Annotated in this window: 52 protein-coding genes and 2 tRNA genes (1 of these 54 cut by a window edge); 37 read left to right on the top strand and 17 right to left on the bottom strand. The window is 47.9% G+C overall.

The window, feature by feature from the left end; translation table 11 throughout:
* The 11 genes from V4534_05120 to V4534_05070 form a co-directional block, all read left to right on the top strand.
* On the top strand, positions 1–1,132 hold a 1,132-nt coding region (locus V4534_05120), incomplete at its 5' end, for an asparagine synthase-related protein (protein MES2504243.1).
* Positions 1,090–2,955 (top strand): acyltransferase family protein, encoded by a 1,866-nt coding sequence (locus V4534_05115; GenBank protein ID MES2504242.1) that lies wholly within the window; start codon positions 1,090–1,092, stop codon positions 2,953–2,955. The genes V4534_05120 and V4534_05115, both read left to right, overlap by 43 nt.
* 19 nt (positions 2,956–2,974) lie before the next feature.
* Entirely contained in the window at positions 2,975–4,183 is a 1,209-nt protein-coding gene (locus V4534_05110; protein ID MES2504241.1) for a glycosyltransferase, read from the top strand.
* Complete coding sequence (locus V4534_05105; GenBank protein ID MES2504240.1) at positions 4,177–5,373, top strand: 2-phospho-L-lactate transferase CofD family protein; 1,197 nt, start codon at positions 4,177–4,179, stop codon at positions 5,371–5,373. The genes V4534_05110 and V4534_05105 overlap by 7 nt, the downstream gene beginning before the upstream one ends.
* Positions 5,348–5,941 (top strand): HAD-IA family hydrolase, encoded by a 594-nt coding sequence (locus V4534_05100; GenBank protein ID MES2504239.1) that lies wholly within the window; start codon positions 5,348–5,350, stop codon positions 5,939–5,941. Before V4534_05105 ends, V4534_05100 begins: the two co-directional genes overlap by 26 nt.
* Positions 5,938–6,786 carry a glycosyltransferase gene (locus V4534_05095; GenBank protein MES2504238.1) on the top strand — a complete coding sequence of 283 codons (849 nt, stop codon included), beginning with the start codon at positions 5,938–5,940 and terminating at the stop codon, positions 6,784–6,786. Before V4534_05100 ends, V4534_05095 begins: the two co-directional genes overlap by 4 nt.
* Positions 6,783–7,508 (top strand): NTP transferase domain-containing protein, encoded by a 726-nt coding sequence (locus V4534_05090; GenBank protein MES2504237.1) that lies wholly within the window; start codon positions 6,783–6,785, stop codon positions 7,506–7,508. The genes V4534_05095 and V4534_05090 overlap by 4 nt, the downstream gene beginning before the upstream one ends.
* The gene (locus tag V4534_05085) at positions 7,505–8,359 is read left to right on the top strand and encodes a class I SAM-dependent methyltransferase (protein ID MES2504236.1); all 855 of its coding nucleotides are present in this window, start codon (positions 7,505–7,507) and stop codon (positions 8,357–8,359) included. Before V4534_05090 ends, V4534_05085 begins: the two co-directional genes overlap by 4 nt.
* A complete protein-coding gene (locus V4534_05080; protein ID MES2504235.1) occupies positions 8,337–9,566 on the top strand; it encodes a glycosyltransferase family 4 protein in 1,230 nt (409 codons plus the stop codon). Before V4534_05085 ends, V4534_05080 begins: the two co-directional genes overlap by 23 nt.
* The gene (locus V4534_05075; protein ID MES2504234.1) at positions 9,563–10,768 is read left to right on the top strand and encodes a hypothetical protein; all 1,206 of its coding nucleotides are present in this window, start codon (positions 9,563–9,565) and stop codon (positions 10,766–10,768) included. The genes V4534_05080 and V4534_05075 overlap by 4 nt, the downstream gene beginning before the upstream one ends.
* Positions 10,765–11,700 carry an MraY family glycosyltransferase gene (locus V4534_05070; GenBank protein ID MES2504233.1) on the top strand — a complete coding sequence of 312 codons (936 nt, stop codon included), beginning with the start codon at positions 10,765–10,767 and terminating at the stop codon, positions 11,698–11,700. Before V4534_05075 ends, V4534_05070 begins: the two co-directional genes overlap by 4 nt.
* On the opposite strand, the gene V4534_05065 is transcribed toward V4534_05070, so the two are convergent.
* On the bottom strand, positions 11,637–12,155 hold the full coding sequence (locus V4534_05065; protein ID MES2504232.1) for a hypothetical protein: 519 nt from the start codon (positions 12,153–12,155) through the stop codon (positions 11,637–11,639). The genes V4534_05070 and V4534_05065 overlap by 64 nt on opposite strands.
* Positions 12,156–12,157: 2 nt before the next feature.
* Here V4534_05065 and V4534_05060 point away from each other — a divergent pair, with 2 nt between their 5' ends.
* From V4534_05060 to V4534_05040, 5 genes are all read left to right on the top strand, one after another.
* Positions 12,158–14,161 (top strand): dehydrogenase E1 component subunit alpha/beta, encoded by a 2,004-nt coding sequence (locus tag V4534_05060; protein MES2504231.1) that lies wholly within the window; start codon positions 12,158–12,160, stop codon positions 14,159–14,161.
* Positions 14,162–14,188: 27 nt separating this feature from the next.
* Positions 14,189–16,105, top strand: coding sequence for an Rne/Rng family ribonuclease (locus tag V4534_05055; protein MES2504230.1), 1,917 nt, complete (start codon positions 14,189–14,191; stop codon positions 16,103–16,105).
* Positions 16,102–16,839 carry a hypothetical protein gene (locus V4534_05050; GenBank protein ID MES2504229.1) on the top strand — a complete coding sequence of 246 codons (738 nt, stop codon included), beginning with the start codon at positions 16,102–16,104 and terminating at the stop codon, positions 16,837–16,839. Before V4534_05055 ends, V4534_05050 begins: the two co-directional genes overlap by 4 nt.
* Positions 16,840–16,925: 86 nt before the next feature.
* Positions 16,926–17,540: a hypothetical protein gene (locus tag V4534_05045; GenBank protein MES2504228.1), complete on the top strand. Its 615-nt coding sequence runs from the start codon at positions 16,926–16,928 to the stop codon at positions 17,538–17,540.
* A 126-nt stretch (positions 17,541–17,666) separates the two neighbouring features.
* Positions 17,667–18,254: a hypothetical protein gene (locus V4534_05040; GenBank protein MES2504227.1), complete on the top strand. Its 588-nt coding sequence runs from the start codon at positions 17,667–17,669 to the stop codon at positions 18,252–18,254.
* A gap of 4 nt (positions 18,255–18,258) precedes the next feature.
* Here the strand turns inward: V4534_05040 and V4534_05035 are convergent, their stop codons facing one another.
* Complete coding sequence (locus V4534_05035; protein MES2504226.1) at positions 18,259–19,551, bottom strand: Glu/Leu/Phe/Val dehydrogenase; 1,293 nt, start codon at positions 19,549–19,551, stop codon at positions 18,259–18,261.
* A 17-nt stretch (positions 19,552–19,568) separates the two neighbouring features.
* Positions 19,569–20,516, bottom strand: coding sequence for a DUF6178 family protein (locus V4534_05030; GenBank protein ID MES2504225.1), 948 nt, complete (start codon positions 20,514–20,516; stop codon positions 19,569–19,571).
* A gap of 42 nt (positions 20,517–20,558) precedes the next feature.
* Between V4534_05030 and V4534_05025 the strand changes: the two genes are divergently transcribed.
* From V4534_05025 to V4534_04990, 8 genes are all read left to right on the top strand, one after another.
* On the top strand, positions 20,559–21,329 hold the full coding sequence (locus V4534_05025) for an ion transporter (protein MES2504224.1): 771 nt from the start codon (positions 20,559–20,561) through the stop codon (positions 21,327–21,329).
* A gap of 1 nt (position 21,330) precedes the next feature.
* A complete protein-coding gene (locus V4534_05020; GenBank protein ID MES2504223.1) occupies positions 21,331–22,851 on the top strand; it encodes an acyl-CoA carboxylase subunit beta in 1,521 nt (506 codons plus the stop codon).
* On the top strand, positions 22,848–24,353 hold the full coding sequence (locus V4534_05015) for an acetyl-CoA carboxylase biotin carboxylase subunit (protein MES2504222.1): 1,506 nt from the start codon (positions 22,848–22,850) through the stop codon (positions 24,351–24,353). Before V4534_05020 ends, V4534_05015 begins: the two co-directional genes overlap by 4 nt.
* A complete protein-coding gene (locus V4534_05010; GenBank protein MES2504221.1) occupies positions 24,350–24,862 on the top strand; it encodes a biotin/lipoyl-containing protein in 513 nt (170 codons plus the stop codon). The genes V4534_05015 and V4534_05010 overlap by 4 nt, the downstream gene beginning before the upstream one ends.
* Before the next feature lie 87 nt (positions 24,863–24,949).
* On the top strand, positions 24,950–25,954 hold the full coding sequence (locus V4534_05005; GenBank protein ID MES2504220.1) for an AI-2E family transporter: 1,005 nt from the start codon (positions 24,950–24,952) through the stop codon (positions 25,952–25,954).
* Positions 25,951–26,580: an ankyrin repeat domain-containing protein gene (locus tag V4534_05000; protein MES2504219.1), complete on the top strand. Its 630-nt coding sequence runs from the start codon at positions 25,951–25,953 to the stop codon at positions 26,578–26,580. The genes V4534_05005 and V4534_05000 overlap by 4 nt, the downstream gene beginning before the upstream one ends.
* A gap of 56 nt (positions 26,581–26,636) precedes the next feature.
* Positions 26,637–26,712 (top strand) — tRNA-Thr (locus V4534_04995).
* A 109-nt stretch (positions 26,713–26,821) separates the two neighbouring features.
* Entirely contained in the window at positions 26,822–27,799 is a 978-nt protein-coding gene (locus V4534_04990; GenBank protein ID MES2504218.1) for a hypothetical protein, read from the top strand.
* 361 nt (positions 27,800–28,160) lie between these two features.
* Here the strand turns inward: V4534_04990 and V4534_04985 are convergent, their stop codons facing one another.
* A complete protein-coding gene (locus tag V4534_04985) occupies positions 28,161–28,487 on the bottom strand; it encodes a hypothetical protein (GenBank protein MES2504217.1) in 327 nt (108 codons plus the stop codon).
* A 161-nt stretch (positions 28,488–28,648) separates the two neighbouring features.
* Between V4534_04985 and V4534_04980 the strand changes: the two genes are divergently transcribed.
* Together V4534_04980 and V4534_04975 are read left to right on the top strand one after the other, a co-directional pair.
* Positions 28,649–29,422, top strand: coding sequence for a S49 family peptidase (locus V4534_04980; protein ID MES2504216.1), 774 nt, complete (start codon positions 28,649–28,651; stop codon positions 29,420–29,422).
* A 202-nt stretch (positions 29,423–29,624) separates the two neighbouring features.
* Entirely contained in the window at positions 29,625–31,622 is a 1,998-nt protein-coding gene (locus tag V4534_04975; protein ID MES2504215.1) for a hypothetical protein, read from the top strand.
* Between the two features lie 18 nt (positions 31,623–31,640).
* Here the strand turns inward: V4534_04975 and V4534_04970 are convergent, their stop codons facing one another.
* Genes V4534_04970 through V4534_04960 form a run of 3 tightly spaced genes read right to left on the bottom strand, consistent with a single transcriptional unit; the run spans position 31,641 to position 34,690 of the window.
* Positions 31,641–32,339 (bottom strand): pirin family protein, encoded by a 699-nt coding sequence (locus tag V4534_04970; protein MES2504214.1) that lies wholly within the window; start codon positions 32,337–32,339, stop codon positions 31,641–31,643.
* Positions 32,340–32,352: 13 nt separating this feature from the next.
* The gene (locus V4534_04965; GenBank protein ID MES2504213.1) at positions 32,353–33,273 is read right to left on the bottom strand and encodes a phosphotransferase; all 921 of its coding nucleotides are present in this window, start codon (positions 33,271–33,273) and stop codon (positions 32,353–32,355) included.
* A gap of 55 nt (positions 33,274–33,328) precedes the next feature.
* Complete coding sequence (locus tag V4534_04960) at positions 33,329–34,690, bottom strand: pentapeptide repeat-containing protein (protein MES2504212.1); 1,362 nt, start codon at positions 34,688–34,690, stop codon at positions 33,329–33,331.
* Between the two features lie 83 nt (positions 34,691–34,773).
* On the opposite strand from V4534_04960, the gene V4534_04955 reads away from it, so the two are divergent.
* Both V4534_04955 and V4534_04950 read left to right on the top strand, forming a co-directional pair.
* Positions 34,774–35,133 (top strand): hypothetical protein, encoded by a 360-nt coding sequence (locus V4534_04955; protein ID MES2504211.1) that lies wholly within the window; start codon positions 34,774–34,776, stop codon positions 35,131–35,133.
* On the top strand, positions 35,126–36,160 hold the full coding sequence (locus V4534_04950; GenBank protein MES2504210.1) for an alpha/beta hydrolase: 1,035 nt from the start codon (positions 35,126–35,128) through the stop codon (positions 36,158–36,160). The genes V4534_04955 and V4534_04950 overlap by 8 nt, the downstream gene beginning before the upstream one ends.
* Here the strand turns inward: V4534_04950 and V4534_04945 are convergent.
* The 5 genes from V4534_04945 to V4534_04925 all read right to left on the bottom strand — a co-directional run bounded on the left by V4534_04945 (position 36,157) and on the right by V4534_04925 (position 39,946).
* The gene (locus tag V4534_04945; GenBank protein MES2504209.1) at positions 36,157–37,131 is read right to left on the bottom strand and encodes a bifunctional methionine sulfoxide reductase B/A protein; all 975 of its coding nucleotides are present in this window, start codon (positions 37,129–37,131) and stop codon (positions 36,157–36,159) included. The two genes, V4534_04950 and V4534_04945, sit on opposite strands and share 4 nt — an antisense overlap.
* A 111-nt stretch (positions 37,132–37,242) precedes the next feature.
* On the bottom strand, positions 37,243–38,118 hold the full coding sequence (locus V4534_04940) for a hypothetical protein (GenBank protein ID MES2504208.1): 876 nt from the start codon (positions 38,116–38,118) through the stop codon (positions 37,243–37,245).
* Positions 38,119–38,158: 40 nt separating this feature from the next.
* Positions 38,159–38,554, bottom strand: a complete 396-nt coding sequence (locus V4534_04935; protein MES2504207.1) for a PspC domain-containing protein — start codon at positions 38,552–38,554, stop codon at positions 38,159–38,161.
* A gap of 67 nt (positions 38,555–38,621) precedes the next feature.
* Positions 38,622–39,128, bottom strand: coding sequence for a hypothetical protein (locus tag V4534_04930; protein ID MES2504206.1), 507 nt, complete (start codon positions 39,126–39,128; stop codon positions 38,622–38,624).
* A 44-nt stretch (positions 39,129–39,172) separates the two neighbouring features.
* The gene (locus V4534_04925; GenBank protein ID MES2504205.1) at positions 39,173–39,946 is read right to left on the bottom strand and encodes an SIMPL domain-containing protein; all 774 of its coding nucleotides are present in this window, start codon (positions 39,944–39,946) and stop codon (positions 39,173–39,175) included.
* A gap of 92 nt (positions 39,947–40,038) precedes the next feature.
* Between V4534_04925 and V4534_04920 the strand changes: the two genes are divergently transcribed.
* The 4 genes from V4534_04920 (at position 40,039) to V4534_04905 (ending at position 41,968) form a co-directional block, all read left to right on the top strand.
* A tRNA-Ser gene (locus tag V4534_04920) sits at positions 40,039–40,128 on the top strand.
* 190 nt (positions 40,129–40,318) lie between these two features.
* A complete protein-coding gene (locus V4534_04915; GenBank protein MES2504204.1) occupies positions 40,319–40,834 on the top strand; it encodes a DUF6790 family protein in 516 nt (171 codons plus the stop codon).
* A gap of 286 nt (positions 40,835–41,120) precedes the next feature.
* Positions 41,121–41,513 carry a hypothetical protein gene (locus V4534_04910; protein ID MES2504203.1) on the top strand — a complete coding sequence of 131 codons (393 nt, stop codon included), beginning with the start codon at positions 41,121–41,123 and terminating at the stop codon, positions 41,511–41,513.
* Positions 41,514–41,563: 50 nt separating this feature from the next.
* Positions 41,564–41,968 (top strand): hypothetical protein, encoded by a 405-nt coding sequence (locus V4534_04905; protein ID MES2504202.1) that lies wholly within the window; start codon positions 41,564–41,566, stop codon positions 41,966–41,968.
* 684 nt (positions 41,969–42,652) lie between these two features.
* Here V4534_04905 and V4534_04900 read toward each other — a convergent pair.
* Positions 42,653–43,414 carry a hypothetical protein gene (locus V4534_04900; protein MES2504201.1) on the bottom strand — a complete coding sequence of 254 codons (762 nt, stop codon included), beginning with the start codon at positions 43,412–43,414 and terminating at the stop codon, positions 42,653–42,655.
* A gap of 190 nt (positions 43,415–43,604) precedes the next feature.
* Between V4534_04900 and V4534_04895 the strand changes: the two genes are divergently transcribed.
* From V4534_04895 to asd, 5 genes are all read left to right on the top strand, one after another.
* Entirely contained in the window at positions 43,605–45,020 is a 1,416-nt protein-coding gene (locus V4534_04895; GenBank protein MES2504200.1) for a DEAD/DEAH box helicase, read from the top strand.
* Positions 45,021–45,053: 33 nt separating this feature from the next.
* Positions 45,054–45,530, top strand: coding sequence for a cysteine dioxygenase family protein (locus V4534_04890; GenBank protein ID MES2504199.1), 477 nt, complete (start codon positions 45,054–45,056; stop codon positions 45,528–45,530).
* Positions 45,527–46,495: a putative sulfate exporter family transporter gene (locus V4534_04885; protein ID MES2504198.1), complete on the top strand. Its 969-nt coding sequence runs from the start codon at positions 45,527–45,529 to the stop codon at positions 46,493–46,495. The genes V4534_04890 and V4534_04885 overlap by 4 nt, the downstream gene beginning before the upstream one ends.
* Before the next feature lie 263 nt (positions 46,496–46,758).
* Complete coding sequence (locus tag V4534_04880; GenBank protein MES2504197.1) at positions 46,759–48,000, top strand: hypothetical protein; 1,242 nt, start codon at positions 46,759–46,761, stop codon at positions 47,998–48,000.
* Positions 48,001–48,003: 3 nt separating this feature from the next.
* A complete protein-coding gene (gene asd, locus V4534_04875; protein MES2504196.1) occupies positions 48,004–48,792 on the top strand; it encodes an archaetidylserine decarboxylase in 789 nt (262 codons plus the stop codon).
* Here the strand turns inward: asd and V4534_04870 are convergent.
* The 4 genes from V4534_04870 to V4534_04855 form a co-directional block, all read right to left on the bottom strand.
* Positions 48,784–49,563, bottom strand: coding sequence for a hypothetical protein (locus tag V4534_04870; GenBank protein ID MES2504195.1), 780 nt, complete (start codon positions 49,561–49,563; stop codon positions 48,784–48,786). The two genes, asd and V4534_04870, sit on opposite strands and share 9 nt — an antisense overlap.
* A 383-nt stretch (positions 49,564–49,946) precedes the next feature.
* Complete coding sequence (locus V4534_04865; protein ID MES2504194.1) at positions 49,947–50,744, bottom strand: hypothetical protein; 798 nt, start codon at positions 50,742–50,744, stop codon at positions 49,947–49,949.
* A 14-nt stretch (positions 50,745–50,758) separates the two neighbouring features.
* Complete coding sequence (murF, locus tag V4534_04860) at positions 50,759–52,045, bottom strand: UDP-N-acetylmuramoyl-tripeptide--D-alanyl-D-alanine ligase (GenBank protein MES2504193.1); 1,287 nt, start codon at positions 52,043–52,045, stop codon at positions 50,759–50,761.
* Positions 52,020–52,583: the final stretch of a UDP-N-acetylmuramoyl-L-alanyl-D-glutamate--2,6-diaminopimelate ligase gene (locus V4534_04855; GenBank protein MES2504192.1), read on the bottom strand. Its footprint extends 864 nt past the window's final position; 564 of the gene's 1,428 nt are visible here — the last part of the coding sequence; its start codon lies off the right edge, out of view; its stop codon occupies positions 52,020–52,022. The genes murF and V4534_04855 overlap by 26 nt, the downstream gene beginning before the upstream one ends.

The following is a 52,583-nucleotide window of genomic DNA, read 5'->3' as shown; positions in this document are numbered from 1 at the left end:
ACCTTTTGGTGAAGCGAAACCTACCAGCCCGGATATCCGGAAGTTAGTTGAACAAGCGGTCGCCTCGCGGATGGAAGCAGATGTGCCGATGGGTGCGTTTTTATCCGGCGGCATTGACTCGAGCATCGTTGTGGGGGTGATGAGCAAGCTCAAAAAAGAGCCGGTGAAAACATTTTCTTTAGGATTTGCTGATGCGCCCAACTATGACGAAACCGCCTATGCGCGTCTAGCATCTGCTGCATTTAAAACTCAGCACACAGAGATTAAGCTTGGCTCCAATTGCTGGCAGCATGTGGAAAAACTGGTGACGCTTTATGACGGACCAGTAGGGGATTATTCAGCGCTGCCAACTTATATTGTGAGCGGCTTAGCGAGAGAGCAGGTCTCAGTCGCTCTTACGGGTGATGGGGGTGATGAGATTTTCTGTGGCTATCCCAGATTTATTGCTGGGGAATGGTCAGAATCTATCCCCAGTAGCTTGCTGAAGATTGGGCTTTTATTGGGAGGTAGTCCTGGGCCTGGTAAGCGGACATTTATAGCACAGATGCGACGATTTTTAAGCGTTGCTTCTCTGCCGCTTGCGGAACGAATGGCCGCGTGGAGTTCTTATCAAACTCCGCAAGGTGAACCGTTGGCCTGGGTCAAAGGTATGTTTGAATCAACGGAAGGACTGCATCCACTGGCCCGAATCCTGTCTCATAATTTTGAAAGCTATCTACCTGAAGATCTATTGGTCAAAGCTGACCGGTGCTCGATGGCTCATGGGCTTGAACTGCGCTCACCTTTTTTAGATACCAAACTCATTGAAGGTGCTACTCAGCTTGCCCCTCGAGCGTTACGCAGGGGTCGAGATACCAAAATAGCTCTCAAGAAGGCGTTCGAAGACATATTGCCTGCGCAAATCTTACGGCGTGGAAAGATGGGTTTCGGTATGCCTCTTGGGTTATGGTTTCGAACGGATTGGGCGAGCAGCCTCGTAGAGCTTATCGGTGCCAGGCAGGCGAAGATCTATGATTATATGGACTTTAATTTTGGTCAAAAACTTTTGACGAGTCATCTCAAGGGCGCTCAGGATAACGCTAGTTTGCTATGGATCTTAATGACGTTGGAGCTTTGGCTTCTGAGAAAATGAGAGGCCTTGAACGCAGAAAGGATATAGATGGCTTACGTGCCATCGCTATCTTGTCGATTGTAGCCTACCATTTTTTTCCAAGCGTGAAGGGTGGGTTTATTGGCGTCGATATTTTTTTTGTGATCTCGGGCTTTCTAATAACGGGTGTCATCCTTAGGGACCTGGAAGCTGGTACGTTCTCCTATAAGAATTTCTATGCAAGACGTATAAAAAGAATCTTTCCTGCCTTAATCTTGGTTCTCGGTACTGCCCTTTTGTGCGGGTATATCTTTCTAATTCCAGCAGAGTTTTTTGAGCTAAGCCGGTACCTACTAGGTGGGAGCAGCTTTTCCGCCAATTTGATTCAGTGGCAAGAGGCGGGTTATTTCGATATGGATGCCAGAATGAAGCCTCTGCACCATCTTTGGTCGTTGGCAATCGAAGAGCAGTTCTATATTCTGTGGCCCCTTCTACTTGTATTGGGTTGTCAAAAACGAAAACTTTGCGGGTGGATTGTTTTGATACTGGCCTGCCTTTCATTTGGATCAAATTTATTGTTGGTGTCTGCTCATCCAATAACCACCTTTTACTTGCTACCGTTTAGAGCGTTCGAGTTGATGATTGGCGCGATGTTAGTCCTATTTCCATTCTCTTTTCTTTCTAATATTCTGTCGTTGTTGGGCGTTGCCACTATAGCCGCCGGGCTTATGCTTATTGACAATACCAAACCTTTTCCAGGCTGGTGGGCGCTGCTGCCTTGTTTAGGTACCGCTTTGGTCATTTCGGCTGGGGAAAAAGCGTGGCTAAATCGGAACATACTGAGTGCTCCATTCATGGTGTGTATTGGACTTATCAGTTATCCCCTTTATTTATGGCATTGGCCCATCTATTCGTTCAGCTTTCTCTATGAGGACGGGCAACCATCGCATGCAATTCGCTTCCTATTAGTGGCCTTAAGCTTTGCTCTAGCCATTTTGACCTATATATTTCTAGAGCGGCCATTAAAATCATTTCCGAATCTATATTCATTTCCGCTTTCAGGTGCGATGGCCGCTATGCTTTGTTTAAGCTTCTTGCCGAGATATTTATCGGTGAACTCAAAAAACCTTATCCAGCGCAGAAACTATGACTCTTGTAAAACATTAATGGATTACTCCGACGAGCAGGGATTCAGAAAGTATTCAAATAGAAATACTGCGCAGGGTATTTTATACCTGGGCGATTCCCACATGCATCAGTACTGCCCCCGGATCGCTCAGATTAGCACGAACCATAAGATAGTGTTTGCTGTTGCTTGGGGCTGTCTTCTCGCAAAAGACATCAAACGCAAAATATCGGCGACCTGGGATAGAGATTCATTTATGCGATGCCAAGCCCTTAATAGCCAACTCCCTGCCTTCGCTCAAGATTCGAGTTTTAAAACGGTTGTTGTCGCAGGATTTTGGAACCGCTATTTTTCGACTGAAATCAGTGAATACTACAAAGAACAAAATGGAATTTCGCGGCCGTTCAATAGAGATAGCCTAGATATAATGCTGAGTGAACTATTTACTACCTTGGTAGAAATTCAACGAACTAAAAAAGTTATTCTTGTATTAGACCATCCACCAAGACGCCAAGACAAGGATATCAATGCTGCCCGGCAGTTTAGTATTAAAACAAAAATGATTGCTCTAGCTCATCGTTATCATATTTCTGTCATTGATCCGACAGAACACCTATGCCCCAATGGAAAATGTCAATTGGCAGATAAAGATAGCTCACAAATCTACCGTGATAACAATCACCTTGATAGTATTTATGTTCAAAAACACGCTACCTTTATGGATCACACTGTTCAGTAGTAATCTGGCTTTTAGAAAAATGACGAGTAGAGTTTTGTACATCACGCAAAACGGTATTGCCGATCACATTGGTCGCTCGCAAATTGCTCCCTATCTAATTGGCCTTGCACGGTCAGGTCAAAAAATTCATATCTTAAGCGCTGAAAAAGCTCTTAATCGCGGCCTGATAGAAAGTTACGAAACAATTTTTAAACAAGCTGACATTGAATGGACACGAGTGGCATACCGAAACTCACTGCGCGTTGTCCATCCGATTTTGACCCAGCTTTGTCTGTTTTGGGCGGCCGTTCGGATTGTACGACGAAATGCTATTGCATGGGTTCACTGTCGAAGCCATCCAGCCGCCTTAATCGGATTTTTGATCAAATTCCTATGCCGAAAGCCATATGTTTTTGATTTTCGCGATTTTTACGTAGATTGCGGCAGAGAGCAATTTTCCGGTATTCGTGGTCTGATTTATCTGGGACTTGCGCGACTGGAAGAACCGATGTTGAAACAGGCAACCTGTGTGGTGTGTTTGACTGAACGCGCAAAGTCAATCTTGGAATCAAAAGGCGTAAAAAACCTATTCGTTATCCCTTGTTGCGCTGATTTTGAGCATTTTGATATACAGCGCGTGTCACAGACAGAATTGATTAGAGCTAGACAAAATATCGACCTATCTGAAGATGATTTTGTGATGTTGTATTTGGGGAGTTTGGGTTTTGACTATCTGCTCACTGAAATGCTGATGTTGTTTAAGCAACTTTGCATGATAAAAGATGACGCCAAGCTCTTATTTGTGTCTAACAATGGCGAACAACTGGTGCGCGCCGCTTTGCCTCAATATGATATTGCCGATAGCGATGTTCGCTTTGTGATGGCGACGCGAGAGCAAATACCTGCTTTCATGGCTATGGCTCGCCTGTCTGTCGTTTTTATACGACCAACCCTTTCAAAGGCTGGTTGTTCGCCTACCAAATTGGCAGAGCTATTTGCCGCCAATATTCCTGTGATCGCGAATGCGGGAGTTGGAGATTTAGACCGCATTATCGATCTGGATAGCAATGGTTCTACCCTCGTTGCAAACTTTTCGAATCATTCCTTGAAGACGGCGATTTTGCGCGTTTTAGAGCTTCAGAGTATAACACCGGTAAATATTCGCGAGAATATGCGCGAGTTTGATTTGGAAGAGGGGATAAGGCGGTATTTGCGCGTTTATAGGCAGATGGACGCGGTATCATGCTGAATGTTGTCGTTTTTAATGGCGGAAGAGGTGCCTCAACACTTATCAAGGAGTTGCTTGTTCGCCCGGGCGTGTCGTTGACGTCGATCGTCAATGCTTACGATGATGGCAAATCAACGGGTGAGATTAGGCGTTTTTTTAATATGCTCGGCCCTTCTGACATCCGAAAAGTGCAAGAGCTGATGCTGCCCATGAATGATGTAGACTACGCGCTTAATTTGGATTTGTTTCAATATCGGTTTCGGAGCGGCGCTACGCGTTCGGAAGCATTGGACTATCTGAAAAAATTTGAACTAGATGATATGCCTTTTCGTAGCCGTTTGATTCGAACTGCCTTAAGGCGCTTTGTAAAGGAATTTACCCAAAGCTTAGAGCTTACTGAGAAGGTTGGAGGGCAGACTTTTAATTTCTCTGATTGCTCGGTAATGAACTGTATATATGCTGGCGCCTATATTGCTTCGGGGCGAGATTTTCACCGAACGATTAAGTCCTTCGAAAATCTATTTGGGCTGCGCGGACGAGTTCTTCTGGTGAATTCGGAAAATAGAATCCTCGTGGCTCTAAGGGAAAATGGCGATGTCTTATATGACGAAGCATCTATTGTTGAAACGAGCTCGCAGGCGCCTATAGAACGTATTTATTTGTTAGAGACCGGACTTAAGCCGGGTTGCTTAGATAGTCTGTCAATCAACGAAAAACGTCTATATTTGTCTGGCGTTCATGCGGGAGTCGGCAGTCACTCTGCTACCCTGGAAGCTATCGAGGGCGCCGATGTAATTGTCTATGCAGCGGGCACCCCGCATTCGTCGCTCTATCCTACCTATATGTCCGCTGGCTTGGCCGAGCGAATTGCAGCGAATACCAATGCTTTAAAAGTTCTCGTTACCAATATTAAGCGGGATAACGATACAAGTGGATACAACGCCTCGCATTATGTTGAAAGTGCTTATCGCTATCTATCGATCAATGGCGATAGAGCCAATTTTGATCTTTTAGTTGATGCTGCGTTGGTTAATTTTCCCAATGAAAATGGTGTGAATTATGTTTCTTGCGATAGCCCAGAGATGTTGAAGTTTAGTATCACCCGCATTGTCGGTGAATTTGAGCATGCGGAAAATTTAGGTGCCCACGATGGCGCCAAGATCGTTGAGCGTATTTTTGAGCTGTATGAAGAAAAAAATTCTGATTTTTGATGTTGATGGCACCCTTGCGCCCACTTCGTCCTTTCATGTGCGTGCTTTTGCTCAAACCCTGCAGCCATTTGGGGTCACTGTGGACTATGGGTTGATTGCCGGACTAGATACGAAACATGCTATGGAAAAGTTGCTTGCTGGCGCCTCGATCGATTTATCGCATAGCGAGCTCGCTAGTTTGATTAGCCAAAAGCAGAGCATCGCACGCCAATTGATCGCTGCTGAGTTAGAGCCAGTGCCTGAAATCGATTTCTTTCTAAAGAAGCAAAAAAATCTTTTGCCGATGGCTCTGGTCAGTTCGGGATCCCGCGTAACCGTGCAGGTCACATTAGAAAAACTTGGCTATGCGCAATGGTTTGCACCGCAGGTTTGCGCAGAGGATGTGCATATGGGTAAACCTCATCCTGAAGGATTTTTAAAAGTATTGGAGGTGACTGGATTTCAAGCGTCGCAGGCGCTCATATTTGAAGACTCCTCCGTAGGCTTTGAGGCAGCAAAAGCTGCTGGCATAGATTGCATCAATATGAATTTGGATTGGCAAAAGCAATTCATGGCTTTTATAGTATGAAGGTCCTTGCTGTTGTGGTGACCTATAACAGGTGTGCCTTGCTCGAGCGTTGTCTAAACCATTTGGAAAAACAAATTGCCTATCCCGACCAATTAGTAGTCATTGATAACGGCAGTACAGATGGGACTGCTAAAATGCTGGCGGAGCGGTTCGTGAACACCATTTCTCAGCCTAATTTAGGATCTGCTGGTGGTTGGCACCGGGGAATCGAGTGTGCTTTGAACGAGAAGTTTGATGCGGTTTGGTTGATGGACGATGATGGCTATCCGGCTCCAGAGGCTTTGAAAATTTTGAAGGCCGCAATGTTGCCAGATCGGGCTTGTGTTTCGTCCGTAGTTGTTCGGGAGGATGAGCCATCACTTCTTGTGTTTCCTTTACGGGCCTTTGGGCGGCTTCAAACCATTGAAGCACTTAAGAAGCGGTTGCCGGAAGGCGTTTTGGATGCAGCTCACCTATTTAACGGTGCATTGGTGAGTCTTTCGGCAGTGAGAAAAACAGGCAATGTTACAGCTGAATATTTTATTTATGGCGAGGAAGTAGACTTCTTCTTGCGCCTGAAAAAAATTGGTAAGGTTGTTTCGATTTTAAGCGCATTACATTATCATCCGGACGTTAATTTAAGGCCATACAGCAAACAAAAAGTTTATTACTATTTGAAAAATATGCTCATTATCAATGCGCGTTATTATCGTTGGCCCGCGCTTCGTTCTTTGGTGATTCTGGTGATGCTTCTGTTTCGAATCGCTAATCGCAATGGCATTCGAACGGTCGTCGCTTACAGAACTAGTATTTTTCGTGCCGTTGCCCGCGGCTTTCAAGGCAAGCTGGGGCACGACTTCCGGTGACCTTAAAAGTCTTGATCCCGGCGGCCGGCAGAGGCACAAGAGCTGGACTTCCATATCCTAAAACGTTGTTTCCTGTGCATGGAAAGCCGATCTTGGCTCGAATATTAGATGTTGTGGCGGGATATGATTCCATGCCAACTGTAGTTGCTAGTGCTGAGGGGAGTGAGGCAATTAGTGATTATCTATCGCGTGAAGGCCGAGCCATCGATCTAATAATGCAAGAGCGCCCGTTGGGTATGGGCGATGCCGTGCTTAGCTTTAACAAGTCCAGCTCATATATGGCTGCGGAACACATTTTATTGTTATGGGGTGATTTGCCTTTCATAATGCCTGGAACGATTGAAAGTCTTGTTAAGGCGCATACATCGGGCTGCTATGATTTTACCTTTGTCACCAAACAGACAAAATGCGCATACACCCGTGTTGAGAGAGACGCACAAAATCGCGTCATCGCTGTGCGGGAGACCAGAGAGGAAGGTCTTAGCTTGTACCAGGGCGAAAGGGATGTGGGACTATTTGTCTTTCGAAAGCGGCTGGTTATGGATCTGCTACGCGAGGAATTGCCGGGCAAGCGGGGAGGTTCCACAGGGGAGCATGGCTTTCTGTATATAATTAGGCACCTAGTAGCCCGAGGCTTCCGAGTAGAGGGGCTGCCGATTGCAGAAGAAATCGAGTTGCGCTCGCTTAATCATTTGAGCGACTTGGAGATGGATGCCTCATGAGCAATGCTGAGCTGTTAAACCTGCACGCTGAAACTGTAGCTGCCTTTGGAGACGAGTGGACGAAGTTTCGGCAGTTTAGTGATGACTGCATTCTCCAGTGCGCAGGTTCGTATTTTGATTTGGTTAATGCCGAGATGCTGTCGAGCGAATCCGTGGTTTTGGATGTCGGTTGCGGTTCAGGGCGTTGGGCTCAATACCTAAGCGGTTTTGTCAAGATAGTGGAGTGTATAGACCCAAGTACGGCGGTGGATGTGGCCAAAGATGCGCTGATCAATAAAGGCATCAAAAATGTGCGCATTACACAGGCAGGTATCGATGACATGCCCTTCCCTGACGGGTCCTTTGATTTTGTGATGTGTCTCGGCGTATTGCATCATCTTCCTCGCGCAGGTGAGGGGGTTGTTAGATGTGTCGAAAAACTGAAAGCAGGTGGCTGGTTTTTGGTTTATATTTATTACGATCTCGAAAATAGACCTTATGTGTATCGCGCACTTTTTCGGTTAGTAACCATGGTTCGAAAAAAAATATCGAAATTGCCACCTTTTTTTAAAAAGGCTCTTTGCGACGTGATTGCGTCAACGATCTATTACCCATTGGCGAAATTCTCGGCCCTTATGAATTTTATAGGTTTGCCCGCCAAGCATTTAGAGATGTTTCCGCTCAGCTTCTACCGAGATAAGGCATTTTGGATTATGAGAAATGACGCCCTGGACAGGTTTGGAACGCCGCTCGAGCAGCGGTTTTCTCAAAACCAGATCCGAGAAATGCTTGAGATGGCTGGTCTGGTAAATATAAAATTCTCTGACAAGGCGCCTTATTGGCACGCGGTTGCGCAAAAGAGCTGGTCGTAAAGGCGATTTTGAAAAAGATGGTTGGCGAGTGACATCGATTCTTTTTCTTGTGACAGAAGATTACTTTTTCTGGTCTCATCGGATGCCCATCGCGCAGGCAGCGGTCAAGGCAGGCTATCAGGTCAGTGTTGCCACACATATCGGTGAAGTGGCCGATAAAATTCGGGCAGCGCGCATAGATGTCATTGCGACAAAATTTGGCAGAGATAATCGTCATCTATGGCTTCAGTGGCGTGCTTTGCTTGAGATTAGGTCCATATTGCGAAGCAACAAACCAGATATTTTTCATTGCGTGGGACTAAAAGCGGTTATTTTTGGCATGTTGGCTTCGCTGGGGCTTTCTGTGCGGCATCGGGTTTGCTTGCTGCCTGGACTGGGGGTGGTTTTTACCAGCGATCGGTTACGATTTAGGCTGATGAAACATGCGCTCCGGAGCATATGTCGTTTTCTATTTGAGCAGAAAGGCTGCTCGGTCATTGTGCAAAATCGAGATGATTTCTCCCAAATAAACAAGCTGGCCCCGAAATCGACCGTTCATTTAATACGTGGTTCAGGAGTCGATACCGAACTATTTAAACCGACTTTTGAGCCAGCTTACCCGATTGTCGTATCGTTAGTGGCCAGGATGCTGTGGCATAAAGGCGTGGGGGAATTTGTTGAGGCGGCGCGCGTTATCAAGGCGGCTGAGTTTAATCTGAAGTTTTATTTGGTGGGTGGTATCGATTTGCTGAATCCAGCTGGAATTCAACGAGAGCAACTAACAGCTTGGGAAAATGCTGGGCATTTGACTTGGCTGGACCACCAAGATGACATTGGTGCGATTTGGCGGCGGTCTCATATTGCAGTGTTGCCTAGCTATCGAGAGGGTTTGCCGAAATCACTGCTTGAGGCGGCCGCTTGCGGCAAGCCTATTGTTGCGGCTGATACGCCTGGTTGTAGAGAGATTGTTCAGCATGGGGTTAATGGGTTGTTGGTGCCTGTTAAAGATGCAGGCGCTTTGGCGGAGGCGATTTTGACATTGGCGCTGGATTCTAAGCTTAGGGCGCAAATGGGTCTGAAAAGTCGGCAGCTGGTGACAGAAAATTTTTCTAAAGAGCAGGTGGCTGCGCAAACTTTGAGAGTCTATCATTGTCATCCCGGGCTTGAACCGGGATCCAGCGTTGTGCAGGGGGCTGGGCCCCGGGTCGATCCCGGGGTGACGGTGTGATTGGGTATAGTATTGCCTTTGCCACGTATTTGGTGCTGGTCTTTTTGATTAGAAGGTCGCTGGATGTGCAGGAAAGCAATCCCATCGTGTTGACGCTATCGGTTGGCTATTGGCTGCGGATTGTTCTTTCGTTTTTCTTGCGTGACATCCCATTTTGGAGCCATGGTGCAGGGGGCGATTACGCTGGCTACGAATATAATGCTCAGGATATCTTAATCTATTGGCACCAACATGGCCTTGAATATGTCACTCGCGATAAGTTGCCCACCATCTTAGAGTCGTCTCTGCCCGCTAATATTATTGCGCTGATGAGTTATTTAAACGGGGGTTATTCACGCGTGGCAGTGGAGGGGCTGATTGCATTTTGCGCGTGCATGACTTGTTTGATGCTTTATCAGCTCTATATTATCTATGACCCCATTCGGAAGATTAGCTTTCGGATGATGCTGTTTTGTTTGTTTGGTTTGACGTTTCTATTCTACACGTCGGATTTATTTAAAGACGCTTACGTTGTATTTTTTGTGGTCGGTATTTTCTGGGCGTCTTTGCGATTCATTCAGGCTCAGTCGGTGTTGCCTGGAATTTTGTTTTGTCTGTGTTGCTTTGTGGGGCTTTGGAACGTTCGGCACTATATGGTTTATCCGGTCATGCCAATCTTTACGCTGGGCATTTTGGGCATTTCGTTTACGGACGGTAAATCTCGTGCCGTTTGGGTCATGACTGTAATGGCTGTTGGCGTTTCTCTGATGCCAATGCTTTATGATTTGCTTCATGAAAATGCTGAAAAGACATTTGAGATTGCGAGCAGTGAGGCTTGGCATCGTGGCCTTCAGGAAGGTGGGTCTGGCGTTGATTTAGGGGAGTATCAGTCTTCGGTATTCTCGTGGCCTATTAAAGTGATTTATACGTTATTCGCACCTTTTCCTTGGCAGGGTGGTTCCTTGGGATTTCAGATTGCTAAGGTTGAGTTGTTGGTTTGGTATTACTGCTATTATCAGGCCTTTGCTGGGTTGTTGTTTTTAAATCGTCGAAATCGCTATTTTGCGTTGGCGTTTCTGGTTTTCTTGGTGCCGGCTATATTTGCGTACGCAGTTTCTTTTGGAAATATTGGATTGATTGTGCGGCAGCGTTTGCCGATTATGTTTGTGGTCAGTATTTTGGCTGTGTGGGGTATGGCGCAAAAACCTAGAGAGATTTCGTGAGCTGCGTATGCGCTTTTTTGCTGAGTTGCTTTCTAGTTCACTGGATTAAAAAATTCGCGCTGCAGTGGGGGCTTTTTGACCAACCTTCGCATCGAAAAGTGCATCAAATACCTGTGCCGCGCCTGGGTGGGGTGGGCATTGCTTTAAGTTTCTTGGCAGTGGCAAGCTGGAGCTTGCCTTGCGCGGCAGGCGGCGGCGCGGCTTTTATTCTAGGTGTGTTGGATGATATAAAAAGCGTGTCTTACCGGACGAAGCTATTTTGGCAGGCGGTGATTGGGCTGATGATGGCCTGTATGCTGCCACCGATCTTGATGTTGGATCTTGGGTTTTTTGGTCTTTGGTCTGTGGGAATTGTCGGACCTTTGCTCATCGCCTTTTGGTTTATGCTTTGCATGAACGCGGTTAATCTGATCGATGGGGTGGATGGACTATGTGCTGGGGTGGTTTTGGTCAGCCTAGGCCTACTGTTTGCTGTGACACTTGATATGAGGATTGCGATACTGATGGCGTCGGTGGTGGGGTTTTTGGTTTATAACTACTCGCCGGCATCAATCTTTATGGGAGATGGCGGTAGCTATTTCTTAGGGTTTATGCTGGCTTTTTTTTGCCTTCAGAGATTTGGAAATGCAGGGCGTTTTGAACTGGTACCGGCCGTTTGGATTGTCTGGTTGCCCATATTTGAGTTGGTGCTATCGATTGTGCGTCGGTATCTGTCAGGAAGACCTATTTTTTCAGCAGACCGGGGACATATCCACCACCACCTGCTGCACTTGGGCTTGGGGCCTTCTCAAGTGATGTGGTTGATGATGACGGTCCAATTGGGGCCCGGCACTATAGGCGTGTTGCTGCTTTGGATTTATAGAAAATGTTATAGGGGAACCACAGTCAGGTCCGTGATTTTCCATACCCCGCCTGAAAGAACGAGTTTATAAGTTGTGGCTAATATTTCGAATACCTTATCGTGCTGGTTGATGCGTTTCCAAATAACTTTCGCTTGGGCATGATTGCGCGGTTCATTGAGAGAAATGACCCACTGGTCTGCTTCTGATTTTTTATAGCGCCTGGCTTTAAGGTCGCGCATAATATCATAAAGTTGGTTCTCAAGTTCTAAGGTGCTTCGGCAGGTAAGCCAAAGAGGGATTGTCCCCCAAAAAAAATATTTGGTAAAAGTCACAGGAGGCGCAAAATAGGTCGCTAGTTTTTCCATATCCTCATCTGTAATGGTTTCCGAGGTGGCGATTCGCTTGAACTCGGTCGCGTACTCTTCCATGCGTGTTTGGATTCTCTCGGAGGCATGGGCAAAGTTTAAACTAATGAATACCAAAGTCATGAGAAGCTTCATCCAAATTTCCATGTCACGGACTAAAAGTTTGGTATAGAGGGTCATTCGTGAAGGAATCAATCGCTGAACAGGCATATCGCCTCATGTTGACCTCGAGAGAGCTCGATAAGAAGATGCTCATTTTGCTGAAGCAGGGCAAAAGCTTTTTTCATATCGGTGGGATGGGTCATGAAGCGATTCAAGCGGCGGCTGCGCTTAGCTTAGATCCAAAACGCGATTATCTTTTCCCCTATTATCGAGACCTGACTTTTGTGCTTGGCATGGGCATGACCCCCAGAGACTGTCTGCTGGGCTTTTTAGCGCGGGAAGGCGATCCGAGTTCTAACGCCAGGCAGATGCCGATGCATTATGGGCATCCGACCTTGAATATTCCTAGCAGTTCGTCCTCTACCGGAACGCAATATCTTCAGGCCGTCGGCTGTGCATTTGCCTCGCAGCGACTAGATAAGCCAGGAAAGTTGGCAGTGACAGTGGTTTGCTCGGGCGATGGAACAACCAGCCAGGGTGATTTCCATGAAGCGGTCAGCTGGGCATCTAGAGCTAAGGCGCCGGTTATATTTTTGATTGAAAATAACGGCTACGCCATTAGTGTGCCGCTCAAAGACCAGCGCCCAGGCGGGGAAGTCGCTAACATGGCCAGCGCTTATCCTGGTCTTACGTTCGTGCGGGTAGATGGCTGCAATTTGGAAGCGAGTTATGAAGCTTGTCAAAAAGCCGTCGCACATGCACGGGCAGGCGGCGGGCCGGTGCTCATTGACGCCAGTGTGGTGCGACTGTTGCCGCATAGCTCGTCGGACGATGATAAAAAATATCGCGAAGCGCTGGATTTAGAGGCGGATAAAACGCGGGATCCGTTGGTGACGAATAGCCATTTGTTGCCGGCAAAAAAGCTGAAAGCGATGCAGCAGCAAATCTTCGATGAAATCGATGCTGAGGCTGAAAAGGTTTTATTGGAGCCGTTGCCCAAAAGCGACGATGCGCTCAGGTATGTGTATGCGGAGCCGGTGGCGAAAATCCTCCCCGACCCTCCATTTTTAAAGGAGGGAGATGGGACTGGGGGAGTTGAGATGGTGTTGGTGGATGCCATCAACCGGGCTTTGGCAGAAGAGTTGGCTCGTGATTCGAAAGTATTGGTTTTTGGGGAAGACGTTGCTGGTGGCAAAGGGGGCGTGTTTACTGCCACGCGTGGTCTGACCGCCAAGTTTGGCATTGAACGTTGTTTTAATGCCCCACTGGCTGAATCGAGCATTGTTGGTGTCGCTATTGGTCTGGCATTGCGCGGGTTTAAGCCCGTGCCTGAAATTCAGTTCGCTGACTATATTTGGACCGCCATGATGCAGATTCGCAATGAGCTGTCCGTGATGCGTTACCGTTCCAATAACACGTGGACGTGCCCAATGGTCATCCGTGTTCCTGTAGGTGGCTACATTCACGGGGGGCTTTGCCATTCGCAAAATATTGAAGCAACGTTTGCGCATTTTCCCGGCCTTCAAATTGTCATGCCGAGCACGGCGCTGGATGCTTATGGCTTGTTGAAAACCGCCATTCGCGGCGATGACCCCGTTTTGTTTTTAGAGCATAAGTCGCTTTATCGTCAAAATTTCGCCAAGAGCCTAATTCCGGGAAATGCCGATTGGTGTCTGTCCATCGGTTTGGGCAGTGTGAGGCGCCAGGGTGAGCATGCCAGCATCATTACTTATGGTGCCATGGTTCAAAGGGCTTTAGAAATCGCCCGTGAATTTGAATCCGAGGGCGTTAGCTTAGAGGTAATCGATTTACGAAGTATCCGGCCTTACGATTTTGAATTAATCGCCCGAAGCGTGCAAAAAACCGGCCGTGTCTTGGTTTTACATGAAGATACCCGCTTGATGGGATTTGGGGCAGAGTTGGCAGCCGAAATTGGGGAAAAATGCTTTGCGTTTTTAGACGCACCGGTGACCCGTTTGGCAGGCGCCGAGGCGCCTGTGCCTTATGCTGGCAATTTGGAGGAACAGGTCCTGCCACAGGCCTTTGCCATCAGGCAAACTATCAAGCAGCTGTTGGCTTATTAGGGCCTTCGTGCTATATACCGGGGCTTCATGTCCAAAGAGATTATTATTAACGCCGATATGGCGGAAGAAGTCCGGATCGCGATCGTAGAAAACGGTCGCTTGGTTGATCTGGATATCGAAACTCAAAGCCGTGCAAAGCATAAAGGCAATATTTACAAAGGTATTATTTCTAATATTGAAGACAGCTTAGAAGCTGTCTTTGTTGATTTTGGGGAAGAAAAGCAGGGCTTTTTGCCCATGTCCGAAATTCGGCCTGAACTATACCCAGACGCTTTACGAAAAACCAAGAAAGCAAAACCTTCTGAAATACTGACGCGCGGCCAAGAAATTGTTGTTCAAATAACCAAAGACGAAATCGGCAACAAAGGCGCCGCCATGTCAACGTATCTATCGTTGCCTGGCCGCTATGTTGTGTTGATGCATTCTGATGAAGGCGGCGGTGGCATCTCGCGCAAAATCGACAGCGAGTCTGCGAGACAAGCTGCCCGCGATATGCTGACCCGCTTAAGCGTTCCTGAAGGCCTCGCGGTTATTATTAGGACAGCTGGTATGACCGCCAGACGCCAAGATTTGTATCGAGATTTTAAAAATCTCTGCGATACTTGGGCTCAAATTGGCAAAGGCGCTCAACTCGGCCGCGCCCCAACTTTGCTCTATCGCGAACCGGATATCGTGGTTCGCACCATCAGAGATTATTGCTCGTCTGAAGTTGCGAAAATCGCCATTGACGATGAAACCGAATACGAAGAAGCGCTTCGGTATTTCACCGACAACATGCCCAATCTGGTTGAAATCCTAGAGCGGCACAATAAGAAAGAACCAATTTTCCTAACCTACGGTGTTGAAAAAGCCATTGAAGAGCTGTTCGAGCGCCAAGTTAAACTGCCATCAGGCGGCTACATCGTGATTGAGCAGACCGAAGCATTGGTCTCCATCGATGTGAACTCTGGCAAATCAACCAAAGAAGAAGACCACGAAGCCACCGTTTATAAAACCAACCTGGAAGCCGTGGTTGAAGCGGCCAGACAGGTCAGACTCCGCGATTTAGGCGGCATTATCATCATCGATTTGATCGATATGGTATCCGGCAAGCACCGACGCGATGTTGAGACTTCCTTAAAAGATGCAGTCAAAAACGACAAAGCCAAGATCAAGGTTGGTCGCATTAGCGATAACGGCACTTTGGAAGTCACTCGTCAGCGCCTAAGACAGTCTCATCAGTTGATTAGCCACGTCACCTGCGCTGCCTGCGAAGGCACCGGCCGTGTGCGTGACACCGCTGGCTTGGCGATTTTGGCTCTGCGAAATCTTTACTCTTATTTGGCCAAGAAAAAGCATCATTTAAGTGCTCTGAAAGTAAAGCTGCCGATTGATGTGGCCAACCAGCTGAATAATCAAAAGCGCCGTGAGCTACTGGAAATTTCCGAAAGCCATCAAATCCAGTTAGAGATTTTTGGCGATGTGGCCTTGAGAGATTCCGGCATTCATTTTGTGGAAGAGCGCCGCGGTCAAGCTGGGTTGGAAGTTAACAAGCCAGCACCTAAGGGCAATTTCAAACAAAACCGCCCGCATCATCATTTAAATCTGCCTGCGCCCGATATCGGCCCTGCACCAACGTTGATTGATTTTGACGAAAACCTGCCAGAAGACGAAGAGTTCGTTCAGGCTGAAGCAAAGCCAGTAGAAGAGCACTTTGAAGATCCATTAATGGAAGCTTTCTTTGGTGGCGCGCCGCACGTGGATATTCTGCCTGAGTCTGAGCCAGCATCTGATGCAGAAGCAGGCGAGGCAGATGAACAAGCACCTGCCGGGACAAGCGCTGAGCCTTCGGATAAGCCAGCCGGCCCTAAAAAGCGCCGCCGCAGATTCTCGCGTTCTAGACGCCCTAAACCTGCAAACGGTGATAGTACCCCTAACGTCCCAACCAGTGGAGAAGCATCATGACTTTGTTAATTATTGTTGTTTTAAACGCAGCTGTATTGGCATTAATCGCATTGGCCGTAAATCGCCGCACAAAGTCGCTGAGCGCTGAAGCTACCGGCGCGCGCGGGGCGAAGCAGATAACTGATCAGAAATATACTCAGCTCAGGTCTGAGCTTAGTGCGTTAAAAGAGGACAACTCAAGAAAAGCGAAACAACTTGACGAGTTGCGTGAAATCGCAAAGCGTAGACTGAAAAAAGAGGCAAGCCCCATGACTACTGAAAATCTACCCGCAGCATTCTCCCCGCAAACCCCTTCTTTTGACGTGGCCCTAAAAACCGTTCAGCAACAAGCTGAGCAGGCGCATGAAGAGGAGTTGGCTAAACTGAAAGCGCACTATGAAGATCGTTTGGCCAAGTTGGAAGCTCAAGTAACGCAGCGCAAACAGTCAATCGACAAAAACAAAAAGAGCTTGGCCTCTCAGTTGACTGCGAACGTCGATGGCCTGTCCGAAGATGTCATTATGGAAATGGGCCGCTTGCTGAAGCGTTCAGAACACGCTGAAAAATTATTTGCTGCCACACGCGGTAAATTGCAAATGTCTCAAGAACGTTTCTCTGAAATGCAAAAACGCTATTTCGGCGTCTGCCGTGAGCTTGCCCTTGCAACAGGCAACTCTTTGGGAATCAGCGATGAAGATTTCAGAAACCAAGCTGAGGATTTGCTGAATATCTCTGAGAAATCTGTGGAAGCGTAGCGAAATTTGGTGATCTGAATTTTCTTTGATAGGTTGTTCTTCAGATAGGGTGATCTGGAATAAAAAAACCTATCAAGGAGAATGGTATGAAAAAATTTTTGTTTACTTCACTAATGACTCTCTTGGGTACTCAAGCGCTTCAAGCCAAGACAACAGAGTACTTTGATAGACCCGTCGGTGAGAGCACTATCGTCGAAACAAGAATCGTCAAAGACCGTTCGATGTCTTTCACGTTAGATGTTTTGCAGCTTGCTAAGCTGACACTCGCTGGAGAATACGCTCTACGCTTGTCTGAAAATGTGGCCCTGCTGGTACCGGTGCAAATCGGTGGGCAGCTGCACCAGACACGGGTGAATAACCTTGATAACACGAACTATTCGTTGGCTTTGGGAACAGGTTTAGGCGCACGCTTTTACTTGACCGGTGCTGCGATGGGTAGTGGCTTTTACCTCCAACCAATCGCGACCGTTGCATGGAACAGGGCTTTGTCGACAGAGGTGGATTCGCTGAAAGTGAATGCAGATCTGTTGGCTGGTTACTCATGGGTATGGCATACAGGCTTTACCATGAACATTGCTGCTGGTCTTGATTATCAATTTGCTACTTTGCTAGAAAAAGGTTCCGACAAGTTAGTTCAGGTAGGTGATATGGAGCACACTTTACACCCAACCATGTCATTAGCATTCGGTTATACCTGGTAAGGCAAATGGCGGGCTAGCCCGCCGAAGCTTCAGCGCAGGTGGGAGAGGCATCTCCCTTTTTTTATTTTTAGTTTTCCCTTGAATATACTTGGCAAGTTCAGCTTCAATAGATATTCAGGAGTGACTATGAAAATTAAGTTAAGCATCGTTCTTTTAGCGCTAATCGCCTCTCAAGCAACTTTCGCTGAGCATGTTGGGGTGGCTAAAGAGTCTTATGAAGAGTCATATACTGAAGATCGGTCTTTGCAGATCATGTGGAATCCGCTTTCTTTATTGGGACTGACTTTCGGGAGCTCTTTTGGCATTCGTGTTGCTGACAAAGTTGCGCTGGTTATCCCATTGGAGCTGACGTACATCGGCGGGAGCGTCACCTATGGTGATAACAACCAGAATAGTGCGTCCTATGTATTTGGAGTTAACAGTGGTTTAGGCGCCCGGTTTTACTTCTCCGGCGGAGCGTTTAGGGACGGGTTTTACGTCCAGCCTATGGTAAATCTGGGTTGGATGCAATTTGGCAGTCGTAATAGCGCTTTCTTGGTAGGTGGAACTGCGATGCTCGGCTACTCCTGGGTTTGGGACTCGGGCTTCACACTAAACTTAGCCGGGGGTGCGAGATATGTTTATTTAACCACTAAAGCAGAGGCGAAAAACGATATTTTCGCTCTGCATGGCATTGTGCCAGCCTTCGAATTCGCCATCGGCTATTCTTGGTAATGCCTCAGGGCCAGATGCCGCGGCGGGTGTAGATTTCTTTTAGGCGCTCTAAAGCAATTGCGTAAGCCGCGGTTCGCATTTCGATATGCAGCAAGCGCGCCTTATCAGACACTTCTTGATAGATATGCTTCATGCGCGTTTCGAGGCGCATGCGCACATCTTCAATATCCCAAGTCTCGCTGCGTTTGTTTTGCAGCCATTCAAAATAGCTGACCACCACGCCGCCTGAGTTTGCCAGAATGTCTGGGATGACCGGGATGTTTTTCGAAAGCAAAATCTTTTCGCCCTCTAAATCAGTCGGCCCATTTGCGCCTTCTACCACGACTTTGCAGTTCATGAGCTTTGCTTCGTGAGCACAGATTTGCAATTCTAAGGCTGCGGGCACGAAAATATCGCATTGTGTGGAGAAAAACTCGTCTCGACTGATAGCCTGCCCACCTGGATAGCCATCTAGGCTGCGTTTGGCTTTGACATACTCGGAAAGTTTGTAAGGGTTAAAGCCTTCAGGATGTCGCCAGTAGCCAGTGTGATCGCCGACCGCCGTTAGGCTGACACCCATGCGGGATAGGATTTGTGCCGTGTTTGAACCCACGTTACCAAAGCCTTGTACAGCCAAGGTTGCGCCGGGCAGGGAGAAGCGGTTTTCATTGGCCCACTGGGTGATACAATGTACGATGCCGCGTCCGGTTGCTTCTTCGCGACCCGGGCTGCCGCCGCAGACGATGGATTTACCCGTCACCACGCGTTTCACTGATTGGCGATCGGAGGTTGAGACAATGTTGCTAAACGTATCCATCATCCAGTCCATGATTTGGGCGTTGGTGCCCATGTCAGGGGCAGGGACGTCCCACTCAGGGCCGATGTTGTTGCCGAGTGCGTGCGTGAAGCGGCGGGTGATATGTTCCAAATCTTCGTTGTTATAAAGATGCGGATTAAATTTGATGCCGCCTTTGCCGCCGCCGAAGGGGATGTTTTGTAGCGCGCATTTCCATGTCATCCACGCCGCCAGCGCTTTGCACTCGTTTAAATAGACGCTTTCGTGGTAGCGAATGCCGCCTTTGAAAGGTCCTAAAATGTTGTTGTGCTGAACCCTATAGCCTTTGAACATTTCGATTTTGCCGGAAGTGAGCTTGACCGGAAAATGGATGATGATTTCGTTCTTGGGCTGCTTGAGAATGCTTTTCAGCGATTCATCCATCGAGACGATCTCAAAAGCTTTTTCAAGCTGGCCATCTGCAAGCTCAAACAGGTTTTCTTGCTTAGGGGCAACGTCATCGGCTATTTCAATCGGCTGCATGTAGGGTCTATAGCAGCCTACTTTAATGAATGTCCAATTTGAAAAAGCTTTTTAACCGAAGTTTTTGCTAGAGCGTCGATAGAACGGTACTCTAAGGCCTTCTCGATCATCAAAGTCACGTAGGTGATGGTCTCTGTCAGTGCCTGTCTTTCACCTGCGTCTCTGCCGTAAGCCAAGTGAACTTGGTTGCAGGTAGCGATAAACTCTCGCATCACGCGGGGGCGGTCTTTTTCAGGCAGCGCATCATAAGCTTTTTCGAACACACCTTTGCTGGCCGCCAGTTTAAGAAGCCCTGGCTGAACGGATTCGTCGCCTTCAATAATGTTGTCAGGCAAAGGAGGCAGCGGCATGTCGGGGTTAACTTTCTGCAAGATGCTCTTAAGTTCAGCCAGCGGTGAAAACCCTAGATCTTGAAGCCGGCCATCTCGCCAATGCAAAGCTTCTTCTTCAAGCCCTGAAGCTGTTTCATAACGAACTGACTCTAAAAGCCTGAGCGAGAAATCCAAATCGCGCGCGAAAAGCTGCTCTAAAATATACTTCCAAACGGTGCTTCCCGAAAAAACCACCAAGTAGCGCCCATCTGGTGTGTATAGCGCTTGCTCGGGTGATTCGATGGGATCTTCGCCCATTTCCAAATGGTATATCTCGGTCTGCGTTTTGAGCAGAAAAGCAATGAGTTCAATATCTAGCTCGTGAAAAGCTTTAACCGCTACCGCAGAGTTTGCAGTAAATAAGTTCTCAAGCCATTCTTCCATTTTCTCAATATTTACCTGGTCAAAATTCCATGCATCCAAGTCAAATATTTCCTGCACTTGGCTCGGCGAGAGCAGCTCCAGCAGCTCATGACTGTCTACAATGCCGCGCTCTTTAATTGCCATAAGAGCTTCTTGCGCAGGTAGTTTTCGAACAATTCCAATATTGAGATTTTGAGATAGATTGGTCATAAAGCGCTTAGATAATGGCATAAGTTTGAAAACTCGCAACCAAAAGGGTGATATTGATTTGCGATGCACCGCTTCAAAGAAAAACTCTACGATGTGATTTTCAAATCAGACACTCAGCTGGGCAAGTTTTTTGACATTGTCTTGCTGGTGACGATTTTAGGAAGCGTCCTGGTTGTTTGTCTGGATAGTGTGCGAGAAATTCGGCTCGAGCATGGGCTCATGTTGCGCAGAGCCGAATGGGTGTTCACACTGCTTTTTACGCTTGAATATCTGGGCCGGGTAATAAGCGTTCGAAAGCCGTTGGCTTATATTTTTAGCTTTTATGGCTTGGTCGATCTGGTTGCCGTCCTGCCTACCTATCTGGCGGTTATTGTTCCGAGCGCGCACTCTTTGTTGGTGGTTCGTATCTTCCGGATGCTGCGGGTGTTTAGAATCTTGAAGCTCGGCCCTTACCTGGCGGAGGCACAAATGTTGTCTGCGGCATTAAGAGGCAGCAGGAGAAAGATATTGGTCTTCTTGCTTAGCGTTATCACCATCGTGTTGGTGGCGGCTACTTTGATGTATTTAATTGAAGGCGAAGAAAATGGTTTTGATAGCATTCCAAGAGCCATGTATTGGGCGATCGTCACGGTCACGACCGTAGGTTATGGCGACATTTCGCCCCACACGGTCGGAGGGCAGTGCCTGGCCTCTATCCTGATGATAGTGGGCTACACTATTATTGCGGTACCCACTGGCATTGTTTCTTCTGAGTTTATGCGGGCGCAAAATAAATCGAGTGACGATGCGCATTGCAAGACTTGCGGCAGCGCATTAGAGGACAGGCGTGGATAATATGCAAAGAGACATTCTGGCCCAAAAAAATGCGCAGGCACTTTTGGGTGGGGGCCCTCAGCGAACTGAAAAACAGCACCAGGGCGCTAAGTTAACAGCCAGAGAACGCGTTGACCTGCTGCTTGATCCGGGCGCCTTTGTAGAGACCGATAAATTTCGCGTCAGTCAAAATGGCGGGCAAGTTCCAGGCGACGGGGTAGTGACTGGCTTTGGCCAAATCGACGGCCGTCAGGTCTTTGTGTATGCGCAAGATTTTACAGTCTTTGGCGGCTCGCTCTCCACCGTTGTGGCGCAGAAAATCTGCAAAATATACGATCTAGCACTGAAAACCGGCGCGCCGGTGATTGGCCTAAGCGATTCAGGCGGTGCCCGCATCCAAGAAGGCGTTGCCTCTTTGGCCGGCTACACCGATATTTTTTGTCGCAATGCGCTGTCTTCAGGCGTCATCCCGCAAATTTCTGCGGTGATGGGCCCATGCGCGGGCGGCGCGGTGTACTCGCCAGCGCTCACCGATTTTATTTTTATGGTTCAAAACACCAGCAACATGTTTTTGACCGGGCCTGATGTTATAAAAACGGTGACCCATGAAGAGGTCACCATGGAAGAGCTCGGCGGCGCAGACACACATAATGCTAAAAGCGGTGTTGCGCACTTTGCGTGCCCAGACGATACGGCAACTTTGCTCGCCATCCGCAAGCTGTTGTCGTACTTGCCTTCCAATAATAGAGACCTAGCGCCCAGCAAAATATCTGCAGATAGCCCTGATAGACGCGATGAAAAACTTAAAACGATTATCCCCGAGCATGCGAGTAAACCCTACGATGTGCGCGAAGTTGTTAAGGCCGTTATAGACGATGCTGATTTTTTCGAAGTGCACGAAGCTTTTGCACAAAATATGGTCGTTGGCTTTGCTCGCATGATGGGCAAAAGTGTGGGCATCGTTGCCAATCAACCGGCCATCATGGCTGGCGCCATTGACATTAACGCTTCTGATAAAGCCGCACGTTTTGTTCGCTTTTGCGACTGCTTTAACATCCCAATCTTGACTTTTGTGGACGTACCCGGCTTTCTGCCCGGCACTGAGCAAGAATACGGCGGCGTTATTCGCCATGGCGCTAAATTGCTTTACGCTTATGCCGAAGCCACTGTTCCTAAAATCACCGTGGTTCTACGCAAAGCCTACGGTGGCGCGTACTGCGTGATGGGCGCTAAAAATCTGCGCGGGGATTTAAACTTTGCCCTTCCCACCGCTCAAATCGCTGTCATGGGTGCTGAAGGAGCCGTAGCGGTTATTAAGCGGGAAGAAATTGCTGCCGCAGCTGACAAAGATGCGCGCTTTAAAGAATTGGTGGCGGACTACGCGAGCAAATATCAAAACCCTTATCATGCAGCCGAGTTAGGCTACATAGACGAAGTCATCTTACCGGAAGACTTAAGGCCAAGATTCTGCCAGGCCTTAGCCATGTTGCAAAATAAGCGCGACACTAATCCGCCCAAAAAGCACGGAAACATGCCGCTATGAAAATCCGCAAAATTCTCGTGGCGAATCGAGGCGAGATTGCCGTTCGAGTGATGCGAACCTGCCGCGATTTGGGCATCGATTCGGTGGCAGTCTATTCAGAGCCCGACCGAAAAGCCCTCCACGTACGCTATGCGACCGAAGCGTTCTTTATCGGTCCCGCTAGCGCTGCGCAAAGCTATTTGAACATTGAAAAAATCATTGCCGTTGCCAAGCAATCCGGTGCCGATGCTATTCACCCAGGCTACGGCTTCTTGTCCGAAAATGCGCATTTTGCGGCTGCCGTAGAAGAAGCTGGCTTCATTTTTATTGGCCCTAAGGCGCATTCTATAGAATCGATGGGCTCTAAAACCAGAGCCAGGCAAATCATGCAGGCTGCCGGTGTGCCCGTCGTTCCAGGTTTAACGGAGGCTATCACAGACCCAACAAGTGCAATGGCTGCCGCCGTCGAAATCGGCTTTCCCGTCATGCTCAAAGCCGCAGCGGGCGGAGGCGGGCGCGGCATGCGCTTAGTGTCTAAACCAGAAGATTTTCTAAGCTGCCTGGAGTCAGCCCAAAGCGAGTCGCAAAATGCCTTTGGCGACAGCGCCATGTACATCGAGAAGTTTTTAGAAAAACCCAGACACATCGAAGTGCAAATTTTCGCCGACAGTCACGGTCGCGTGTTTTCTTTCCCCGAACGCGAATGCTCCGTTCAAAGGCGCCATCAAAAGGTCATTGAAGAATCCCCTAGTACATTTGTGACGCCGCCCATGCGCGAGAAAATGGGCGAAGTGGCGAGACAAGCTGCTAGGGCCGTGGACTATTTAGGCGCTGGCACCATCGAGTTTCTGGTTGATGCCCACCGAAATTTTTACTTCATGGAAATGAACACGCGCCTGCAAGTGGAGCATCCCATCACCGAAATGGTGACAGACTTAGATTTGGTAGAAATGCAGATTCTAGTCGCTCAGGGCGAGCCTTTACCTTTTGAACAAAGCGATTTGGACCCGACGGGCTGGGCCATCGAAGCACGCGTTTGCGCTGAAGATCCAAATCAAAACTTTATACCATCACCAGGCCTCATCAAAAGCTACAAACAACCCGGCGGCCCGTACGTTCGAACTGACATGGCCATCTACGGCGGTTATGAAGTGGCTGTCGACTACGACTCCATGATTGGTAAAATTATCACTTGGGCTCCGACTCGGGATGTCGCGCTGAGGCGCTTAGACAGAGCACTGTCTGAACTCATCATTCAGGGTTGTGTGACCAACACAACTTTCCTACGACAAATCTTAAACTTCCACCCCTTCCATAGTGGCGATTACGACACGAGTATCATCGACAGACTCTGGGCTGAAACATCAGATTGGGTTCAAGATTCCGACCGCATCGCGGCCCTTTTAGGCGCTGCGTTGTTCTACCAAGAGCACGAGTGTTCATTGCAAACGAATGTTCAACTGAATCACGAAAAGCCGGACGCTCTTTCTGCGTGGCAACAAACTTTAGGGCTTGGCTTATGAAATTAATTGCCTCATTAGAGGGCAAAGAACATGCCATCCAAATTGACCCAAGCGGCGAAATCACTTTAGATGGCCAAGTCTATCAAGTGGACGCTAGGCGCCTAGGCCCTGATGTCACATCGGTACTCATCAACGGTCGCAGTTACGATATCGATGTTGAGCCTTTAAATCCGGCAGACCCGCTGGATGGTCGTCTGGCAGTCAGAGTACGTGGGCGCGTCATCCCCGTAGAAATCCTAGGCGAACGCGCCCTTAAAATGAAGAAAGCTAGAGGCCTAAATCCTGTAGCCAGCGGGCCGTTAAAAATCACCTCACCGATGCCAGGCAAATTAATGCGCCTCTTAGTCGCAGCCGGCGATAAAGTTCTAGAAGGCCAAGGCGTAGCTGTTGTTGAAGCCATGAAAATGGAAAACGAACTCAAAGCGCAACGTAGCGGCCTTGTAAAAGAAGTCTTTGCCGCCACAGGCGACACCTTAGAGCGCGGAACGCTTATTCTTACGATAGCATAGGCACGTTTCAAAATTCAGTCGAGCCTTCGACTGAATTTCTGAAGCTTTTCTTTTATTTTCTATCTCATTCGCGTAATAAGAACATTAATGACTACCAGTAAAACCTCACCATGGTTTCAATCGATTGCTTTGATTGTATTCCTTTCGGTCCTCTTTGTATCACGTTACATGGTGATACTGACGCTTATCGGCGTTGGCATTGGTGTCTTATTAACCCCCATCTTGGACCGCGCCCAAACTTTATTTAAGCTTAAGCGGGGCTATGCGGCCCTGTTGGTCTTTGTCACGTTTTTATTGTCGTCTCTTGCGCTTTTATTAGCGTTCGGATGGATTATTGTTGACCAAGCGAATGCATTCGTAGCTGGTTTCCCTGAACTTTCTTTGAATGTCCAAAGCCAACTTGAACGTTTGTTCAATAATTTCCCTTGGCTGCGTTCCTATATTCAAAACATTGATATGTCAGACGGGTTAAAAACTCTATTGTTCACTGTTGGCAGCGGAGCACACGACGGCCTGGCGGCCTTCGGTGGCGCTGTTGTAGCGATATTTATTGGACTTTATCTGGCGGTGGAAGCGGACTACTATTTTCGAGGGTTTCTGCGAGCAGTCCCAGCTGCCTATCAAAAACGTACGGAACATATTCTGAGCCGTTGTGGCAAAGTGACCCAAACTTGGTTCGTCGGCCAATTGCTCGACATGGCCATTATTGGATTGCTAACAACGGCAGGGCTGTGGTTGGTAGGCGTCGATTATTGGGCATTTTTCGGTCTCTTAACCGCTATATTTGGCATTATCCCTTACGTCGGAACGCTTATTGTGGTTGTGGCGGTTTCTTTGGTAACACTCGCAACGGATATCCAGCAGATACCATGGGTTTTGCTAGTTTTCTTTATAACCCAACAGATCGAAGGCAATATTCTGCTGCCCATGGTGATGAAAGCTCAGGTCCAGATTCCTGAAGCATTGCTCGTCATCGCAATGCTATTTTTCGGCTTCTGGTTTGGGCTTTTGGGTGTTTTTATTGCAACGCCACTAACGGCCATTCTATTATGTCTGTATCATGAGCTTTACTTGGTCGAAAAAACATTATGAAACTACTCCTCAATATCTTGATCTTAGGCTTCGCGCTTTTTCAAATGGGTTCTTCCTGTGAAAGTGAGCTGAATCGTATAGTACCCGATCCTCATAACTATCCCTTGCACTCTGCGGTCAAATTCAATCGGATGGAAGAAGTGCGAAAGTTAATTGAACAAGATGGCATTTCGGCTAATTCATCGGATAACAATAGAAATACGCCCATGCATATTGCAGCTTATCAAGGCGATATCTCTATGATTAAGTATTTGGCAAGCAAAGGAGCGGATTTAAATGCGCGAGACGCTCCCAAAGGAAGAACTCCGCTTCACGTAGCCGCTGCGCAAAGTCATTGGTTATCAGGCTATCAAGACGTGATAAACACGCTAATTGAACTAGGTGCGGATGTCCACGCTGTGGATAACGACAAGAAGCAAACAGCGCTCCATAGGGCTGCCTATTGGTTGAAGGAAGAGAATGTCGAAGCTCTCATCGCAAAAGGGGCAAATCCCCATGCTCGAAACTCGCAGAATAGAACTCCTTGTGACGAAATTAACGATCGTTGGAGTGCTATGACCGACAGAAGTCGTGAAACCTTAAGAGCGAGTGTCAGCAAAATTAGAGACTTGGTTTGCACGCATTAATACCGAAGTAGCTTTACCTTGACGGCCGCCGGAGAAAATCATAGATTCCAAAACGCGCCGTCATAGCTCAGTTGGTAGAGCAACTGTTTCGTAAACAGTAGGTCGCCAGTTCGATTCTGGCTGTCGGCTCCAGTAAAATCAGGGACTTGCGGGAATCGCCTGCCATGAAGGGTATGAGTGGCAGCAGCTCTGGGCAAAACAAGAGGCGTCACAGGGGCCTTGCCTTTGGAGGAGACTTTGTATGGCCTACAAGCAGAAGTTATGTCATAATTTAATCATGTTAAAATCGATATTTGTTTGTTGTATGACGGTTTTATTTCTTTCATGCGGAAATAGAAACTCTGAGTTTACAGCAGGTTCGCCATTCATGCGGATCACGGATCAAAGCCAATTTCAGCTCGCCAGTAGGACCTACTATCTTGAGAAAGATTCATCCGCCAAGATCCAATTGCTTCCGATGGTACATATCGGGCACCACGAATTCTATGTCTTAGTCCAAAGAATACTGGATAAGTCCAACGCGATATTATTCGAAAACGTCCATAATGATGACAATTTTATTGTTGAAAAAATTGGGCCACAGTTCTTCACTATGCCTCAAGTACAGTGCCGTAAACTTTTAGATTTGATGGGTGGATTTGGTAACACTGCATTAGACTTGGGATTATCAATGCAATCAGATTACATTTCATATCCTTCAGGACGCTCTAAGAATATCGATGCCTCATATGCGCAGATATTCGCCAGAGATATTCAGCGCCAAGGTTCTCGTAAACTTATCGAACAGCATGGATGGCAGAATCTTGATCTTTGCGCGCAGGTGCTTGCTGTCAGCGTTCAAGAATCGATCGACAGAGGGATGACCAAAGCGGTGGATATTGACAGACTTCTAGCACAATCTAATGCCGAATTTAAACAATGGCTCGCAACCAAACGAACGACGCCAGGGCCCCCTTCTAAGCTTACCAAACAAAAATTTGCTGAAACACTCATGGCTTCTCATTTAGATCCTTCAGGTATGGATGAGCAAGACAGAGAAACATTTATGCGTTATCGCAATGAGGTGGCTCTTCAGCATGTTCAAGCGAACTATATTCAGCGGCCCGGAGTTACAACCATCATCTACGGGGCTAATCATATGCCAGAAATTGAAGCTGGAATCATTAAAATGGGTTACATACCTGAAAAAGAAGAATGGTTGACCGTGTTTCGATTCTGAAAATGATGTATTGCCGTGTGTGGCTAGCCAGGGTTTCATCGCTGTAGAGCTATTCGGAACTCCATTGTCGGTAGAAGGCTCATCCCAATTGGCGGATTTATGCAATGCCTAAGTCAGAAAGATGCTAGGGGTTTATATTACGGGGAATTTTTCTCGGTACGGAAGCAGAATCAAACAAGTATGGTATGGAATGAGAGACCATTACCCAGAAGTTTGGGAAGAATACATCGGCATTTTGCCTGAAAATGAACGCGGAGATATCATCACAGCTTTTGATGTTATTTGTAGACCTGTCTCTGCATATGGATTGCATACGCCTCACGCAAACCTGAAACCTTTTTCTTAGCTAAAAATGGCCAACCTAAACGGGTCGATTGCAATATCTTAAGTCAGAAGCGGATTCAGGCGTGCCGAACAAATACGACATGCTGCGATCTCCTTTGTCAAACGTAACCTTGATGCCTGCGGCAGAACGGCTGTTGCTGAACCCACAACTTCGGTATTCAAATGAACTGAGCTGGTGTCTCTCGATCTGAAGATTGTGAAAACCGGTTGTACTCTCATCGTCTACGATGCTTAAAAAGACTTGGTTGCTCAGGAGATTTTTGATCAAGTCGGAGGTTAAAGCGGGCATGGCCCAAGTGGCTGTTGAAGTAAATATGGCTAATGCAAGGGTAAGTGTTTTCATAAAGAAGATGCTATCGTCGTCCACGAGTCTTCGCATCGGTAATTAGACCGCTAATTTTGTGAGGTTCGATTCTGGCTGTCTGCTCCAGCCTTCGCTCTTTGAGCTTCGGGCGGCACGGCCAGTAATGGAAATGTTTGTTAATATGCGGTAGACTCCTGCTTGTGAAGTTCATAAAACTGCTATTTGGGTCCGCGTTGCTGTTGGCTTTCTTTGGATTTATGGTTTTGGCCATCAGAGAGTATAAAGTTGAACAATGCAATATCGCGGTAATACCTATCTTGGGTGAAATTGTTTCGTACGCTCAAGGTGAAATGAAGAGCACAACGCCAGATGAAGTCCTAGCCCAGCTTCGTCAGGCAGAAAAAAATCCGGACATCTTAGGTGTATTAGCATCTATCGATTCGTCGGGCGGCCAACCGGCTGCTGGAGAAGCTATCACCAACGGATTCAAACATGCCTCTAAACCGGTGGTGGCGCAAATAGGAGACATGGGACTCTCTGCTGCTTATATGATTGCAACGGGTGCAAAAACGATTATTGCATCACGATTTTCGGACGTTGGAGCCATTGGAATCACAATGTCTTATTTAGAAAAAAGTGAAAAAAATACCAAAGATGGACTGAAATATGTTTCTTTAAGCTCTGCCGAATTTAAAGACCATGGAACAGAACATAAGCCACTCGCTCCTAGAGAAAGGGTGTTCATAGAACGAAATTTGAAAGATTGGCATGACCATTTCACGGAATTAGTTTCCGAGAACAGACGTTTGCCCCTCGAACAGGTCAAAAAACTTGCCAACGGTTCGTCTTTATCTGGATCGCTCGCAATGGAAAATAAGCTCATTGATCAACTGGGTGATAAAGAAACAGCAAGAGTCTGGTTTGCAAAAACGTTGAAAATTGCGCCCCGTGATGTGGTCTTTTGTAAGGAGTAGCGCTGCAACAGTTCGATATTCTAACTGGAATATTGGAACTGCCAATCGAGAAGGTAAAAAAGAAAACGTGTACAAACTGGACATGGTTAAGCTTCATGGTTAGACTGTTATTTATTGTTGCGTGTAATGGTCAATGTGGGTCATTTTAGCGATATGTTTATTGGATCGTTAACGCTGATCAAAATTTATGATATAATGTACTATGAAGGGAATTTTTACCGGCGATCGGCTAGAAGTTTATACCCCTGACAGCGATGAAAGGTATAGCCCTTCTCATGCATCGGCCACTGGTGAAAACGACAGCTTTGATTCTGCTCCGCTCGAAATCACAGCTCAGTACAAAAAAAGCGTTGAGGCTTATTATGAATTTTTAGACAGTTCATTGAAAACGCTGGAATTGCCGGTCGCGCATCCAGTGGGACATGACTTGTCGACTTTAAGTTGGGAAAGAAGGCATTTGCGCCTACCTCCCGCGAGCGATGATGAAAACTCCATGCTGCAAAGAACCTATGGGAAAAGACTTGCGGCTCATATAACGAGAAGTCAACATCTCACCACTCTGAATAAACTGAATGAATTCTCGGCAACCTTATATGCCCATATTGTTGACTGCGAAGATTTGATACGGACACCCCGCGGTCGTTCGCTGTCGGCGCATCTCAGTGCCTGTAAAAGCGAGTTGGTTCACATTGATATATTGAGGGACGTGGCCAAGAAGATCGTTCAAAAAGATGTGGAACTTACGCGAAAGTTAGAGCAGCAAAGACCTGAAAATTTACGTCTTTATCAAGAAAAGGCTACCGAAATCAGGCGGTTGATAGAACAAAATGCCGCTCGAGAACAAGTGGCTAGTAAAATGAGCGAGCTTCAAGCCTTTGAGGAAAATCTTCAGAAAACATATCAAGGTGCCGACCCTTATCCTCAGGTAGGGCTTGTGCAATCCACATTAAACTGGGCCCAGAGTTGGCTTACCTCCGTTGATGCAAAGCCAACTTTAGCAAGACTAGTGTTGGAGTACTCTTTGGCGCAACAAGGTATTTCCAGCACGTCCCAAGCGTATCAAAGGGCATTTTCTGAAACTTGGGCTGCTTTAGGGGACCCGCAAAAGCTTGCCGAAAATGCTAGGCAGTTTTTGCAGGATTTGCCCAGTTTTGTGACAAGGCACCCAGTCCTTGCCGCATCCATGGCAGCTCAGCTTGCCCACGTGGCAAATTTGCTTTCCGAAAACGCTAATGCGGGAGCAATGTTGCAAAATCTTATCTTCCAGCAAAGGGTCCGATATTTAACCATCGATATTTTGGCAGGCGATGACGGTAAGACATCATACGCTGCTGAACTGGACAATCCACTAACGGTCGGCCAAATCGTCATGCTTGATGCGCTCTCGAAAATGCCGCTCCTAATTGCCGCCTATGAAGGCTCTGGGGGCCGGACCCTTGGCGGTTCCGCTGGCTACAGTATTGCCGGCCCTATTGGCGGTGCTCTAGGTGGGTTAGCCCATGCTAAGGCTCAAGAAGTGCTGGCTGAAAGTCTAGATCGCGAAACAGCACGCGCGGCAAGTCTTGCCGTCAGTTTCATCAGAACCTCAACCTTAATAGATGAATGGAATCAGGCCCAAACACTCTACGAAGCGCTGAACATTCCTTACGTCGCAGCTTTTTCGATCGCGGCAAATTATGCATCGTTAGGCAAAAGCGAGAAATTGGCTAAAAAAGTTGGACGCTTGAGACGCGGTGACTTGGCACCACTTAAAAAATCGCCCTTCTCAAAAGGCCTAGAGGCAGCAGTTGCCGAGGCAGATGCCAGCGGTATGTCAAAGCCTGTCCTCATTGCCTATAACGCCATCAATTTGATTCGAAAGCTGAAGTCACTTGCCCCAGCAGAGTTAGCGTTGCTTCCTAACGAAATTCCTTGCGAATTTTTATATCAGTCCATTGATTGGGCAAAGAAGGGAGATACTGCTATCAGTACTCTACTAACGATGCTCAGGCCTTTCTTAAGCGCTCCAACTAATGTAAAACTTGAAGCATTTAAAGATAATGCGCTTGCCCATTCGATAAAGATGCCTCGTGAATTCGTATTGGGCCTGATAGGAATTCCTGAAGCTCAAGCGTATCTCGCGCTCAATCGCCATTTAGTCGCAAATGTAAGAACAAATTTAGATCGAATAGCCATTAGAGCCATAGCAAACGGTAATTAAGAGGCCATGTGCCAAGTGTCAGACCAAGTCAAATAGTAGTACTTCTGACGCCTTATCGGCGATTAGTTCGATTTGAGGCTCGCCGCTAATAGCGGCCCCGTCACCTGCTTCTAAAATTTGCTCATTTAACTTAACGCCGCCCCGCGCGACTTGTATCCAGCCATGGCGGCCAAGTGCAAAGAGATGCTCCACTTTTTGACTGCTTTCCAAGAGGGTCACGTAAAGTTTCACATCTTGATGAATCGTTACTGAACCATCTTCACCCGTGGGTGAAGCGACCAGCTTTAAACGGTTCTTTTTTTCATCGGTCGAAAAGCGCTTCTCTTCGTAGCCAGGTTTTATGCCCTTTTGTTGCGGCGTGATCCAAATCTGTAGCAGATGAACCATTTGCGTTTGTGAATGATTAAACTCGCTATGGATAACGCCAGTGCCGGCGCTCATGCGTTGAATATCGCCAGGGCGAATCACGGAGCCAGTGCCCATGCTGTCTTTATGCTCCAGCTCGCCCTCCAGAATGTAGGTAATAATCTCCATGTTCTCATGAGGGTGTTTTCCAAAACCTTGCCCCGGTTGGATGCGATCTTCATTGATGACCAGCAAATCGCGGAAGCCCACAAATTTGGGATCATGGTAGTTGGCGAAGGAGAATGTGTAGTAAGTATCGAGCCACCCATGTTTGGCATGACCTCGGTCGTTTGATTTTCGAAGTTGGATCATTGGGGCAAGCGTATCACTTAATCATTCCCAAAGACCAATGCGCCTCATTGAAAAGCGCTTCCTCTTTGATGTCATGGCTAAATACTAAAAGCGTTGCCAGGCTGAATAAAGCTCTCAACTGCGCTAATCTTAAGGTCAGTCGATCTACTGTTCCATAATACTCAAAAAATATCTCGCGGCCCGCTGGAGGTAGAAATGCGAATGCCAACGATAAATCCACCGCGCGGTTGCCAATATGCACATCGCCCCAGTCGATGATACCGCAGGGAGTTCGATTTGTTGCGATGAGTATATGCCTGGCGTATAAATCTCCATGGCAGAGCACATTTTGGTTCGGGGAAAGTTCAAGCTCCTGGAGGTCTTTGAGTTCTTCCAGCTGCCGAAAGAGCGGCTTCATATTGGCGAATATTTGCAGCGTGTTGATTTTATTAAGCTGCGCAAGCGTTCTTCCCCAACGTAATTTGGGGTCCGCGCGGCCTAAAGTATCCGCCGGGGCTTCTTTGGGTGGTGTTATGCTGTGCAATGCTTTTAGAAACTCAGCCAAAGGCTTCGCGGCAGCCACGCGCTCATTCGCGCTCAAGGCCGCCTCACATGCGGTCTGCCCGGGCAGGAGGGTGTACCCGCTAAAGGGCCACGGAAAATGAGTAGACGCCTGACCAATATAAATAGGCAGTGGCACGGGCAGGGGCAATCGATGGGCGATCTGCGTTAAGACCCGTGATTCATGCGTCATTAAATCGACGGCAATCTGTCTTCTTGGAAATCGGAAGACTAAGTTTTGATTGACCAAATAAGCCGTGTTGTCCCAGCCGGCACCCATGGGTAGGATGGTGTCTACCGTTAGTTTGGGAAATTGTTGACTAATTAACAACGTTGCCAGCTCTGCAGTAACGATATTTTCAGCTTGCCAAGGTTTGTTTGTCTGCTCCTCCATAGTTTCTCTATATATCTGAAATTTGTAGAATCAACTATTACTGAGTAAACAAAGGTCACTCCGGCTGGTCGGGGCACATGCCGGCACGGGGGGCTTTCACGGTGCCGTCTGGCATGAGGGTGTTGCAAAAAATGGCCTCCTTTAGAAGTGCTCCCGTTAAGGTGGAGCCGGTTAAATCCGCGTTGCTGAGGTTGATGCCTGTCATGTCGGCGTTGGTGAAATTGGCGCCGTTAACATCTGTACTAGCGAGATTCACGTAGCGGAGTTTTGCCCCGGTAAAATCGGACCCGTTCAACGTGGCAAAGGCGAGGTCCGCTTTCTCAAAATTACTGTTTCGAAAATTGCCAAAAGTAAGGGCGACCAAATGCATTTGCGCGCCTCGAAAACTCGCCTTTTCAAAATCGCCTAAAGTGGCAGACAGCCCGGAAAGCTTGGCGCCATTGAGTTTAATCTTTTGGGCATGTGCGCCGTTTAGATTCATTTGCTGGCAAAAGCTCTTATTTAAGTTGGCGCCTGTTAGGTTTGCAAATGCGAGCGAGGAGCCGGATAAATTGGCGCTGGAAAGATTAGCGCCTCTAAGATTGGCAAAAGGCTTTAGGTGGTAACCTTTTACAATGCTGTCGTAATTAGCGGCGTTTCCTACCGAAACCAAAATGTAAAATGGGTTGTCGGGCGTTACATAGACCGGCGCACCGCTGCCTGCATCACTTGGTAACACTTTTTTCGAAGCCATGTTCTTCATCGTGCCATCGGGCATGATGGTATTTTCGAACACGGTTGTGCTATCGACCTCAGCAAAGGCAAAGTTTTTTGCTCCGCTGAGGTCTGCGCCGGTGAAGTTTGCGCCTTTGAGATTGGCCTTGTAAAAATCCGCGCCGTTGGCGGCAACCCCGCTCATACTGGCGCCCGTTAGATCCGCATGCCTGAAGGACGACCCTGCAACGTTCGCGTAACCCATCTGTACCTTTTTTAGGCTGGCATGGGTGAAAGTGGCGTTTTCAGCCGGGGCCGAAAACACTTGGGCGTTGTCAAAAATCGCCCCGGTTAGATCGGCGCCGCTCATGGCCGTGCCTGAGAGTTTTGCGCCAGCGAAGTTGGCGCCGCTCGCATGAGCGAACGCGATATCGCCAAGTTGCATGTTAACGCCGGAGAAATCTGCTTTGGTGAGATTCGAATAGGCTAAAAATGCACCTTGCAAGTTCATTTTGGCAAGTTTGGCGTTGCTTAAGTTTGCGTGGCTATTGATAACGTAACCGCTGACCTGAGTGCCAGCAGGTACCTGTGCGTTGGTAACAGCAGCGCTGATATAATAGTAAGGGTTGCTTGGCTTGATAACGACGTATGGGGGCGATGCAAAAAGGTTTGCAGGTATTAAAATTGAAATGGCTGCGATAACCGCTATTTGCAAGTGAATCATAATGTTAAGAATATGTTGAGCAAGCCAACGTATTCAAGCTGACGGGTGCGCCAAAATGCATTTTAATCTGGTATCTCATCTTGATGCTCCCGAACCAATTAAAATGCCTCTATTCATTCAAAAATACCAACAACCGTTTGTTTGAAATGCAGCGGCTGGATTTGCCTGATACGAGGCCTCCTAGTGAGCGATTTCAATGGTTCAGGTATCAAGAACAGCCTAAGGACACTTTTGAACCGCTCCATTTCGAAGGGATGGGAGAGACTGCAAATCACGTCCAATGGCGGCAGTTTAAGGAAGGCAGGCTCGAGTTTGATAAACAAGGTGCCAATTTTATCCCGACTCAAGGCACCGGGTTTGCGATGGAAATCGCTTCTGAGCCTCTGACAGATAAATTGCTCGCCCGTGTGACGCAGTTTTTTACCCGAGTTGCCAATGCCTAGTATTAGTTCAACACACTTTGTCTCTAAAGCCATTCATGTTGATAAAATGTCGATAACGCCCAGACAAGAGCCGCTTGATCAAACGATACCAGCCCAGGTGGCGCCTGATAAACCAGTTTGTCGCAGTGTTTGGCGGCATATGATTGGCGTGGGCATGGAAGCGCACTATCAGTGGTCCGGGTTCTGCTTAAGTCGACGCGGTTTTGTGTCCCGATTGCTGCCTACGCAGTTTGGGTCGTTGCGGGCCTTTGACGGGGTTAACTCTAAGGCGCCGATCGATGCGACGGTAGTTGTTTTACACGGCTTTGGCGCCAGTTCCCTCGATTATGCGGACTTAATGATGTCGGTTTCTAAGCAAGTAAAGCGCGTGATTGGTATCGATTTGCCAGGGCACGGCGGTAGTGTGACCGTGGCCAATGCGACCGTGTCTCAAATGGGTGCAGCGCTTTGCGAGGCGGTGTCTGGTTTGGATGTCAAATCGCCTTTGGTGGTTTTCGGCAATTCAATGGGCGGCCTGGCGGCTAGCTTGTTGGCTTTGTATCCGGGTAATCAAGTGGATGCGCTGGTGCTGAGCTCCCCCGCCGGCGCTCCCATGACCGAAGAAGCGTTCAGTGAATTGAAATCGATTTTTTCTCTGCGAGATTGCGGTCAGGCAGATTCATTTGTTCAGCGCATTTTTGCTAATCCGCCGCGAGGCTTCATGCGGCATGTCTATCAAGGCGCGGTGCGCAATCAGTTTGAACAACCTGCTTTGCATCACTTGCTGGCTACCGTCAGCAGCAAAGATTTATTAACCGCTCAGAGCCTGAGCGCACTTCACGCCAAAACCACAGTGTATTGGGGCGAACAAGATAAAGTTCTACCAAAAGAACAGGAGGACTTTTGGAAGTTATGTAGGAACCAAGCGATTCGAGTTGTAGATGTCCCGGGCGCAGGGCACATGCCCTTTTTCGAGGATTTAAAATTGGTTTCTGGCTGGATTGTGGATGCGTGCAGAGAGGCGTCTAAAGGGGCCAAGGTTAACTAGGGCCTCAGATAGTGGCAGGTATAACCGCCGGGGTTCTTCTTTAAGTATTCTTGGTGATACTTCTCCGCGGCCTCAAAGTCGCCGGCACTTTTAATTTCCGTCACAGCCCCCGGAATCTGTTTTTTAACCTGCGCGGCGATTTTCTGCTGCTCGGGCGACAGATAGAAAATGGCCGACCGATATTGGGTACCGACATCATTGCCTTGCCGATTCAGAGTGCTGGAGTCATGCATCTTAAAAAACCACTTTTTGAGCAAATCTTCATAAGAAAGCTTTTGAGGGTCAAATACAATGCGAATAGCCTCCGCATGCCCGGTCTTACCGGTTTTTACCTGCTCATAAGTTGGATTTTTGGTCGTCCCGCCGGTATAGCCCACTTCCGTTTGCACCACGCCAGGCACCTTGCGCAAGATTTCTTCCATGCCCCAAAAGCAGCCACCCGCTAAGATAGCTGTTTCATAGCTCGTGCTGCAGCCAGTCGTGCATTGGTTTTGAGCAATGGGTGTAATCTTCACTTTCGGCTGATCAAATAGCGCTTTATATTGCCCGTAGCCTTCGCTCTCCAGCTTGGCCACCGGAACGAATTTTAAAGCTGCGGAATTAATGCAGTACCGAACGCCCTGGGGCAGAGGCCCGTCATTAAATATGTGCCCCAGATGCGCGTCGCCGATTTGGGACCGAACCTCTGTGCGGGTTAGCCCAAGCGTGCTGTCCGTCTTTTGTTTGACATGATTTGACTCAACGGGTCTGGTAAAACTAGGCCAGCCGGTGCCGGAATCAAATTTGTCTCTTGAGCTAAATAGGGGCTCTCCTGTGGTAATATCCACAAACAGGCCTTCATCATGGTTATCCCAATAAGCATTTTGAAAGGGCGGTTCGGTCGCATTCTTTTGGGTCACTTGATATTGCAGGGGTGTTAGTTTTTTCTGCAAATCTACTTCGCTGGGTTTTGAATATTTTGTCGCGCTCATCGAGCCCAAGCTTAACATAAAGAGAGCCGCTAAAAAGATTCTAAATAAACTCATCTACAATAGGTAAAACATTTAACCAATAGATCGCAAGCCGACTTGGTTGACTCTACGCTATTGTTGGAAGCACCTTGGCGTAATGAGCCTGGGGCTTAAATGGCCATAGTGGGCAATCATTTCTTCGCATCGATGGGGTTTGCCAGGGCAGGTGAGGCCTCTTTGGGTGATGCGTTCCTCAACGCTTGAGGTCATTCGTTCGGTGGAGAAGCGGCTGCAGTTGAGCGACTCGTCCCAGGCTGGATTTACATAATCCGCCCAGTCGAACTCAGTGATTTGGGTCCAAATGTTGTCTTCACATTGGAAGTAGGGCGATACGCCTTTTTTAAGGTCGGTGTTTAAGACGCGTTGCCAAAAATGCATCCCTTCTAGATCGGCTACCAAATCGCCATAAGAGTAAACGCCGGAAGTTTGCAGGCCGTAGTACGTGCGTTCGGTGTATTCGCCGTAGCTCATGGCAGCGTCAATGCCACCGGCATAGGTGTAGGATTTCAGGTAGTATTGATGTCCGATATGTAAAAAGTGACCGATTTTATCAGAGCCGATAATGTTGTCGCCGACGCGCATGGTGAAGCCTAGTTGGCCAACGTGTAGGCACATGCCGTCCCAAAAATGTACGCCGCCGTAGATGGAGTCAGCGACTGCGGAGCGCCTTCGATCGATGTGGTCGGCGGTTTCCAAGTCTTTTTCTAAAGTAGACCAAAGCATTCGGCCAATGGAGCCACCGAATTCAGCAATTAGGCTGTGTTCGATAACCGATGGGTTACAAGATCCAGCCAGGTTTGCGTTTTGAACGGCTTGTCTCATGTGATCGGCCATCAGCGCATTAAGGCCCTCGCGGCCGTCTTCCAGAGGTGGATGAACATCGGTAAAGTTATCCACTTCTGTGCTGAAACACAGGCCACTGGCGATTAGCATCAATAGAATTTTCATTTCTATTGTTAGCTTCGCCCCAGGGATTTTGGTCGATGGATTATTTTTGCGGGATGATCAACCACGCCACCAGATAGGCAGTGGCTAAGGGGACAATGCCGGTTAGCACAGCAATGATGGCGGTCCAAAGTCTGACCGCGGTGGTGCTCCAGTTCATGAACTCAGCCAGGCCGTCGCACACGCCGGCGATCTTTTTGTTGCGACTGGATCGATAGATGCGATGGCTATCAAAATGAATGGTGCTGGATTCTTCTTCGGGAATTACGGCCCAAAAAACCAAGTATAAAATAGCAAAGGGGAAGATTGCTGTAGCAAGTGCTAAAAATATAACAGCGAGGCGAATAAGATTTGGATCAAGACGCCAGTAGTTGCCGAATCCGGCGCAGACACCGGCCAAAGTATTTTGATGTTTGCAACGATATAATTTTCTATCCATTAAATCATCATAGCAGAAATGAAAATGCGCACCAATCAGTAATCGTGCGCATTTTTGTCTTCAGGCGTTATTGAGCAGCAGTTGCTTGAACTTGAGCGCCACAGCAACCCATGGAGCCTTTAACGATGGCGCCGAGTAGAGCGATAGATCCTGCGCCTAGAGCCACACCGGCTGTGATGGCAACTGGCCATGTCCATTTAGGTTCTTTTTTATGGTCGCGGTTTTCGATGCAAAATTGGAATTCACCTGGACCTTGGGCGTTGCAAGTAAAAGGAATGTTGATTTGCACTTCTTGACGGCGTTCTGGGAACGAAAACGTATTGTTGCAAAAAAGTTTGGCGGAGCAGCAGTCTTGATCATGTTCGTGATAATGCTCAGCAGCAACCAGGCCAGCGATCCCATAGGCGACGGCGATGCCGCTGATAATGCCACCGATGATCATGCAGGCGTTGCAACCATGGCTTTCAGCGGTGGCTGTGGGAACCGGTACGGCTGTGGGTTCAGTTGAGCCGCCGGCTTGTGCTTGAAGTGCTGAAATTGCGAATAGTAAGGCAATCAGTTTTGTGTGTTTCATGAATTCTGCAGCCATTGAAACACACGACTTAATCCCGCCATAATTTAGAGGCAGTGGCCGCCGTCGAATTCGATTTTAACATTCACGTTGGTGTCAACCGTTTGTGTTTCAAACATAACGGGTGCAGTCGATGCACTACTGCTTGGCTTTGCTCGGACGTTCGAGTAGGTAGGCGCGCGTGAAGCGATGTTGTCGTTGATTTCGGCAATGCGGTAGTTGGTGATCTCGCACTGTTTAGGCTTGGTGGCTTCAAATAGCTTAATGGCATTTTCTACTGCTAGACGCCGGGCTTTCATTTCCATTTGTTTTTTGTGCTCAGGAAATAGCTCTGGGGTTGGAGCACCGATGGTTGCGAAAGTGATGGGCGCGGACTCGGTGTTGCCCTTCGGAGGTTGGAAGTCGGCGAACACCTTTTCTTGCATACGAGCAAATTTGGCTTCGAAGCCCTTAAGGTTTCGGACATTCATGATGATCGTGGTCATTTTTTGAAATGTGCCATGGCACGTTTGAGCAGAACGGCCAGCGCTGTCGGTGACAAAACGAACAAAAGATTGTGTAAATCCGCCATTGCTTGAGAGCGAGTCAGCTGGATCTTGGATGGCTGTTAGGAAATCAAAGATCTTTCTGCTCATTTTGTCAGTGGCGTTGCTTGCTGCCAAAGCCGATGGATAACATTCAGATGTCACGGAAATTTCAACCGTAGCACAGTCGGGCGGCGCTTGAACCGACCCGTTTCCGACAACCAAAGCCTGCCCGGCAAATGCCGCGGGGGCAAGGCAGAGCAATAAAGCAGCTGATGCGAATTTTGTTCTTTTCATGAGCCAGCAACGAGCCCAGGCCACTTTTTTATTCCGTCTGGCAACCTCTTGCCAATTGCCAACAAACGCGGCAAGCAACATTCAAATCCCGTGGAGGGGTGGCCGAGCGGTTTAAGGCACTGGACTTGAAATCCAGCGTAGGGGCAACTCTACCGTGAGTTCGAATCTCACCTCCTCCGCCACCCTGCGTTAAGGCTGAAGAACTATGTCTCGATGGATTATTAACAGACGGTACTTCGGCTAGAAAGATATTTCAAAGTGGCTTTTGTCCTTCATGTATGGTGAGCGGTATGTTTGAACCTCAAGAAGTCAGTGCCACCGTGAACGTTAAAATCGAATTTGAAGGCGGATATTGCACCGAACTTTAAGTCAATGGTAAAATTAGATATGGTTACGGAAATCATCTCTTTTATTCTGAGCAACATTCCACTTGTCTGCTTAATGTTAGCCCTTATTATATCCGCCTTTCAAATCGGTTTTCAACATCGATCGAAAGCGGTTTTATTAGCCTGGTTGCTGCTGCTACCTGTTGGCGTAGCCGGTTTGTGGGCTTTTATATTTCATGCTTTCTTTCCAAGCATAACCGACAATATGATTGGCTGGGCCTACAGCCCTTTTGAGTTTGAAGTAGCGATGGCTAACTTGGGTATGAGCGCTTTAGGCGTTTTAGGTTTCCGGTCCAGTTTAGGATTCCAAAAAGCTGGTGTGCTCTTTACCGCCATTTTTCTATGGGGCGCAGCGGTGGGTCATATCTATCAAATGGTTTCCCATCATAACTTCGATCCAGGAAACGCTGGCGCCATTTTTTGGACGGATATCCTGATCCCCATCGTGTTAATCGTCGCTCTGAATCTGAAAGAAACCCAGGATGGAATAAAAGACGTTTAGTATAAGGTGAACGGTTCATGAAACACAAACTGATTGCAGCCTAATGACCAGTCTTTAATCAAATCAAGGGATAACTATGGACAGATGGTAATTCCGACGTTTCTGATTCGTGTGGTACGTCTACTTCCTCGAGCTTTCCAGTAATGATATCTACGTAGGCTACACCCGCGACCAAACTCAGGGAATTCTACGGGCATAATTCGGCCAGTGATGGTGGTTTCTTTTTCTTATGCATCTGATAGAAATAGCAGATGGAGTATGGCTTTGAGATACAAGTCTGAATTTTATGGCACTCTATTTTCGATTTTGGAATCTTTTACGCAGTCTCCGATATTGGGCAATTTTTCTGGGACTTATCTTTATTGGCTCCCTTGAGTTGGTAGATAGCGATTACTTAGTAGCGACCGGTTTTTTGGGCGTCACGTTTATTATTGGACGCAGTATCCAAAGAGGTGTTCACCGTTGGAGCTGGGTCTTTGCCTTAATTGGGATAGGTTTTCTAATTACATGTTTGGGGAATGCTCTTTCATATATCCGAGAGAATGGAGAAGTTGTGGATAATCTGCTCATGCCATATGGAGCCATAACGATTGCCATTGGGATTCTGTTCGGTGTCTATTTAACCCTCATAGTTGTGGTTTATCGCTTCTACGCCTGGATTTGCCGTGTGAGGGGCTAAATCTATTTACTTAGGCAGAATAAAACTCCACCACCTGTCGTTCCATCCCAATGTTGAAGCTTGCACATTTTTTTTTGCTGCTATGCTGGGCACCTTGTTTATTTGCTGACTGGGGAGTGACTGGTATTGCCAGAGGTTGGATGTTTTCCGATCAAGTCGAAAAGGTCAATTGCAACATAATTAAGTTGATTGCGCGCGACAAAGATCCCGTGGTGGTCGAGGTCAATTTATTTTGGCCTGGGAAAGATGAACCTCATATGATCTTTGTCGGAGACAGTGGCTATTTGGAGCAGAATATTGGAAATATGGCCTTTCATATGAGCGCTATACCTTCAGATTTTCGTGAAAAATTGCTTGCGTTGTTTTCGGATTATTCCGTACCTATTTTGGATCAAAAGGTACCCAGAAGGCGTTCGGTACATGTGGACCCGGTAAATCTCGGTTGGGCGGACTAAATTGGCTTCACAAAGGGTTTAGTGTTGCAGCTTGCTTCGCCCATATCGCTGGACGAGCTCGTGTTTATGTTGAATGATCTCAGGCGTTCTGATCAGAAAAACGAGTTTTAGGGCTTTCAGCGCGCTAGCATAGAGTTCGGACAGGCCAGTGTCTTCGATATAACCGGCGCCGCCTAAGCATTCTAGGGCTTCGCTAACGGTGTGAGCAGTCTTAAAATCGCTTTTTCAGCCTCGCTCGGCTCGGTTCGATCAGAAGATTCCTGGCATAAATGGCGCCTCAGATTGTTTTACTTATTGTGATGAGATTGTTATATTTGATTACACTGTTGAGTTTTGGTCAGTTGTTATTAGCAGATAGAGTGCAAATCCATTCTAACGCTGGCCGGATTGTTATGAAGGGAGACCAAGACTATCCGTGGGTTGAATTTTCTCGGCTCGGAAGCTCATTTTTAATCAAACTATATATTGATTCACATACTGTGTCCGATGTTAGTGGTGTTTCTGATAAAGATACATTCATTGCTTGCGCTAAATATTATGGCGGGAGAGCGCGCTTCTCCACTACTTACGAAGATGTATGGAATCTCTTAAACCTTTAATTTGCCGCTAGGTAGATGCTTTGCATTTTTATTGTAAAGTAACGGAGCATGGATCCGGATCCCGGGTCGGTGCCCGGGATGACGGTTAAATCGCTACGATGAATTCTAGGATCATTCGGCTGAATTCTTTTTCGGTGAAGCTGTAGTGATGGGTGTCGCCCCAGGTGAAGGCTTCGAATTGGATATTTTCGTCGTTTTCGGTGTGGAACGGTGAGGTGATTTGGATGAAATGGCCGCGCGCGGCTGCCATCGCTAGGACGCCTGGGAGTTTATGGGTGAATAGGTGGGACGTGGGCTGAAGACAGGCGGCATTTACTACGGCGAAGATGATGGGGTCGGGCTTGTCGTGGCTCCAGAGCGCATTGATTTCTTTGGCGTTGTCCATAGTGCCCCAAAAGTAGGAGCTGTAGGTTTTGATGGTTTTTTCGGGGAAGAACTCTTTAATCCAATGCTTGATATTGCCAGGGCTTGAGCTTCCCGCGACCAAATCGCGTTTGCCTTCTGTGGCATGGAATTTAAGCAGATGGTTTTCTTCGTTCAAAAGATGCGTTGCTAAGATGGCCGCTAAAAAATCAGAGCGGCGGTTTAAATCGGGGCTGGTTCGGAGATCTTCGGGGATGCGGCTTGGGTTTTTGTAAACTTCGTCTGTGAGTTTAACGAAATCACCTTTTGCTTTGCTGGCTAGAGCATGAAGCACTGCGATTGGCCCGCAAGTTCCTAGTTGGCGCTGATCTAGGTAGTAATCCGGGTCTTTGCAGGCGCGTTCCACTTGGGTTTGAAAGCGGTCATAAGAGAGGGTGGGCCATTGGGTTTCGGCTTTGGCTGCGGTGGTAGGGCTAAGTGGCATGAAGTCTGATATTGGGCAGGTGTTCATTTTGGATTTGTTGATGAATTTAATATAAAAAAATGGGCGGACAAGTACCCCCTAGCGCTTATTGAAAATCCTGCTAGGCTGATTTGACTGGGGCAACTAAACATCCGATTCTGGAACTGGTTTTCATGTGGCTCTAGATTATTCATATAAAAGAGAGACACATATGTTTGCACAGTTTAATTTCTCCGATACGCTTTTAAAAGTCATCAAAGACGTCGGCTTTGAAAAACCCAGCTTAATTCAAGAAAAGGTCATTCCACACATCATGGAAGGACGCGATTTGATTGGCCAAGCCAAGACTGGTACAGGTAAAACCGCCGCTTTTGCATGGCCTTCCATTGAGAAAATCCAAGCCAACTTGCCTCAGGTGCAAATGTTGGTCATTGCGCCAACGAGAGAGTTGGCTACCCAAGTTTGCGAGGAAATTCAGCGCTTCGGCCGGCCTTTCGGTATTAAATGTGTTTCGATTTCTGGCGGTAGCTCTTATGCCCGTCAAATTGATGCCATTAAGCAAGGTGGCCATGTTGTGGTCGCAACCCCAGGTCGTTTGTTGGATTTGATGAACTCGCGCCGCATTCCTAAGATGAACCCAAAAATCGTTGTTTTGGACGAAGCAGATGAAATGCTCGATATGGGCTTTTTGGATGATATCCAGTCGATTTTTGAATACTTACCTGCAGAGCGTCAAACACTTTTGTTCTCAGCTACCATGCCGCCTGCGATTCAAAAGTTGGCACAAAAGATCTTGAAAGATCCTTTGATGATCACCACCAACTCCGGCAAAGAAATCACCAACCAAGACATTCAGCAAGAAGCTTATATTGTAGAAGAAGGCGAGCGTAAAAACGCTTTGATTCGTTTGCTTGATGCTTATCAACCGCCTAAATCCATCGTATTTTGCCGTACGCGTGCAGATTGCGATCAGTTAAACCAGTCACTGCAAGGTGCCGGTTACTCATCCGCTGCATTGCATGGCGATTTAGAGCAACGCCAACGTGAACGCGTTTTGGCAGCTCTGAAAGAAGGCAAAATCAGCGTTCTTGTAGCAACCGACGTTGCGGCCCGCGGTTTGAATGTGACCGATGTAAGCCACGTGTTTAACTATCATTTGCCAATGGCAACTGAAAGCTATGTGCATAGAATCGGTCGTACCGGTCGTGCAGGCAATAAAGGTATCGCTTTGACTTTGGTAACCCCGCGCGAAATGCATAAGCTGAAGCAGATTCAAGCTGGTGCAGGTAGCCCGATTGGCCAAAAACGTATTCCGAGCCTTCAAGATGTGAAGAAGAATAAGCTGAGTGATTTGACTAAAAAGCTTGGTGCTCAAGTGGTTAATCCAGACGCGCAAGCGTTCTTGCAAACCATTGAAGACTCAGCCAACAAGTCTGAAATCACCCTCAAGTTGCTTTCCATGTATTTGAGCAGCCTTGAAGTGGCAGGGCCAGATAAGATTGGTGTTGATCCAGAACGTTTGAGCCAAATGGAAAGGGCGCCAAGGCCAGACCAAAAACGTAACCGTGGCGGCGGCTATGGCCGTTTCGACGACAAACGTCGTGGCCGGTCTTTCCAACGCCGGTAATACTGTTAGAGAGTATCCTGGGGTGACTTCAGGATGCTTTCTTGCCTAGATTCATTAATCTCGGGTTTAAATACGCTGACAAAAACGGCAGAACTCGAGCGATTAGAAAGGGCCCTACTTGCGGGCTCTCCAACTTTCTCAAAACTAACGCCTCAGTGTGAATTCAGTGAGGTTAATTACAAACGCCAAAAATTAGCTGGTTCAGAGTGGTATGACTTGTGGTTAATTTGTTGGCAGGCTGGACAGTCATCGCCCATACATGACCACCAAGGATCCAACTGCGCGTTTCGCATTATGACGGGTGTTGCCACTGAGCACGTTTATGAGCCTATAACGGCTGATACCGTTCGGGAAATCGGCGTTAATACTTATCAAAGCGGCGAGTTGTGCGTGGCTGCAGGTGGCGATATTCACCGCATTGCTAACGCTGAAACTGTTCAGCCCTTGGTAACGCTTCATCTTTATTCACCGCCACTTCGCATGAACTACTATCGAGAGGCTTTAAGTTGAATCTTTTTGCTGGTTGGCTGTTGTTATGGCTTATTGCGGGTATCTCTGCGCTCTTATCTGGCTTATTTGTGCTTGGCGGTAAGCATCCGGTTGAGGCATCCGCGCTGGCGATTGTTATTGGAATTTCTTTTAGACATTTTCGCTGGGTGCCCGCGCATTGCGAGCCTGGCGTTAAGTGGTCCGAAAAGTTTCTAGCCTTAGGCATTGTATTGATGGGCGCCGGGCTCAATTTTAAGACGGTATTTGCGCAAGGCTCGGGGCTTTTGGCTGTGATTTTGGTGACCATGCTGGTTGGTTTTACGCTGATTTATGGTCTGGGTAAGTTGTTGGCGCTGCCTAGCATGCTGTCGATGCTGCTAGCCATTGGCACAACTATTTGTGGCACCACGGCCATTGCGATTGTGGCGCCTTTGATGAAGGCGCCGAAAGAGCAGACTGCCTATGCTGTTGGAACGGTAGCGCTCTGCGGATTGATTGCGCTTTTAATTTACCCACCCTTAGGTCATTGGTTGGGGGCAAGCGATTTGGCCTTTGGCATTTTCGCCGGAACGGCCATTCACTCAACCCCACAGGTGGTTGGGGCGGGCTTTATGTTTTCGGACTTGGCAGGACAGACCGCAACTGCTGTGAAGTTGATTCGAAATTGTTTTATTGCCCCGATGGCTTTGGTGGTGGCGGTTGCCTATTCGGGCAGCAAAGCAGGGGCGCTGCGGGCGTTCCCCTGGTTTTTGTTTGGCTTTTTTGCTCTGGCTTGGTGCGGCAGCCTCGGTTTTTTCAGCAGCGGGCAAGTGGCTTTTTGCAATGAGCTGGGCAAGTTTTTAATCCTGGTTGGTATGGCTGGCGTAGGGCTGAATACGGATTTGAAGGCGTTTCAGAAGGTGGGATTTAAGCCGCTGGCTGTGGGCGCGTTTGGATCAGTGTTGGTAGCGGTGGTGAGTTTGGGGATGATTTATTTGATAGTATAACTGTCACCCCGGCCTTGAGCCGGGGTCCAGGGACGGTTAATATACACACGCGCACACGTATTACCCGTTTGAAACGTTGTGCAACGCCCCGCCCGAGCAAAACGCATGGCGCATAGCGCCCTGCAAGCTCGGGCTGTCTACCCTTAGTGTGCCAACAGGCACGGGGGAACCTCCCCGGCGCCCCTTTGACTTTAAGCATGCATTTGACATAGTCAAAATCCCCCTCTCCGATCGAATGGAGAGGGTATAAAAAAAGGCTTAAAATGGCAGTGATTACGATTGAGACGATGGATGATGAGGGGCGGGGGCGTGTTTTTTTTGAAGGACGTGATTATGCCGTTCGGGGCGCTTTTCCTGGGGATATTGTTGAGTTCAGGCTTGAGCGCAATTTTAAAGCACATAATTTGATGGTTGGTAAAACCAGGCGCTATGTCAAGAAAGGCCCTCATCACGTCCATCGAACTTGTCCGGGACGAGGGCCTTGCGCGGCTTGTCCATTGCATGATGCGACACCCGAGCTAGAAAATACGGTGAAGCGAGATCGCATTGTGGCGGCGCTTGATAAAGAAGGTCTTAGTTTTGAAGTAGACCCCGTTTTGCCGCATCCTGACCGCATGGGATATCGGCAGAAGGTTAAGTTGATGGTGAGTGGATTCTCCGGCTTTTTGCGTTTGGGGGTTTACGTGCCGTACTCACATACTTTCGAAGATGCGAGCCAGTGCCCGCACGTGAATCCCGCGATTAATGATGCCATTGCACGGCTGATTCCGGTGTTAAATCAATCGGGTGTTGATACGATTAGGGCGGTCATTTTAAGGGCAGGCTTAGACGGCGTTGCTGGTATTTTGGTCACCACAAAGCCATTGCCTGATTTTATTTTTGAAAACTCGCCACTGCTTTCGTTAAAAGAGCGGGTTCAGCCTGATGAAACCAATAGCATTTTAGGTGGCACGCCTGGGCAAAGCGTTGGTCCTGAGATGATTCAGAGTTTAGAAGATGGCCAGATGGTCGATCCGGATGCTTTTTGTCAGGCGGATCCAGTGCAGGCGCAGCGGTTATATGAGTTGGTTGCCGATTATCTCTGGCAAGGGTCGGGGCATTATGTTGATGCTTATGCTGGAGTCGGGGGATTTGCGAAGGCACTTTTGAAAAAGGGTGAATGCAAGATTACGGCGATTGAATCTAATGCGGTTTGTTTGAGCTCGTTGGAGGCTTTGGGGGTGGGGACCTCACCCCGGCCCTCTCCAGGAACTGGAGAGGGAGGAGAGCCGGTGCTTGGGTTGGTGCTTGATCCGCCTAAGAAAGGCTTGATGGGGGATGCGGAGGTTTATGCTGGGATGGGCGCTTTGCGTGTGGTCCTAGTATCGTGTGATCCGAGCTCGATGGTTAAAGATTTGAAAGTTCTGCTTAAAGCTGGTTATGAAGTCGAACGCATTTTGCCTGTCGATCTATTTGGCGCTACGCCGGCCATTGAAACTGTGGTGTTTTTGCGGCAAGTGAACTGATAAATGAAATATCTTTATTTGTTGCCCAAAAATCAAATGTCTCGTTGGATGGGGCGTTTATCCAGTTTGCCTTTGCCAACTTTTTTGAGAGTTCGGTTATTGGGCGCATTTGGCCGTTTTTTCGGTGTTGATTTTACTGAGATCAACGAGCCGTTACATAGCTTTAGACGCCTGCAAGATTTCTTCATTCGGGAGCTTAAGCCAGGGCTTAGAGTCATTGAAGAAGGCGAGCTGGTTTCGCCTTGCGATGGCGCTTTTGGACAGTGCGGTCAAATTGACCATGGCGTACTTTTACAAATTAAGGGCAAGTCTTACACTTTGGCTGAACTGCTGGGCGAGCACGTACCTGAGTTTGACAATGCCCATTATGCGACCATTTATCTGTCACCTAGGGATTATCATCGCTTTCACGCGCCTTGTGATGCCAAAGTGGTGAAAGCACGCTACATTCCGGGGCATTTATGGCCGGTGAATCCTTGGGCGGTTAAGAATATTAACAAGCTGTTTTGTGTGAACGAGCGCATTGTTTGCTGGCTGGATTCAGACACCATTTTGGTTGCCGTTGGCGCGACCATGGTGGGTAAAGTGAAGCTTAAGTTTGACGCTACTTTGACCACCAATGTTAGAAAGCTAGGCGTGGTCACGCGTGAGTATGGCGCGAATGCGCCGGCTTTGAAAAAGGGTGATGAGCTTGGACACTTCGAGTTTGGCTCAACGGTCGTTTTGGTCACCAAAAAGGCACTTAAAGATCCATTATCTGGCACGGTTCGTTTGGGGCAAAATCTAGTTTAGCTCTAATGGGCAATAGTCCGGGTAAATCGTGATGCCCAGCACTTTTAGAAAGTGTAGGATATAGTCTGCTTCCTTCCCCTCTTTTCCTTTGCATAATTTGCTGATGTCCGCTCGTAGTATGGCAATTGCTTCTTTAGGAATTCGCTCAGATAGGTGGGCATCATAAGCCAATTTTGCGATGAGTTCTTCATCATAGACATTGTGTTCTCGGGTTGGCAGAGGTGTTATGTCTGGTTGTACTACAAAAGTGTTGGTCGAATCGTCAACCATACCTGGATAGGCTTTGAGCATCTTTTTGGTGAGGTGAATCAAGACATTTGAAATCTGATGATGTTCACATGATGCCCAAAGGACACTAGAGCACTGCCTTAAAATAGTTTCTATTTGCTGAATTGCTTTTTCAATAGCTTCAACTAGGAACTCTTGTTTAAAATAGTTTATTCGGGCGGCTTGCACATCACCATCTGTTGCAATTGTTTGGTTATTTGATCTCATTTGCTCACGGCACTGGTTAAGCTCCGAATCACAACGGGAGCCTTTAGGCTCTACCCATCCGGGAAAGGTCTTGCCCAAATCTTGAATGACTCGCTCGGCTCGCCAACCGATAAAGAACAGGCCGCTAGCGTCTCCGACTACTCTTAATAAGATTGAAACTTGCGGGATTTGAGATGCAACCCGCTTAGAAACGTGCATCAATGTTGCCCGAAAGGTTAGGGCAGAGCCGAGATCAAGATATACATCCTTATTACCCAGCCACTCTCTAACTTTCATGTAGAGACAGGGGATAGCCACAACACCGATCGCCACCGCAGTAAAAATACTAGCTCTGCGGTAGACGAAAGGTTTCGCGTCCCGGACTAGGGGTATAAGATCATCTGTTTGTATATAGACGACTCGCGTCCCTGGAGCAGCTTGTGTTTCAGTGGACATTGTAAGACGAGGCACGTAATCCAAACTGGCACTCATTTGGGGCGGGGGTGATGCCGCGGACCGCAAGGGAGGCGAGGTTCCCACCCTGCCTGTACGTTTGCTTGAGTACATCGCCGATGAAGGTGCGGATAAAATAATCGAGGCCAAACAGATCAACGAGGATGATTGTCTCACGAATAAATTCGTAAACCCTTTTGCGGATATTTCAAATGGCTATTTCCGAACTATGAAAGATCGATGTCGAGCAAGCGTAAGAAATGCTCGTAATAATTTCGAAATGCCTTGTATTCATCGCTTTCGACAATCACTCGCCTTAACTCTTTTTTAAAAGCATCGTCGATATAATTCGCCAAATTTGCATCTTTCGCTAGCCGAACGACTTCATCTGACTGATAGAAGTTCGAATCAGGAGCCAGATCGCACCTGTCAGTGGGTTTTAGCTGCAATTCAGTGTCGCCAGGGTAAAGCTTACGCAACTCGCCGATCACTTGAATTAGCTTATGAGCCGCGTCGGTAGAGTCTTGCGGAGCAAACCATCCATTAGAGTCACCTAGTCGGGATTTTATGGTTTTAAAGCCTGAATCTAAAGTCTGCAGAAACAGCTTGCGTCGGAAGTCGTTATTTCTTCGTTGAGCAATCTCGAGGTCTTTTGATATTTGCTCTACTTCTTTATCTCTCGCCGCCAATGAAGCGGTTAAATCGGCGTTCTTCTTATAGCTTTCGTCGCTTTTTTTCAAGTTGTCCACTTTATCAGTCTTTGGTCCAGTCGATTTAGAAATGGTAGAGCCCAAAGCTTTGATGAAAAATGCGCCAACGTGATCGCGAAGGAAATCGATTCCAGCGTCCCTTTTTGAAAAAATCGACTTGGTTTTTAGGTAATAGAGCCCGATATGCGCTACGACCGCTGTCTCAAAGACCAGAATTTGCATAGGGAGCGACCAATCTTCAATGGTGAAGAATGCGTGTGACTTTTTGGGCGCCGAAATCGAAAATATTAGGAACAGTAATATGAATAATTTCATTGAATAGTTATATTCTATTTTTGTATATTTTCAACTGCCTGTTCCATGGCCATGATTCTGGAGCCTTTGACCCAAATAACGTCATTGGTATCCAATACTTGGCGGACCAGTGTGCCTAATTTTTGGCTGTCTTCCGCCCAGGTAAAGTTTTCGATAGGTAAGCCGGCTTCGAAGGCACCTTCAGCATAATGCTTGGCGTTAGGACCGCAGGCAAAGAGTAAATCTACGCCCTTTTGCGCACAGGCTGCACCAACCGCGTGATGTCTGCTTTCTGTGGATTCACCAAGGCCAGCCATATCGCCCAAAACTGCGATGCGGCGTTTGTTTTGGAAGGAGGCGAGGACGCTTAGGCCTGCTTCCATGGATTCAGGATTGGCATTGTAGGTGTCGTCCAGTATAATAGCGCCATTTTCCAAAACTTTTTTATTCAGTCGGCCGGGCGCCATCTCAACCTGCTCGAGGCCGGCGGCAGCCGTCTCAAAATCTAGATTTAAGGCAACCACAACCGCCAAGGCGGCAGCAGCATTGTGTACATTATGATGACCTAAAAGTGGCAGATCAACGGAAACCAAGTGATCTTTATAGCAGAAGGTAGGCCTGTCGAAATCCAGTATCCGTACATCTGCCCAGCTGGCTTGCCCAAAATAGATGGGCCTTGCATGGAGCTTGATATTAGCTTCGCGCATGCACCTGGGATCATCGGCATTGACCACGCCAATATGCTCAGGCCCTAGGGCCTCAAAAAGCTCTGCTTTGGCTTTAGCAACTCCATCCGGCCCGCCTAATACGCCGCCGTGTGCTGAGCCGATATTTGTGATCAGTCCCACCTGCGGCTCGACGATTTCTGCGAGTCTGGCAATTTCCCCAAAATGGCTCATGCCCATCTCAAAAACAGCTACTTGGTGCTTTGGCGTCACTTGAAATGCCATGAGAGGCACCCCCAGATGGTTATTGAAATTGCCATGGGTTGCAAAAGTTGCGGATTCGCCCAGGCAGGCCTTGATGGCCGCGACAATCAAGTTCTTGGTGCTGGTCTTCCCACTCGAGCCGGTGAGCGCGACGCGTCTGGCGGGCATGCTCAGCAAGTGCTCATGCGCGAGATTCTGAAATGCTCTTAAAGGGTCAGGCACTCGAATCAGATCAGGTTCTGAGCCCGGGTAGCCTTCATGCACAATTGCTGCTGAAGCGCCTTTTTGGTAAGCTTCGGCCACGAAATCATGGCCGTCGCGTTTCTCGCTATGAATGGCAACGAAGATGTCGCCGGGTACTAAGATTCTAGTGTCGAAGCAATAAGATTTCATAAGCTATTTGTGCGTCATCAAAAGATTGATAATCGTCCTTAATTTGTTGAGTTGTTTCATGACCTTTGCCAGCAATCAAGACCATATCTTCTGAATCTGCCATTTCGATGGCAGATTTAATGGCTAAACGGCGGTCATGGATGATGGAGGTTCCGGTGGGGAGGGCCATGTCGGCGATAATCTGGGCGGGATCTTCGTGCCGGGGGTTATCTTGAGTGGCGATCACGATGTCTGCGTTATCGAGCGCGGCTTTAGCCATGATAGGTCTCTTGGTGCGATCCCGATCACCGCCGCAGCCGAAAACGACGATGAGTTTGCCCGTGCAGATTTCTCGAAGCGTTTTAAGAACGTTGTCTAGAGCATCTGGTGTGTGAGCGAAGTCTACGAATACGGCGGGCTTTTGAGGACACACGCGCTCAAGGCGGCCTTTAGGCACCGTGGCACTGGATAAGCCGGCCGCGATGGCACTCAAAGGGATGCCGGTCGCGTAAGCAATGCCCGCGGCGCAGAGCATGTTGTCAAGATTGAAGCCGCCAAA

This window comes from Myxococcota bacterium, assembly GCA_040387835.1.
GTDB lineage: Bacteria > Myxococcota > UBA727 > UBA727 > JABDBI01 > JAZKCZ01.
Note: the sequence above shows the minus strand (reverse complement) of the source record. Positions and strands in the feature narration are given on the sequence as shown.

Coding starts and splice junctions, on each gene's coding strand:
- V4534_05115 (MES2504242.1), top strand. CDS start 1,090: ATGGATCTTAATGACGTTGGAGCTTTGGCTTCTGAGAAAATGAGAGGC.
- V4534_05110 (MES2504241.1), top strand. CDS start 2,975: ATGACGAGTAGAGTTTTGTACATCACGCAAAACGGTATTGCCGATCAC.
- V4534_05105 (MES2504240.1), top strand. CDS start 4,177: ATGCTGAATGTTGTCGTTTTTAATGGCGGAAGAGGTGCCTCAACACTT.
- V4534_05100 (MES2504239.1), top strand. CDS start 5,348: ATGAAGAAAAAAATTCTGATTTTTGATGTTGATGGCACCCTTGCGCCC.
- V4534_05095 (MES2504238.1), top strand. CDS start 5,938: ATGAAGGTCCTTGCTGTTGTGGTGACCTATAACAGGTGTGCCTTGCTC.
- V4534_05085 (MES2504236.1), top strand. CDS start 7,505: ATGAGCAATGCTGAGCTGTTAAACCTGCACGCTGAAACTGTAGCTGCC.
- V4534_05065 (MES2504232.1), bottom strand. CDS start 12,155: ATGACCCTCTATACCAAACTTTTAGTCCGTGACATGGAAATTTGGATG.
- V4534_05055 (MES2504230.1), top strand. CDS start 14,189: ATGTCCAAAGAGATTATTATTAACGCCGATATGGCGGAAGAAGTCCGG.
- V4534_05050 (MES2504229.1), top strand. CDS start 16,102: ATGACTTTGTTAATTATTGTTGTTTTAAACGCAGCTGTATTGGCATTA.
- V4534_05045 (MES2504228.1), top strand. CDS start 16,926: ATGAAAAAATTTTTGTTTACTTCACTAATGACTCTCTTGGGTACTCAA.
- V4534_05040 (MES2504227.1), top strand. CDS start 17,667: ATGAAAATTAAGTTAAGCATCGTTCTTTTAGCGCTAATCGCCTCTCAA.
- V4534_05035 (MES2504226.1), bottom strand. CDS start 19,551: ATGCAGCCGATTGAAATAGCCGATGACGTTGCCCCTAAGCAAGAAAAC.
- V4534_05030 (MES2504225.1), bottom strand. CDS start 20,516: ATGCCATTATCTAAGCGCTTTATGACCAATCTATCTCAAAATCTCAAT.
- V4534_05025 (MES2504224.1), top strand. CDS start 20,559: ATGCACCGCTTCAAAGAAAAACTCTACGATGTGATTTTCAAATCAGAC.
- V4534_05020 (MES2504223.1), top strand. CDS start 21,331: ATGCAAAGAGACATTCTGGCCCAAAAAAATGCGCAGGCACTTTTGGGT.
- V4534_05015 (MES2504222.1), top strand. CDS start 22,848: ATGAAAATCCGCAAAATTCTCGTGGCGAATCGAGGCGAGATTGCCGTT.
- V4534_05010 (MES2504221.1), top strand. CDS start 24,350: ATGAAATTAATTGCCTCATTAGAGGGCAAAGAACATGCCATCCAAATT.
- V4534_05005 (MES2504220.1), top strand. CDS start 24,950: ATGACTACCAGTAAAACCTCACCATGGTTTCAATCGATTGCTTTGATT.
- V4534_05000 (MES2504219.1), top strand. CDS start 25,951: ATGAAACTACTCCTCAATATCTTGATCTTAGGCTTCGCGCTTTTTCAA.
- V4534_04990 (MES2504218.1), top strand. CDS start 26,822: ATGGCCTACAAGCAGAAGTTATGTCATAATTTAATCATGTTAAAATCG.
- V4534_04985 (MES2504217.1), bottom strand. CDS start 28,487: ATGAAAACACTTACCCTTGCATTAGCCATATTTACTTCAACAGCCACT.
- V4534_04975 (MES2504215.1), top strand. CDS start 29,625: ATGAAGGGAATTTTTACCGGCGATCGGCTAGAAGTTTATACCCCTGAC.
- V4534_04970 (MES2504214.1), bottom strand. CDS start 32,339: ATGATCCAACTTCGAAAATCAAACGACCGAGGTCATGCCAAACATGGG.
- V4534_04965 (MES2504213.1), bottom strand. CDS start 33,273: ATGGAGGAGCAGACAAACAAACCTTGGCAAGCTGAAAATATCGTTACT.
- V4534_04960 (MES2504212.1), bottom strand. CDS start 34,690: ATGATTCACTTGCAAATAGCGGTTATCGCAGCCATTTCAATTTTAATA.
- V4534_04955 (MES2504211.1), top strand. CDS start 34,774: ATGCTCCCGAACCAATTAAAATGCCTCTATTCATTCAAAAATACCAAC.
- V4534_04950 (MES2504210.1), top strand. CDS start 35,126: ATGCCTAGTATTAGTTCAACACACTTTGTCTCTAAAGCCATTCATGTT.
- V4534_04945 (MES2504209.1), bottom strand. CDS start 37,131: ATGAGCGCGACAAAATATTCAAAACCCAGCGAAGTAGATTTGCAGAAA.
- V4534_04940 (MES2504208.1), bottom strand. CDS start 38,118: ATGAAAATTCTATTGATGCTAATCGCCAGTGGCCTGTGTTTCAGCACA.
- V4534_04935 (MES2504207.1), bottom strand. CDS start 38,554: ATGGATAGAAAATTATATCGTTGCAAACATCAAAATACTTTGGCCGGT.
- V4534_04930 (MES2504206.1), bottom strand. CDS start 39,128: ATGAAACACACAAAACTGATTGCCTTACTATTCGCAATTTCAGCACTT.
- V4534_04925 (MES2504205.1), bottom strand. CDS start 39,946: ATGAAAAGAACAAAATTCGCATCAGCTGCTTTATTGCTCTGCCTTGCC.
- V4534_04915 (MES2504204.1), top strand. CDS start 40,319: ATGGTAAAATTAGATATGGTTACGGAAATCATCTCTTTTATTCTGAGC.
- V4534_04910 (MES2504203.1), top strand. CDS start 41,121: ATGGCACTCTATTTTCGATTTTGGAATCTTTTACGCAGTCTCCGATAT.
- V4534_04905 (MES2504202.1), top strand. CDS start 41,564: ATGTTGAAGCTTGCACATTTTTTTTTGCTGCTATGCTGGGCACCTTGT.
- V4534_04900 (MES2504201.1), bottom strand. CDS start 43,414: ATGCCACTTAGCCCTACCACCGCAGCCAAAGCCGAAACCCAATGGCCC.
- V4534_04895 (MES2504200.1), top strand. CDS start 43,605: ATGTTTGCACAGTTTAATTTCTCCGATACGCTTTTAAAAGTCATCAAA.
- V4534_04890 (MES2504199.1), top strand. CDS start 45,054: ATGCTTTCTTGCCTAGATTCATTAATCTCGGGTTTAAATACGCTGACA.
- V4534_04880 (MES2504197.1), top strand. CDS start 46,759: ATGGCAGTGATTACGATTGAGACGATGGATGATGAGGGGCGGGGGCGT.
- asd (MES2504196.1), top strand. CDS start 48,004: ATGAAATATCTTTATTTGTTGCCCAAAAATCAAATGTCTCGTTGGATG.
- V4534_04870 (MES2504195.1), bottom strand. CDS start 49,563: ATGAAAGTTAGAGAGTGGCTGGGTAATAAGGATGTATATCTTGATCTC.
- V4534_04865 (MES2504194.1), bottom strand. CDS start 50,744: ATGAAATTATTCATATTACTGTTCCTAATATTTTCGATTTCGGCGCCC.
- murF (MES2504193.1), bottom strand. CDS start 52,045: ATGAAATCTTATTGCTTCGACACTAGAATCTTAGTACCCGGCGACATC.